Source organism: Metabacillus sp. FJAT-52054 (assembly GCF_037201815.1).
Taxonomy (GTDB): Bacteria; Bacillota; Bacilli; order Bacillales; family Bacillaceae; genus Metabacillus_B; species Metabacillus_B sediminis.
The window spans coordinates 799,811-856,945 of record NZ_CP147407.1 but is presented as its reverse complement, the minus strand read 5'-3'; the positions used below and the strand labels follow the sequence as shown (position 1 = coordinate 856,945).

At 45.4% G+C, this 57,135-nt stretch carries 53 protein-coding genes, 15 tRNA genes, 3 rRNA genes and 1 pseudogene (2 of these 72 only partly in view); 22 read left to right on the top strand and 50 right to left on the bottom strand.

What is annotated here, in order from left to right; genetic code table 11:
- Window positions 1-847, top strand: partial view of a DUF1206 domain-containing protein gene (locus tag WCV65_RS04660; RefSeq protein WP_338780429.1) — the 3' portion only. Its footprint begins 8 nt before the window's first position; only the last 847 of its 855 coding nucleotides appear in the window; the start codon falls outside the window, past its left edge; the stop codon is at window positions 845-847.
- An 86-nt stretch (window positions 848-933) separates the two neighbouring features.
- Here WCV65_RS04660 and WCV65_RS04655 read toward each other — a convergent pair whose 3' ends face one another.
- The 22 genes from WCV65_RS04655 to WCV65_RS04550 form a co-directional block, all read right to left on the bottom strand.
- A complete protein-coding gene (locus tag WCV65_RS04655) occupies window positions 934-2,229 on the bottom strand; it encodes a hemolysin family protein (RefSeq protein ID WP_338780428.1) in 1,296 nt (431 codons plus the stop codon).
- A gap of 51 nt (window positions 2,230-2,280) precedes the next feature.
- Window positions 2,281-2,652: a MerR family transcriptional regulator gene (locus WCV65_RS04650; protein WP_338780426.1), complete on the bottom strand. Its 372-nt coding sequence runs from the start codon at window positions 2,650-2,652 to the stop codon at window positions 2,281-2,283.
- A 172-nt stretch (window positions 2,653-2,824) separates the two neighbouring features.
- A complete protein-coding gene (locus WCV65_RS04645) occupies window positions 2,825-3,400 on the bottom strand; it encodes an MEDS domain-containing protein (RefSeq protein ID WP_338780424.1) in 576 nt (191 codons plus the stop codon).
- Window positions 3,401-3,798: 398 nt separating this feature from the next.
- Window positions 3,799-3,879 (bottom strand) — tRNA-Leu (locus WCV65_RS04640).
- Between the two features lie 8 nt (window positions 3,880-3,887).
- Window positions 3,888-3,961: transfer RNA gene (locus WCV65_RS04635), tRNA-Cys, on the bottom strand.
- Window positions 3,962-3,967: 6 nt separating this feature from the next.
- Window positions 3,968-4,042 (bottom strand) — tRNA-Gly (locus WCV65_RS04630).
- Between the two features lie 62 nt (window positions 4,043-4,104).
- Window positions 4,105-4,179 (bottom strand) — tRNA-Gln (locus WCV65_RS04625).
- A 62-nt stretch (window positions 4,180-4,241) separates the two neighbouring features.
- Window positions 4,242-4,317: transfer RNA gene (locus WCV65_RS04620), tRNA-His, on the bottom strand.
- An 18-nt stretch (window positions 4,318-4,335) separates the two neighbouring features.
- A tRNA-Trp gene (locus tag WCV65_RS04615) sits at window positions 4,336-4,409 on the bottom strand.
- A 5-nt stretch (window positions 4,410-4,414) separates the two neighbouring features.
- Window positions 4,415-4,498: transfer RNA gene (locus tag WCV65_RS04610), tRNA-Tyr, on the bottom strand.
- A 16-nt stretch (window positions 4,499-4,514) separates the two neighbouring features.
- Window positions 4,515-4,587 (bottom strand) — tRNA-Thr (locus WCV65_RS04605).
- A gap of 164 nt (window positions 4,588-4,751) precedes the next feature.
- Window positions 4,752-4,827: transfer RNA gene (locus tag WCV65_RS04600), tRNA-Phe, on the bottom strand.
- A 56-nt stretch (window positions 4,828-4,883) separates the two neighbouring features.
- Window positions 4,884-4,960, bottom strand: a tRNA-Asp gene (locus WCV65_RS04595).
- Between the two features lie 3 nt (window positions 4,961-4,963).
- A tRNA-Met gene (locus WCV65_RS04590) sits at window positions 4,964-5,040 on the bottom strand.
- Window positions 5,041-5,064: 24 nt separating this feature from the next.
- Window positions 5,065-5,140 (bottom strand) — tRNA-Val (locus tag WCV65_RS04585).
- A 187-nt stretch (window positions 5,141-5,327) separates the two neighbouring features.
- Window positions 5,328-5,402, bottom strand: a tRNA-Glu gene (locus tag WCV65_RS04580).
- 8 nt (window positions 5,403-5,410) lie between these two features.
- Window positions 5,411-5,501, bottom strand: a tRNA-Ser gene (locus WCV65_RS04575).
- A gap of 6 nt (window positions 5,502-5,507) precedes the next feature.
- A tRNA-Asn gene (locus WCV65_RS04570) sits at window positions 5,508-5,582 on the bottom strand.
- Between the two features lie 6 nt (window positions 5,583-5,588).
- Window positions 5,589-5,704, bottom strand: a 5S ribosomal RNA gene (gene rrf / locus WCV65_RS04565).
- 126 nt (window positions 5,705-5,830) lie between these two features.
- Window positions 5,831-8,757: ribosomal RNA gene (locus WCV65_RS04560) — 23S ribosomal RNA — on the bottom strand.
- A gap of 245 nt (window positions 8,758-9,002) precedes the next feature.
- A 16S ribosomal RNA gene (locus WCV65_RS04555) occupies window positions 9,003-10,541 on the bottom strand.
- The 16S, 23S and 5S rRNA genes sit together here with 15 tRNA genes alongside, the layout of an rRNA operon.
- Before the next feature lie 232 nt (window positions 10,542-10,773).
- Window positions 10,774-11,646 carry a nucleotidyltransferase-like protein gene (locus tag WCV65_RS04550; RefSeq protein WP_338780422.1) on the bottom strand — a complete coding sequence of 291 codons (873 nt, stop codon included), beginning with the start codon at window positions 11,644-11,646 and terminating at the stop codon, window positions 10,774-10,776.
- A gap of 199 nt (window positions 11,647-11,845) precedes the next feature.
- Between WCV65_RS04550 and WCV65_RS04545 the strand changes: the two genes are divergently transcribed.
- Window positions 11,846-12,205 carry a YgzB family protein gene (locus WCV65_RS04545; protein ID WP_035406030.1) on the top strand — a complete coding sequence of 120 codons (360 nt, stop codon included), beginning with the start codon at window positions 11,846-11,848 and terminating at the stop codon, window positions 12,203-12,205.
- Window positions 12,206-12,227: 22 nt separating this feature from the next.
- On the opposite strand, the gene perR is transcribed toward WCV65_RS04545, so the two are convergent.
- Window positions 12,228-12,665 carry a peroxide-responsive transcriptional repressor PerR gene (perR, locus tag WCV65_RS04540; protein ID WP_035406029.1) on the bottom strand — a complete coding sequence of 146 codons (438 nt, stop codon included), beginning with the start codon at window positions 12,663-12,665 and terminating at the stop codon, window positions 12,228-12,230.
- A gap of 335 nt (window positions 12,666-13,000) precedes the next feature.
- Between perR and WCV65_RS04535 the strand changes: the two genes are divergently transcribed.
- The gene (locus WCV65_RS04535) at window positions 13,001-13,867 is read left to right on the top strand and encodes an SPFH domain-containing protein (protein ID WP_338780418.1); all 867 of its coding nucleotides are present in this window, start codon (window positions 13,001-13,003) and stop codon (window positions 13,865-13,867) included.
- A gap of 11 nt (window positions 13,868-13,878) precedes the next feature.
- Complete coding sequence (locus tag WCV65_RS04530; protein ID WP_123914226.1) at window positions 13,879-14,034, top strand: hypothetical protein; 156 nt, start codon at window positions 13,879-13,881, stop codon at window positions 14,032-14,034.
- 35 nt (window positions 14,035-14,069) lie between these two features.
- Here WCV65_RS04530 and WCV65_RS04525 read toward each other — a convergent pair whose 3' ends face one another.
- The 3 genes from WCV65_RS04525 to WCV65_RS04515 all read right to left on the bottom strand — a co-directional run bounded on the left by WCV65_RS04525 (window position 14,070) and on the right by WCV65_RS04515 (window position 15,650).
- The gene (locus WCV65_RS04525) at window positions 14,070-14,591 is read right to left on the bottom strand and encodes a DinB family protein (RefSeq protein ID WP_338780414.1); all 522 of its coding nucleotides are present in this window, start codon (window positions 14,589-14,591) and stop codon (window positions 14,070-14,072) included.
- A 120-nt stretch (window positions 14,592-14,711) separates the two neighbouring features.
- Window positions 14,712-15,182: a thioredoxin-dependent thiol peroxidase gene (gene bcp / locus WCV65_RS04520; protein ID WP_035406021.1), complete on the bottom strand. Its 471-nt coding sequence runs from the start codon at window positions 15,180-15,182 to the stop codon at window positions 14,712-14,714.
- Window positions 15,183-15,242: 60 nt separating this feature from the next.
- Window positions 15,243-15,650 carry a potassium channel family protein gene (locus WCV65_RS04515; protein WP_035406020.1) on the bottom strand — a complete coding sequence of 136 codons (408 nt, stop codon included), beginning with the start codon at window positions 15,648-15,650 and terminating at the stop codon, window positions 15,243-15,245.
- 232 nt (window positions 15,651-15,882) lie between these two features.
- Between WCV65_RS04515 and WCV65_RS04510 the strand changes: the two are divergent.
- From WCV65_RS04510 to WCV65_RS04500, 3 genes and pseudogenes are all read left to right on the top strand, one after another.
- Window positions 15,883-16,436: pseudogene (locus tag WCV65_RS04510) on the top strand (sigma-70 family RNA polymerase sigma factor).
- Window positions 16,421-16,825 carry a PadR family transcriptional regulator gene (locus WCV65_RS04505; protein ID WP_338780411.1) on the top strand — a complete coding sequence of 135 codons (405 nt, stop codon included), beginning with the start codon at window positions 16,421-16,423 and terminating at the stop codon, window positions 16,823-16,825. The pseudogene WCV65_RS04510 and the gene WCV65_RS04505 overlap by 16 nt, the downstream one beginning before the upstream one ends.
- Before the next feature lie 3 nt (window positions 16,826-16,828).
- Window positions 16,829-18,106, top strand: a complete 1,278-nt coding sequence (locus WCV65_RS04500; protein WP_338780409.1) for an FtsW/RodA/SpoVE family cell cycle protein — start codon at window positions 16,829-16,831, stop codon at window positions 18,104-18,106.
- Between the two features lie 455 nt (window positions 18,107-18,561).
- Here the strand turns inward: WCV65_RS04500 and WCV65_RS04495 are convergent, their stop codons facing one another.
- The 3 genes from WCV65_RS04495 to WCV65_RS04485 are packed head-to-tail and all read right to left on the bottom strand — an operon-like array spanning window position 18,562 to window position 21,183.
- A complete protein-coding gene (locus WCV65_RS04495) occupies window positions 18,562-19,347 on the bottom strand; it encodes an ABC-2 family transporter protein (protein WP_338780407.1) in 786 nt (261 codons plus the stop codon).
- A gap of 3 nt (window positions 19,348-19,350) precedes the next feature.
- Window positions 19,351-20,142, bottom strand: coding sequence for a daunorubicin ABC transporter permease (locus tag WCV65_RS04490; protein WP_211556635.1), 792 nt, complete (start codon window positions 20,140-20,142; stop codon window positions 19,351-19,353).
- 15 nt (window positions 20,143-20,157) lie between these two features.
- The gene (locus WCV65_RS04485) at window positions 20,158-21,183 is read right to left on the bottom strand and encodes an ATP-binding cassette domain-containing protein (protein WP_338780405.1); all 1,026 of its coding nucleotides are present in this window, start codon (window positions 21,181-21,183) and stop codon (window positions 20,158-20,160) included.
- A gap of 165 nt (window positions 21,184-21,348) precedes the next feature.
- Here WCV65_RS04485 and WCV65_RS04480 point away from each other — a divergent pair, with 165 nt between their 5' ends.
- The 4 genes from WCV65_RS04480 to WCV65_RS04465 all read left to right on the top strand — a co-directional run bounded on the left by WCV65_RS04480 (window position 21,349) and on the right by WCV65_RS04465 (window position 28,934).
- Entirely contained in the window at window positions 21,349-21,951 is a 603-nt protein-coding gene (locus tag WCV65_RS04480) for a sigma factor-like helix-turn-helix DNA-binding protein (RefSeq protein WP_338780404.1), read from the top strand.
- An 18-nt stretch (window positions 21,952-21,969) separates the two neighbouring features.
- Window positions 21,970-22,548 carry an ATP-dependent Clp endopeptidase proteolytic subunit ClpP gene (gene clpP, locus WCV65_RS04475; protein WP_035406002.1) on the top strand — a complete coding sequence of 193 codons (579 nt, stop codon included), beginning with the start codon at window positions 21,970-21,972 and terminating at the stop codon, window positions 22,546-22,548.
- A gap of 65 nt (window positions 22,549-22,613) precedes the next feature.
- Window positions 22,614-23,906: a glutamate-1-semialdehyde 2,1-aminomutase gene (locus WCV65_RS04470; RefSeq protein WP_338780403.1), complete on the top strand. Its 1,293-nt coding sequence runs from the start codon at window positions 22,614-22,616 to the stop codon at window positions 23,904-23,906.
- Window positions 23,907-24,452: 546 nt separating this feature from the next.
- The gene (locus tag WCV65_RS04465) at window positions 24,453-28,934 is read left to right on the top strand and encodes a glutamate synthase-related protein (protein ID WP_338780402.1); all 4,482 of its coding nucleotides are present in this window, start codon (window positions 24,453-24,455) and stop codon (window positions 28,932-28,934) included.
- A gap of 388 nt (window positions 28,935-29,322) precedes the next feature.
- Here WCV65_RS04465 and WCV65_RS04460 read toward each other — a convergent pair whose 3' ends face one another.
- From WCV65_RS04460 to WCV65_RS04450, 3 genes are all read right to left on the bottom strand, one after another.
- On the bottom strand, window positions 29,323-29,535 hold the full coding sequence (locus WCV65_RS04460) for a hypothetical protein (RefSeq protein WP_338780401.1): 213 nt from the start codon (window positions 29,533-29,535) through the stop codon (window positions 29,323-29,325).
- 11 nt (window positions 29,536-29,546) lie between these two features.
- Window positions 29,547-29,702, bottom strand: coding sequence for a YezD family protein (locus WCV65_RS04455; RefSeq protein WP_082883825.1), 156 nt, complete (start codon window positions 29,700-29,702; stop codon window positions 29,547-29,549).
- Between the two features lie 746 nt (window positions 29,703-30,448).
- On the bottom strand, window positions 30,449-31,270 hold the full coding sequence (locus WCV65_RS04450) for a hypothetical protein (protein WP_035405991.1): 822 nt from the start codon (window positions 31,268-31,270) through the stop codon (window positions 30,449-30,451).
- Between the two features lie 382 nt (window positions 31,271-31,652).
- Here WCV65_RS04450 and WCV65_RS04445 point away from each other — a divergent pair, with 382 nt between their 5' ends.
- Window positions 31,653-32,729, top strand: coding sequence for an aromatic acid exporter family protein (locus WCV65_RS04445; RefSeq protein WP_035405989.1), 1,077 nt, complete (start codon window positions 31,653-31,655; stop codon window positions 32,727-32,729).
- 222 nt (window positions 32,730-32,951) lie between these two features.
- Here WCV65_RS04445 and WCV65_RS04440 read toward each other — a convergent pair whose 3' ends face one another.
- The 6 genes from WCV65_RS04440 to WCV65_RS04415 form a co-directional block, all read right to left on the bottom strand.
- Window positions 32,952-33,356, bottom strand: a complete 405-nt coding sequence (locus WCV65_RS04440; RefSeq protein ID WP_035405987.1) for a cytidine deaminase — start codon at window positions 33,354-33,356, stop codon at window positions 32,952-32,954.
- 140 nt (window positions 33,357-33,496) lie between these two features.
- Window positions 33,497-34,387 carry a nickel transporter permease gene (gene nikC, locus WCV65_RS04435; protein ID WP_051860611.1) on the bottom strand — a complete coding sequence of 297 codons (891 nt, stop codon included), beginning with the start codon at window positions 34,385-34,387 and terminating at the stop codon, window positions 33,497-33,499.
- Window positions 34,388-34,400: 13 nt separating this feature from the next.
- Window positions 34,401-35,402 (bottom strand): ABC transporter permease, encoded by a 1,002-nt coding sequence (locus WCV65_RS04430; protein ID WP_035405983.1) that lies wholly within the window; start codon window positions 35,400-35,402, stop codon window positions 34,401-34,403.
- 58 nt (window positions 35,403-35,460) lie between these two features.
- Window positions 35,461-37,074 carry an ABC transporter substrate-binding protein gene (locus WCV65_RS04425; protein ID WP_338780399.1) on the bottom strand — a complete coding sequence of 538 codons (1,614 nt, stop codon included), beginning with the start codon at window positions 37,072-37,074 and terminating at the stop codon, window positions 35,461-35,463.
- A gap of 48 nt (window positions 37,075-37,122) precedes the next feature.
- Entirely contained in the window at window positions 37,123-38,091 is a 969-nt protein-coding gene (locus WCV65_RS04420) for a dipeptide ABC transporter ATP-binding protein (protein ID WP_338780398.1), read from the bottom strand.
- Complete coding sequence (locus WCV65_RS04415; protein WP_338782155.1) at window positions 38,066-39,004, bottom strand: ABC transporter ATP-binding protein; 939 nt, start codon at window positions 39,002-39,004, stop codon at window positions 38,066-38,068. The genes WCV65_RS04420 and WCV65_RS04415 overlap by 26 nt, the downstream gene beginning before the upstream one ends.
- Before the next feature lie 186 nt (window positions 39,005-39,190).
- On the opposite strand from WCV65_RS04415, the gene WCV65_RS04410 reads away from it, so the two are divergent.
- Window positions 39,191-39,529, top strand: coding sequence for a hypothetical protein (locus WCV65_RS04410; RefSeq protein WP_338780396.1), 339 nt, complete (start codon window positions 39,191-39,193; stop codon window positions 39,527-39,529).
- 533 nt (window positions 39,530-40,062) lie between these two features.
- Here the strand turns inward: WCV65_RS04410 and WCV65_RS04405 are convergent.
- The 5 genes from WCV65_RS04405 to fabL form a co-directional block, all read right to left on the bottom strand.
- Window positions 40,063-41,808, bottom strand: a complete 1,746-nt coding sequence (locus WCV65_RS04405) for an ABC transporter ATP-binding protein (RefSeq protein ID WP_338780394.1) — start codon at window positions 41,806-41,808, stop codon at window positions 40,063-40,065.
- Window positions 41,809-41,924: 116 nt separating this feature from the next.
- Entirely contained in the window at window positions 41,925-42,455 is a 531-nt protein-coding gene (locus WCV65_RS04400; protein WP_035405969.1) for a DUF402 domain-containing protein, read from the bottom strand.
- 177 nt (window positions 42,456-42,632) lie between these two features.
- The gene (locus tag WCV65_RS04395; protein WP_035405967.1) at window positions 42,633-42,887 is read right to left on the bottom strand and encodes a YgaB family protein; all 255 of its coding nucleotides are present in this window, start codon (window positions 42,885-42,887) and stop codon (window positions 42,633-42,635) included.
- Window positions 42,888-43,150: 263 nt separating this feature from the next.
- A complete protein-coding gene (locus WCV65_RS04390) occupies window positions 43,151-43,342 on the bottom strand; it encodes a gamma-type small acid-soluble spore protein (protein ID WP_035405965.1) in 192 nt (63 codons plus the stop codon).
- Between the two features lie 76 nt (window positions 43,343-43,418).
- Window positions 43,419-44,168 (bottom strand): enoyl-[acyl-carrier-protein] reductase FabL, encoded by a 750-nt coding sequence (fabL, locus tag WCV65_RS04385; protein ID WP_338780390.1) that lies wholly within the window; start codon window positions 44,166-44,168, stop codon window positions 43,419-43,421.
- Between the two features lie 90 nt (window positions 44,169-44,258).
- Here fabL and WCV65_RS04380 point away from each other — a divergent pair, with 90 nt between their 5' ends.
- A complete protein-coding gene (locus WCV65_RS04380) occupies window positions 44,259-44,483 on the top strand; it encodes a hypothetical protein (protein ID WP_338780388.1) in 225 nt (74 codons plus the stop codon).
- Between the two features lie 472 nt (window positions 44,484-44,955).
- On the opposite strand, the gene mutY is transcribed toward WCV65_RS04380, so the two are convergent.
- Window positions 44,956-46,044 (bottom strand): A/G-specific adenine glycosylase, encoded by a 1,089-nt coding sequence (mutY, locus tag WCV65_RS04375; RefSeq protein ID WP_035405959.1) that lies wholly within the window; start codon window positions 46,042-46,044, stop codon window positions 44,956-44,958.
- A 139-nt stretch (window positions 46,045-46,183) separates the two neighbouring features.
- Here mutY and WCV65_RS04370 point away from each other — a divergent pair, with 139 nt between their 5' ends.
- A complete protein-coding gene (locus WCV65_RS04370; RefSeq protein WP_035405957.1) occupies window positions 46,184-47,164 on the top strand; it encodes a metal-dependent hydrolase in 981 nt (326 codons plus the stop codon).
- Between the two features lie 33 nt (window positions 47,165-47,197).
- Here the strand turns inward: WCV65_RS04370 and WCV65_RS04365 are convergent, their stop codons facing one another.
- Complete coding sequence (locus tag WCV65_RS04365; protein ID WP_035405955.1) at window positions 47,198-47,467, bottom strand: YfhJ family protein; 270 nt, start codon at window positions 47,465-47,467, stop codon at window positions 47,198-47,200.
- Between the two features lie 93 nt (window positions 47,468-47,560).
- Here WCV65_RS04365 and sspK point away from each other — a divergent pair, with 93 nt between their 5' ends.
- Window positions 47,561-47,752 (top strand): small, acid-soluble spore protein K, encoded by a 192-nt coding sequence (gene sspK, locus WCV65_RS04360; protein ID WP_338780383.1) that lies wholly within the window; start codon window positions 47,561-47,563, stop codon window positions 47,750-47,752.
- 145 nt (window positions 47,753-47,897) lie between these two features.
- Here sspK and WCV65_RS04355 read toward each other — a convergent pair whose 3' ends face one another.
- Together WCV65_RS04355 and recX are read right to left on the bottom strand one after the other, a co-directional pair.
- Entirely contained in the window at window positions 47,898-48,215 is a 318-nt protein-coding gene (locus WCV65_RS04355) for a YfhH family protein (RefSeq protein ID WP_035405953.1), read from the bottom strand.
- A gap of 59 nt (window positions 48,216-48,274) precedes the next feature.
- Entirely contained in the window at window positions 48,275-49,093 is an 819-nt protein-coding gene (gene recX, locus WCV65_RS04350; protein ID WP_338780381.1) for a recombination regulator RecX, read from the bottom strand.
- A 96-nt stretch (window positions 49,094-49,189) separates the two neighbouring features.
- Between recX and WCV65_RS04345 the strand changes: the two genes are divergently transcribed.
- The 5 genes from WCV65_RS04345 (at window position 49,190) to WCV65_RS04325 (ending at window position 52,941) form a co-directional block, all read left to right on the top strand.
- Entirely contained in the window at window positions 49,190-50,080 is an 891-nt protein-coding gene (locus WCV65_RS04345; protein ID WP_338780379.1) for a TIGR01777 family oxidoreductase, read from the top strand.
- 31 nt (window positions 50,081-50,111) lie between these two features.
- Entirely contained in the window at window positions 50,112-51,284 is a 1,173-nt protein-coding gene (locus WCV65_RS04340) for an amidohydrolase (RefSeq protein ID WP_051860610.1), read from the top strand.
- A gap of 251 nt (window positions 51,285-51,535) precedes the next feature.
- A complete protein-coding gene (locus tag WCV65_RS04335) occupies window positions 51,536-52,093 on the top strand; it encodes a GNAT family N-acetyltransferase (protein WP_338780376.1) in 558 nt (185 codons plus the stop codon).
- Window positions 52,094-52,554: 461 nt separating this feature from the next.
- Window positions 52,555-52,677 (top strand): YfhE family protein, encoded by a 123-nt coding sequence (locus WCV65_RS04330; protein ID WP_082883823.1) that lies wholly within the window; start codon window positions 52,555-52,557, stop codon window positions 52,675-52,677.
- Between the two features lie 75 nt (window positions 52,678-52,752).
- Complete coding sequence (locus tag WCV65_RS04325) at window positions 52,753-52,941, top strand: YfhD family protein (RefSeq protein ID WP_338780374.1); 189 nt, start codon at window positions 52,753-52,755, stop codon at window positions 52,939-52,941.
- 43 nt (window positions 52,942-52,984) lie between these two features.
- Here the strand turns inward: WCV65_RS04325 and WCV65_RS04320 are convergent, their stop codons facing one another.
- Window positions 52,985-54,193: a C40 family peptidase gene (locus WCV65_RS04320; RefSeq protein ID WP_338780372.1), complete on the bottom strand. Its 1,209-nt coding sequence runs from the start codon at window positions 54,191-54,193 to the stop codon at window positions 52,985-52,987.
- Window positions 54,194-54,322: 129 nt separating this feature from the next.
- Entirely contained in the window at window positions 54,323-55,534 is a 1,212-nt protein-coding gene (locus tag WCV65_RS04315) for a threonine synthase (RefSeq protein WP_338780370.1), read from the bottom strand.
- A gap of 201 nt (window positions 55,535-55,735) precedes the next feature.
- Between WCV65_RS04315 and WCV65_RS04310 the strand changes: the two genes are divergently transcribed.
- Window positions 55,736-56,320 carry an RDD family protein gene (locus WCV65_RS04310; protein ID WP_051860608.1) on the top strand — a complete coding sequence of 195 codons (585 nt, stop codon included), beginning with the start codon at window positions 55,736-55,738 and terminating at the stop codon, window positions 56,318-56,320.
- 25 nt (window positions 56,321-56,345) lie between these two features.
- On the opposite strand, the gene WCV65_RS04305 is transcribed toward WCV65_RS04310, so the two are convergent.
- Window positions 56,346-57,135, bottom strand: partial view of a DUF4037 domain-containing protein gene (locus WCV65_RS04305; protein WP_338780367.1) — the 3' portion only. Its footprint extends 50 nt past the window's final position; the window shows 790 of its 840 coding nt (coding positions 51-840); its start codon lies beyond the right edge, outside the window; its stop codon occupies window positions 56,346-56,348.

Genomic DNA, 57,135 nt, shown 5'->3' with positions numbered 1-57,135 from the left:
ATCAAGATCAAAAGCGGGAGCGCGGCAGTCTGCTGAGCAAACGAAGCAGGATACAAAACCATGGATTAGGCGTTTAGGACGCTTCGGCTACATGGCTCAAGGACTTGTTTATGGATTGATTGGGATTCTTGCCTTTATGGCAGCAATCGGGGCTGGAGGCAAAACAACCGATACGAAGGGAATGCTTCAATCACTTCCGGGCATGCCGCTTGGAGAGCTTCTCCTCTGGATTATCGGAATCGGATTGATTGGCTACAGTATATGGGGAATTGTTAAATGTTTTACCGACCCGGAGAACAAAGGATCTGATGCGAAGGGCATCGCTATCAGAATCGGCTACCTTATCAGCGCAGGTATTTATGGAAGCATTGCCTTTAATGCCATAAAAATCGCTGTAAATGGCGGAGGTTCAGGCGGAGGCTCTGAGCAGAGCATGTCAGCGAAGCTTCTCTCCCAGCCCTACGGTCAATGGGTGATCGCAATTATCGGCGCTATCATTATCGGCTACGGAATATACGAATTTATCTCCGGCTACAAAGAAAAGTTCATGACTAAATTCAGAGCCAGCGAAATGAGTCTTCACGAGCGTAAAATTGCCCGCAACTCAGGAAAAATGGGGCTTATTGCACGCGGCATCGTATTAGCTATGATTGGATTCTTCTTCATTGAAGCTGCCTACACTGCTGACCCAAGTCAATACAAAGGCTTGGATGGAGCCCTTTCAGAGCTTTCCAGCCAGCCTTTTGGCCAATGGATGCTTGGAGCCGTCGCACTCGGACTGATCTTGTATGGGGTATATGGTGTTATCCGGGGAAGATATGAACATATGAGTTTTGGAGGAAAATAAGGAACTTGCCTGCAGAGAACGTTCTGCAGGTTTTTTAACGAGAAAAAAAAAAGAAAAGCCATGCTGCCATGGCTTCTTCTTCAATACTATAATTTTTTAACCTCTAAATAATAAATTTGATGCCCTTCAATTTCATGAACACGGAACAAGTACCCTTCCTCTTCAATCTCCGAGCCGGATTTAGCATCAATATTCTGAGTAAGGAACCAGCCGCCGATCGTATCAACCTCTTCATTCTCAAGCTCCGTACCAAGCAGATCATTTACATCCTCAATCAGCAGTTTTGCATCCAAAATGTAGTGCTGCTCGCCTACCTTGCGGATTTCAGCCACTTCATCCTCATCAAACTCATCACGGATCTCCCCAACAATCTCTTCAAGGATATCCTCAGCTGTCACCAAGCCCGAGGTACCTCCGTATTCATCCATGAGGATGGCAACATGCGTCCGCTCCTTCTGCATTTTCACAAGCAAATCATGAATCGGAATATTTTCAATCACACGGATTACCGGGTTTATAAAGGATGGCAAGTTTAAATTTTTATCCATCTCCCTGTTCATTACTTTAGCCGTTAACAATTCCTTCACGTTTATAAAGCCAATGATATTATCCTTATCGCCGTCAGCTACTGGATAGCGGGTATAATTTTCTTCAATCATCGTTTCCATAATCGTGTCAAAACTGTCATCTACAGAAATGCTCACGATTTCAGTGCGGGGAACCATAATTTCCTTCGCAACTCTTTCATCAAATTCAAAAATATTATTCACATATTTCAATTCATTCTTGTTAATCTCACCGCTTTTATAGCTCTCTGAGAGAAGCAGTCGCAGTTCTTCCTCCGAGTGGGCGAGTTCATGCTCAGAAGCAGGTTTCAACCCAAAAAGACCAACAAGGAAACGTGCCGATCCATTCAGGAACCAAATGAACGGATACATAATACGGTAAAACCAAATAATCGGTTTAGCAAACGCAAGCGCCACAGCCTCTGCCTTCTGAATCGCAACCGTTTTAGGCGCAAGCTCCCCGATAACAACGTGCAAGAACGTCACAAGCGCAAACGCAATCCCAATCGTCAATATATGAGCCATCGAATCATTCACATTAAAATATTCAAATATCGGGTGCAGGAGAATCTCAAACGTCGGTTCACCAAGCCACCCCAGTCCAAGAGCTGTAACCGTAATACCAAGCTGACAGGCTGATAAATATTCATCTAAGTGCGAAACAACCTTTTTAGCAGCAATCGCACCCTTCCTGCCCTCTTCAATCAGCTGGTCAATCCTGGACATACGAATCTTTACGATTGCAAACTCCGTCGCAACGAAAAATCCGGTTAATGCAATTAATAAAACAAACATAATCAAATTAATAGCTGTCAATGAATGATCTTACAAATGTAAGATCTTACACCTCCTTGAGTAGTAAACAAATTAATTAAGCAGCACAAGCAGTGTCTGAATCAATGATAAACTTTCATGAGAAAGATTCTTTTTAATCGACTCAAGGCTTGTCTTATCATTTTTATCAAGATGAGCCAGCACCTCAGAAACATCCTTTTCCAAACCGCTGATTTTCAGTCTTAATTCAAGCACATCTATTTCTTCTGCATCCTTTTCTAGAAGCCGTTTCTTGATATCAATTAAATGCATTCCGTCAGCCTTGCACTCTTCTATATAATTCAGCCTCTCAATGGAAGAATAATTATAGTAGCGATAATTAGAAGGGGAACGTTCTGCTTTTAACAGTCCAAGATTTGTATAATAGTCAATGGTTCTCTTAGTAACATCGCATCTTTCAGCCAATTCACCAATCTTTAGTTTTTCTGTCCCAGCGTAATCACCCCAAACTGTAACGTGATGGTTATGGACTAATTGTATAGTTTAGTTGAATAGAAGGCAAGACATACGAAGATTGTTAATGGAATGTTCACAAAAGCAAAAAGAAACCTTACAAAAAGTAAGATTTCTTTTACATTTAATCCCCAACAGCATCCTGCTGATTCAAAAGCACAATTTCATCTTCAAGCATTAAACAATCATGGGAGTTCAAAAGTGAACCCTTCATATTTTCAGTCAGCCGATCCTTATCGTATGCACAAACAGAAAGCAAATCCATCTCATGCACAGTCTTTTGAGCATTGATCTCATATGCATCAACCTCATCCTCAATATCCTGTAACTTTCCCCACTCAATATGAGCCCACGTCCGATATGATTGCTCTGCATCAATAATTGGTTTCACAACCTCCAGAAAATAGGCCACAATGGTCGGCGTATGAAAATCCCCTCGGGAATAGTAAAAATCAAAATTATTCACAAAATGAACCCGGTCCAACTGAGTCCTTGTTAAAGAAGCTTTAACCAGCTCATATAGCGAAGTAAACATTCGATCATTCTCAATGACAAAAACATGGTCTCCCTGCTCAACTCCCGACAGGATATAGGCAGCCGCATTCTTCAAATACGCCTGCGGGTCATCTATTAGGTACAAGATATGCCCGCTTTTATACTCATCTATTTTTTTTTTCATATCCTGAATGGATGTATTCAAACAAAGGGCTCCTTAAAAAGCAAAGTATATTCATTTTTTCTTAGTTCAGCTACAATTCTAACATGTTTGAAGATAAAAGAGCTTACCCAGAGAAGATTGGGTATATTAACTACATTTATAGGGATAATAGTCCATTCATAATATTTAAACTGACCTTAATAAAAGCGCTGTTAAATTTGGCTGTTGATTTCCGCTTCAGGCGTTCGCTTTCCGCGGGGCGGGCTGCTTGAGCCTCCTCGTCGCTTTGCGCCTGCGGCGTCTCACCTGTCCCGCTGCTCCCGAGGGAGTCTCACACCTTCCGCTCCAATCAACAGGTGTTAAAAATCAACAAAATGCTTTTATCCTATCCAAATAAAAGGAAAAAAGACTCCAACGTAATCGTTGAAGTCTTTTTGTGATACCGGTGGCCGGGGTCGAACCGGCACTCCAGAGGAACACGATTTTGAGTCGTGCGCGTCTGCCAATTCCGCCACACCGGCATACTATTTGGAGGCGGCACCCGGATTCGAACCGGGGGTAAAGGAGTTGCAGTCCTCTGCCTTTCCTCTTGGCTATGCCGCCTGAATATGGAGCGGAAGACGGGATTCGAACCCGCGACCCCCACCTTGGCAAGGTGGTGTTCTACCACTGAACTACTTCCGCATCATTTTGTTCTGTAAATCATTCTATGCAGCAGGAAACAAATATTTCCTGTAAAATAAAAATGGCTGGGCTAGCTGGATTCGAACCAACGCATGACGGAGTCAAAGTCCGTTGCCTTACCGCTTGGCTATAGCCCATCTATGTATGTACTCATTATGTATATTCATTATACAGCAGCCAATATGTAAAGACAAAAATATGGGGCGACTGATGGGAATCGAACCCACGAATGTCGGAACCACAATCCGATGCGTTAACCACTTCGCCACAACCGCCACATTATTGAATTATATTGGCAGGGGCAGTAGGAATCGAACCCACACCGGAGGTTTTGGAGACCTCTGTTCTACCGTTAAACTATGCCCCTATAAATGGTGGAGGGGGGCAGATTCGAACTGCCGAACCCTAAGGAGCGGATTTACAGTCCGCCGCGTTTAGCCACTTCGCTACCCCTCCACATCAGTGAAGACAGTGCCGGCAAGAGGACTTGAACCCCCAACCTACTGATTACAAGTCAGTTGCTCTACCAATTGAGCTACACCGGCATATAATATTTGTGAAATAAAACCGTTCCTGCTTGATAAGGTCGCCCAGATCTCAGGATGTTTAGTCAAGAAGCTGCTCGATCTGTGCGCTGAAGTAATTTCAGGGAGCTTATTCGATCGTGCTCTACCAATTGAGCTACACCGGCATATTGCTTTGAAGAAAATGGTGGCTTGGGACGGAATCGAACCGCCGACACATGGATTTTCAGTCCATTGCTCTACCGACTGAGCTACCAAGCCATTAAGTTTTATTGAAACCCTCTTACATTTTACTTATAATTGATTAAAAAATCAAATGGCGGTCCGGACGGGACTCGAACCCGCGACCTCCTGCGTGACAGGCAGGCATTCTAACCAACTGAACTACCGGACCATTTGGTTGCGGGGACAGGATTTGAACCTGCGACCTTCGGGTTATGAGCCCGACGAGCTACCAGACTGCTCCACCCCGCGATAATAAAAGTAATTAAGTTATAATGGTGGAGGATGACGGGATCGAACCGCCGACCCTCTGCTTGTAAGGCAGATGCTCTCCCAGCTGAGCTAATCCTCCAATAGTTTCGGCTTGTGATGAGCGGCGCACTTCGTTGTCGTCTTCGTTCGCTCACATCCTCATGCACTGAAGTGCACTCCGGTGTTCGCTCTCTCGACTCCTAGAATTGCTTGCTCCTCCCAACCCTCTTACATTCATTTTGTTGGGTGATCGTAACACCTTTAACTTGCTGCTGATTAAAAATTGTTGGTGACCCGTACGGGATTCGAACCCGTGTTACCGCCGTGAAAGGGCGGTGTCTTAACCGCTTGACCAACGGGCCAGATATTATGGCGGAGAGCGGGGGATTCGAACCCCCGATACGCTTATGACGTATACACGATTTCCAATCGTGCTCCTTCGGCCACTCGGACAGCTCTCCATAATATGGCTCCGCAGGCAGGACTCGAACCTGCGACCGATCGGTTAACAGCCGATAGCTCTACCACTGAGCTACTGCGGAATACCTGCCTGGCAACGTCCTACTCTCACAGGGGGAAACCCCCAACTACCATCGGCGCTAAAGAGCTTAACTTCCGTGTTCGGTATGGGAACGGGTGTGACCTCTTTGCCATAGTTACCAGACATATTAAAAGTGACAAGATTAATTATATAGTTTGACCAGAAAAAATCAAGACTTTTTTTAATCTTTTTTGTTCACTCAAAACTAGATAACGATTGCTGCACGAGTGAAGCAGCCTTACTTGAATAAAGGTTAAGTCCTCGACCGATTAGTATTCGTCAGCTGCACGTGTCACCACGCTTCCACCTCGAACCTATCAACCTGATCATCTTTCAGGGGTCTTACTCTTGCGATGGGAAATCTCATCTTGAGGGGGGCTTCATGCTTAGATGCTTTCAGCACTTATCCCGTCCGCACATAGCTACCCAGCGATGCCTTTGGCAAGACAACTGGTACACCAGCGGTGCGTCCATCCCGGTCCTCTCGTACTAAGGACAGCTCCTCTCAAATTTCCTGCGCCCGCGACGGATAGGGACCGAACTGTCTCACGACGTTCTGAACCCAGCTCGCGTACCGCTTTAATGGGCGAACAGCCCAACCCTTGGGACCGACTACAGCCCCAGGATGCGATGAGCCGACATCGAGGTGCCAAACCTCCCCGTCGATGTGGACTCTTGGGGGAGATAAGCCTGTTATCCCCGGGGTAGCTTTTATCCGTTGAGCGATGGCCCTTCCATGCGGAACCACCGGATCACTAAGCCCGACTTTCGTCCCTGCTCGACTTGTAGGTCTCGCAGTCAAGCTCCCTTGTGCCTTTACACTCTGCGAATGATTTCCAACCATTCTGAGGGAACCTTTGGGCGCCTCCGTTACATTTTAGGAGGCGACCGCCCCAGTCAAACTGCCCGCCTGACACTGTCTCCCGGCCCGATCAGGGCCGCGGGTTAGAAGTTCAACACAGCCAGGGTAGTATCCCACCAATGCCTCCACCGAAGCTGGCGCTCCGGTTTCCAAGGCTCCTACCTATCCTGTACAAGCTGTGCCAAAATTCAATATCAGGCTGCAGTAAAGCTCCACGGGGTCTTTCCGTCCTGTCGCGGGTAACCTGCATCTTCACAGGTACTATAATTTCACCGAGTCTCTCGTTGAGACAGTGCCCAGATCGTTACGCCTTTCGTGCGGGTCGGAACTTACCCGACAAGGAATTTCGCTACCTTAGGACCGTTATAGTTACGGCCGCCGTTTACTGGGGCTTCAATTCAAAGCTTCGCTTGCGCTAACCTCTCCTCTTAACCTTCCAGCACCGGGCAGGCGTCAGCCCCTATACTTCGCCTTGCGGCTTCGCAGAGACCTGTGTTTTTGCTAAACAGTCGCCTGGGCCTATTCACTGCGGCTCTTCAAGGCTATTCACCCTAAAGAGCACCCCTTCTCCCGAAGTTACGGGGTCATTTTGCCGAGTTCCTTAACGAGAGTTCTCTCGATCACCTTAGGATTCTCTCCTCGCCTACCTGTGTCGGTTTGCGGTACGGGCACCATTTTCCTCGCTAGAAGCTTTTCTAGGCAGTGTGGAATCAGGAACTTCGGTACTTCATTTCCCTCGCCATCACAGCTCAGCCTTAACCAAGGGACGGATTTGCCTATCCCTTGAGCCTACCTGCTTGGACGCGCATATCCAACAGCGCGCTTACCCTATCCTCCTGCGTCCCTCCATTGCTCAAACGGAAAAGAGGTGGTACAGGAATCTCAACCTGTTGTCCATCGCCTACGCCTTTCGGCCTCGGCTTAGGTCCCGACTAACCCTGAGCGGACGAGCCTTCCTCAGGAAACCTTAGGCATTCGGTGGAGGGGATTCTCACCCCTCTTTCGCTACTCATACCGGCATTCTCACTTCTAAGCGCTCCACCAGTCCTTCCGGTCTGGCTTCTCAGCCCTTAGAACGCTCTCCTACCACTGTTCGTAAGAACAGTCCACAGCTTCGGTGATCCGTTTAGCCCCGGTACATTTTCGGCGCAGGGTCACTCGACCAGTGAGCTATTACGCACTCTTTAAATGGTGGCTGCTTCTAAGCCAACATCCTGGTTGTCTAAGCAACCCCACATCCTTTTCCACTTAACGGATACTTGGGGACCTTAGCTGGTGGTCTGGGCTGTTTCCCTTTCGACTACGGATCTTATCACTCGCAGTCTGACTCCCATAGATAAGTCTTTGGCATTCGGAGTTTGACTGAATTCGGTAACCCGATGAGGGCCCCTAGTCCAATCAGTGCTCTACCTCCAAGACTCTCACTATGAGGCTAGCCCTAAAGCTATTTCGGAGAGAACCAGCTATCTCCAGGTTCGATTGGAATTTCTCCGCTACCCACACCTCATCCCCGCACTTTTCAACGTGCGTGGGTTCGGGCCTCCATTCAGTGTTACCTGAACTTCACCCTGGACATGGGTAGATCACCTGGTTTCGGGTCTACGACCACGTACTCAATCGCCCTATTCAGACTCGCTTTCGCTGCGGCTCCGTCTTTTCAACTTAACCTTGCACGTAATCGTAACTCGCCGGTTCATTCTACAAAAGGCACGCCATCACCCGTTAACGGGCTCTGACTACTTGTAGGCACACGGTTTCAGGATCTGTTTCACTCCCCTTCCGGGGTGCTTTTCACCTTTCCCTCACGGTACTGGTTCACTATCGGTCACTAGGGAGTATTTAGCCTTGGGAGATGGTCCTCCCTGCTTCCGACGGGATTTCTCGTGTCCCGCCGTACTCAGGATCCACTCAGGAGGGAACGAAGTTTCGACTACAGGGCTGTTACCTTCTTTGGCGGGCCTTTCCAGACCGCTTCTTCTACCCCGTTCCTTTGTAACTCCGTGTTGAGTGTCCTACAACCCCAGAAGGCAAGCCTTCTGGTTTGGGCTAATCCCGTTTCGCTCGCCGCTACTCAGGGAATCGCTATTGCTTTCTCTTCCTCCGGGTACTTAGATGTTTCAGTTCCCCGGGTCTGCCTTCCAGATCCTATGTATTCAGATCAGGATGCTGCTCCATTACGAGCAGCGGGTTTCCCCATTCGGAAATCTCCGGATCAACGCTTACTTACAGCTCCCCGAAGCATATCGGTGTTCGTACCGTCCTTCATCGGCTCCTAGTGCCAAGGCATCCACCGTGCGCCCTTTCTAACTTAACCTGATAACGGACGTTATCTTCGTTAGAGCTGAAAACAGATGTTTTCAGACTTGATGTTCTCTATCTACGCAAGCGCAGAAGAAAATCGTAAGGTTATTTGCTTACTCGTGTGAATGTTTGACATTCATATCGTTATCTAGTTTTCAAAGAACAAGTGTATAGAGAGAATGATCTCTCAAAACTAAACAAAGTCGAAGTGCGTCCGTTAATTGCTGCACCGCATGGGTGCTGATAATTCTTCCTTAGAAAGGAGGTGATCCAGCCGCACCTTCCGATACGGCTACCTTGTTACGACTTCACCCCAATCATCTGCCCCACCTTAGGCGGCTGGCTCCCTTACGGGTTACCCCACCGACTTCGGGTGTTGCAAACTCTCGTGGTGTGACGGGCGGTGTGTACAAGGCCCGGGAACGTATTCACCGCGGCATGCTGATCCGCGATTACTAGCGATTCCGGCTTCATGCAGGCGAGTTGCAGCCTGCAATCCGAACTGAGAATGGTTTTATGGGATTCGCTTAACCTCGCGGTTTTGCAGCCCTTTGTACCATCCATTGTAGCACGTGTGTAGCCCAGGTCATAAGGGGCATGATGATTTGACGTCATCCCCACCTTCCTCCGGTTTGTCACCGGCAGTCACCTTAGAGTGCCCAACTGAATGCTGGCAACTAAGATCAAGGGTTGCGCTCGTTGCGGGACTTAACCCAACATCTCACGACACGAGCTGACGACAACCATGCACCACCTGTCACTCTGTCCCCCGAAGGGGAACCTTCTATCTCTAGAAGTGGCAGAGGATGTCAAGACCTGGTAAGGTTCTTCGCGTTGCTTCGAATTAAACCACATGCTCCACCGCTTGTGCGGGCCCCCGTCAATTCCTTTGAGTTTCAGTCTTGCGACCGTACTCCCCAGGCGGAGTGCTTAATGCGTTAGCTGCAGCACTAAAGGGCGGAAACCCTCTAACACTTAGCACTCATCGTTTACGGCGTGGACTACCAGGGTATCTAATCCTGTTCGCTCCCCACGCTTTCGCGCCTCAGCGTCAGTTACAGACCAGAGAGTCGCCTTCGCCACTGGTGTTCCTCCACATCTCTACGCATTTCACCGCTACACGTGGAATTCCACTCTCCTCTTCTGTACTCAAGTCCTCCAGTTTCCAATGACCCTCCCCGGTTGAGCCGGGGGCTTTCACATCAGACTTAAAAGACCGCCTGCGCGCGCTTTACGCCCAATAATTCCGGACAACGCTTGCCACCTACGTATTACCGCGGCTGCTGGCACGTAGTTAGCCGTGGCTTTCTGGTTAGGTACCGTCAAGGTGCGGGCAGTGACTCCCGCACTTGTTCTTCCCTAACAACAGAGCTTTACGATCCGAAAACCTTCATCACTCACGCGGCGTTGCTCCGTCAGACTTTCGTCCATTGCGGAAGATTCCCTACTGCTGCCTCCCGTAGGAGTCTGGGCCGTGTCTCAGTCCCAGTGTGGCCGATCACCCTCTCAGGTCGGCTACGCATCGTCGCCTTGGTGAGCCATTACCTCACCAACTAGCTAATGCGCCGCGGGCCCATCTGTAAGTGACAGCATAACCGTCTTTTATCTCCGAACCATGCGGTTCGAAAAGTTATCCGGTATTAGCTCCGGTTTCCCGGAGTTATCCCAGTCTTACAGGCAGGTTGCCCACGTGTTACTCACCCGTCCGCCGCTGACCTCCGAAGAGGTCCGCTCGACTTGCATGTATTAGGCACGCCGCCAGCGTTCGTCCTGAGCCAGGATCAAACTCTCCAAAAAGTAGTTTGACTAGCTCTTGTTTGTTGCTCTAGAATTAACGTTGGCACTTCGATTTGTTTAGTTTTCAAAGATCATTTTGTTTCGTTCGTTTCCTCAGAAGCGACTTTATCAATATACCATTTTCAAAAGCCTGAGTCAACAACTTTTTTAATTTTTTATCGCTGCCGATTTCGGCGTTATCGGCTTCGTTCAGCAGCGACGCTTATTAATATACCACCTGCAGCAACCGTGGTCAATAACTTTTTTTAAAAGAATAAGCCCGGTGATAAATTCCTTTGCCCTTCGTTTCAATTAGATGAATGCCCACGAATTGTCTTTCCACTAAAAACTCCAGCAAAATACTGAGATCCACCGCATAATAGGCAACCTCCGGATGAGCAAGCAGCTCTGAAAAATGCCAGAATTCCTTTTCTTCTAATATAGAAAGTAAATGTGCGGCTCCCACATCTGCTTTGGAATGAATTAAAAAATCACTCGCAAGAAAAAGAAGTTCCAGTCTCTTATTAAGAGGCTCTCCGCTATCAATTAGCTCCTGATAAAGTTTATGAACCTGAGGCTCAATCTGCCGAACTTGATTCCAGACAGTAATCTCCGGATAAAACCCCTGATCAATAACTTCTAATCTTGCAAGATGATGAAGGGCATGAACGATATGATTATATGCGTCCAAATACTGCTTTTCTTCAAAAAAAGATTTCCCCTCAAAATAGCGTCTAATCAGCTTCCCGTATTCCATTCCAATTTTCAGCTTTCTTTCAGAGAATGGGAATGTACTAAGTTTTTCTACCATTTGAGATAAATATTCATTCCGATCAAATAATACCTTGCCATTTAAAATCCAATCAATGATTCGTCTGTTTGTTCCAAGCACCAGCCATTCACCGATTTGTTTCTCTGTCACGATATGCATGGATGCCTTTTGATCGTTAAATTCATAATGTTTTATATGTACAGGGATTTCCGCTGTGCGGACAATAATAAGCAAAGCTGCATCAAACATATCCGTTCCCGGAGAGGTTTGGTCCTTTTTTTCAACCATGATGACAGCAAGCGTGTCCGGGTGACTTGCCCGTTCCTGATAGATAGGGCGGAGAATGTTTTCCATTTCAATAATTCCTCCAAGTACAATATTGATTCGTTTCTTACTTCTACATTTTTTTCTAATACCCTTTTTCGACAAACATTTATCCCACTAAAGGATTAAAACATATTTTTCAGGCAGGGATATTTTTCGGATATTAATGGTGTTTTTTTCTAATTCCTTTGCGCTTCCTGTGCTATATTTAGTATAAGGGGTTGATGGGATGGCTCGCGCTTATTCAAACAAGATTAATAAAATAAGAACTTTCGCGCTTAGCTTAGTCTTCGTTGGGTTTTTCATTATGTACTTAGGGATCTTTTTTAGACAATCAATTATCGCAATGACTATTTTCATGCTTCTCGGCTTGCTTTCAGTTTTAGCCAGTACAGCCGTTTACTTTTGGATCGGCATGCTTTCCACACGAGCTGTACAGGTTATCTGTCCTGCATGTCAAAAGCCTACGAAAATTCTCGGGAGAGTGGATATGTGTATGCACTGCAGAGAACCTCTTACACTGGACAAGCAGCTGGAAGGCAAGGAGTTTAATGAAGACTACAACCGAAAAACGGCAAAAAAAAGCTGATAGGCGCTTCCTATCAGCTTTTTTAATGGATGTTTTTTTGAGCACAGCTGCTGCATTCACCATAGATCTCCATACGGTGATGGCTCACTTTGAATCCAGTAACATGAGCTGCGAGATGCTCAACTTCATCCAGTCCTGGATAATGAAAATCGACAATTTTGCCGCACGTCTCACAAATGACGTGATAATGCTCTGTTGTTACAAAATCAAACCTGCTGGAGGAATCCCCATAGGTTAACTCTTTCACAAGTCCGACTTCCTTGAAAACCCGAAGATTATTATAGACCGTAGCCACACTCATATTTGGAAACTTACCTTCCAAGGATTTATAGATATCGTCCGCTGTAGGATGGTTCATGGAGTGAATAAGGTATTCCAAAATCGCATGACGCTGCGGGGTAATCCGGACTCCGGTTTGCTTTAATGTATCAATCGCTTCCTTGAGCTGATGTTCAGACATCCGCCATGCACCTCTCTTCCGAAAAACATTCTCACATTGTAATATTTATAAATAGTGTACTCTGAGGAATTGAGTTTTGTCAATGCTCCGCCCTGTTTGATTACATATTTCAGCGAAAACTTTTTCAAAAAAAATGTGCAGAAAATTAATTCTGCACCAATGTCGCACTAACTTTTGAGGAGGTTATGCCTTCCCTCTTACTATATACCGCAGTGCCAATTTCGGGATGGACGAACGCCCCCTTTTCAAACTTTTTTCCTTAAATGTAAAATTATAGTGTGATTCTGATATTAAAGTGATATCATAATGATATAAATATTTTGGGGGTCAGATGAATGACAGAGAAAATGATCTGGAAGGTTAATGGATTCATGGGTATCCTATTGTTTCTCATCTTTTGCGGAGGAGCCCTCTTCTTCTTCAACGCACAGCAGCAGTTTGGAGATGTCGCGGGGATTGTTTTAGCGATTGCCTCCCTTCTTCTAAGTATGCTTGTGCTCAGCGGGCTGACGATTGTCCAGCCTAACAAAGCAAATGTTTGTACGTTCTTCGGAACATACCGGGGAGTCATCCGTGATCAAGGATTTTGGATGACTATTCCGCTCACAATCCGCAGCACTATTTCACTTCGAGCGGTGAACTTTAACAGCGACAAGCTCAAAGTAAATGATTTTGAAGGAAATCCAATTGAGATTGCAGCTGTGATTGTTTACAGGGTTTTGGATTCAGCGAAAGCCATGTATGATGTAAATGATTATGTAGAATTTGTCCGCATTCAAAGCGAAACCGGTATTCGTCATATCGCCACCCAATATCCTTATGATAATTTTTATGGAGACGAGGGTATCTCTTTAAGGAAGAATAGTGATGAAATTGCCGACATGCTGGCTGGCGATCTTCAAAGAAGACTTCAAGTCGCTGGGGTTGAAGTGATTGAGGCGAGGATTATGCATCTTGCTTATTCATCCGAGATCGCGTCGGCGATGCTGCAGAGACAGCAGGCAACTGCGGTACTTGCTGCAAGAAAAGTAATTGTTGATGGGGCCGTAGGTCTTGTGAAGTCCGCGATTGATCAGCTTGCTGAAGAAGGCGTCGTGGAATTGGATGAAGAGAAAAAAGCACAGATGGTGAATAATTTGATGGTCTCCCTCGTGTCTGAAAAGGGCATGCAGCCGATTATCAATTCAGGAAGCATCTACTAGGTTGTGATGAAATGAAACGAAAAAACTTCCCTCTCAGAATTGATCCCGAGCTCTACAAAGCTCTTGAAAAATGGGCAGACGATGAAATCCGGAGTGTAAATGCTCAAATCGAGATTATTTTGAAGGAAGCAGTAAAACGCGCTGGACGCAGCAAGAAGGAAGAATAAAAGGAAGAACCGGACGCCATTGCATCCGGTTCTTTTCATTTTTGTGGAGTAAGCTGATCCCTGTACCAAAAATATACGTAATCGGTCATCAAGGAGGATTCATCCATTTGATGCAGCATCGCTGAAATATTGCCTCTGTGATACGTGCTGTGATTTACAATATGAAAAACGATTTCTGCCAGACTGGTTTCTCTTACTCCGGCATATGGATTGTTGAGTATGATTTTCTTTTCCAGGTCGGGGGTGCTTTCAAAGAAGGTTTGAAATTGAGCATTCAACGCATGGAACTCTTGTTCAATCTCATCCACGGATAGCTCTCCCAGTTTTTCGCGCAGTTTAGCTGCCGCTTCCATAGCAGTCGCCATTTCCTTCCCTTCCAGCGCGTGAAGCCACAAATATTCTGTTACATAGATATGAGTCATCGTTGCAGAAACAGAGGGAAAGGTGCTTTTTGTTTCCTTATGAAAGATCTCCTGAGGCAGCGTCTTTAAATGGTCAAAAATCCGCTGATGTGCCCAAACATTGTACTCATAGAGCTTGTTCGGATGGTTCTCCATTATGATCGCCTCCTATATAACTTCCTTCTTCCAATTCGTGTAAGAAGACTAATATTCCTCCTGATTTTGAATTCAAACTGCAAAAAAAGCCCGGGGAACAATCTCCCAGGCTTTCATGGTTTAGTTGGACTCATTTTTTATATAAGTCAGTGCTTCTTCCACATGGTCCTTCACTTTGACTTTTTTCCATTCTTTAATAATCTTGCCTTCAGGATCGATAATAAAAGTAGAGCGTTCAATGCCCATGTATTCTTTCCCGAAGTTCTTCTTCAGCTTCCAGACACCATATGCTTCGGATACCTTATGATCCTCATCGGCAAGGAGATGAAAAGGAAGATCATATTTGTCTCTGAATTTATCATGCTTGTCTACAGGGTCCGGACTCACACCAAGAATCACTGCATTAACATCAGAAAATTCACTGTGGCGGTCGCGAAAATCACAAGCCTGCGTCGTGCATCCCGGGGTCATGTCCTTTGGATAGAAATAAAGAACAACATATTTCCCTTTATAATCAGACAGCTTAACCTTTTCGCTGCCGGCTGCATTCAATTCAAATTCAGGAGCCTGCACTCCAACTTCAATACTCATGTTTACCCCTCCAAATATGATTTCTATTTAGAGCGTACCCAAAAGCAGGAGTTCGTACAACTATTTAGCGTTTTTATCGATTTCAAGCACGGTTCTTGCTACTAAAATAACCGGCAGCATATATCCGATCAATGCTTCCAGAACGGCAATCAGCCTTCCCGCTCCCACCGGAATAATCTCCCCGTAGCCGACCGAAAACAGTGTGACCGCACTAAAATACAAACTAGTATTAAGATGCTCCAGATAATCTCCTTTAATCGGCTCATTACCCTGTGTTAAAATCCCTTGTCCGGTTTGAATAAATAGAAGGTAAAGCATCGCAAAACCAATCAATATCGATAAATATAAAAACGCGATGACGAGGATCGTTTCGCGGGACAGGAATTGCTGCTCTTTGAATGTCTTCGCCGTTATCCGAACAGACATGAGCAAACAGATGATGGTTGCAGCACCAATAATCGGTTCCATAGCGGCCTCCGTGTTTGTCCTTTTTGTATGTATATGCTTATTGAAAAGTTAATTATGTTTTAGGTTTGGTTTTTGCAGTGCTGACGGTGATTTTGCTGCAAGGGGCAACCCGTTGCTTCATCAGCCCCGCTGCATCACACAAAATAATTTATGAAATTATGATACATTTTCAGCAAACCCAAAACTAATTGGCACTGGACGTCGTCTAAGTGTGGAAAGGGGGGAACACAGATTGGAAGAATCAATTGCACAAATATGGGAAACCGAGGACGAAGAAGCCGTTTTTGATGAAATCATTCATTTATATGGACAGGATATCCTCCAGCTTACTTATTCTTATGTAAAGAATAAAGCCATTGCGGAAGATCTGACTCAGGATATATTCGTGAAATGCTATAAATCCTTACATACCTATAATCGAAAATCCAAGATTAGGACTTGGTTATGGAGAATTGCCATTAATACATGCAAAGACCACGTAAAGAGCTGGTACAGCAAAAACGTCACGGCTGCCAGCGACGAACTAACTCATAACTGGGATTCTGAAAGATTAGTGGAGAAGGAAGTCCTTCAAAAAGATACCGACGGCCTGCTTGCGGCAGCAGTCATGGAGCTGCCAATTCAATATAGAGAGGTCATTTACTTGTTTTATTTTGATGAATTAACGATTAAAGAAATTTCTTCTTTAGTGAGTGTTAATGAAAACACCATTAAAAAAGAATGAAACGTGCTAAAGAACTTTTGAGGGAAAGATTGGAGGACGATAATCAATGGACAAACGATTAAAATCACTTCGCCAGTCGATGGAAAATTCAACATTTAGTGACCTAAACTTTACTGACCGGATGCACAGTGAAATAAAGAAAAAAATCAAAGAGGAAATATCAGAACAAGACCTGCTTTTGACCGTCATGCAACTGCTGACTACTCAGAAAACCGGATTTGAATTATCCAGGTCTCTCCGCTCTCGCAGCATTGATAAGTTTCATGAAAATGAAGGGGAGCTATACACAATGCTCCATGAACTCGAATCAAAAGGCTGGCTCATTAGCCGCTGGGATGACGAAAACCGCAAGCATTATCAGCTGAACGATAAAGGAAGCAAACTGCTCAACAAGCTGGAGAAAAAATCAGCAGTACCCTCATTAAAATGGAAAGAGCAGCTGGAGGGATAAAAAATGAGCGATCAGAAAACGTTTTTAAGTGAAGTCATGGAACACATAAAAATGAAAGAGGCGAGGAAGCTTGTGACTGCCGAGCTTTCCAGTCATATCGAGGAAGGAAAGAAAGAGTGGATCGGGAAGGGACTTGATGAGAAGGAAGCTGAAGAAAAAGCAGTTGAACAAATGGGGAATCCTTATGCGATTGGAGAGAAGTTTAATAAAATTTACAGGCCTCAGGTGGATTGGGTAACGATAGGACTGCTGGCTGCCGTTTTAGGGCTTGGTTTTTTGCCATTAATACCTTTATATGCAGAGACTGGGGACATGCGCTTTATAAATAACCGTCTTCTTATTATAGCTCTTGGAGCTTGCTCGGCAGCAGCTCTGATGCTATGGGATTATAGGAAATCGAGTAAATGGGGTTGGTTCTTTTATATAACCGGGATTGCACTATTGTGGATTATGAGCCGTTATAGTTTGCCTGGTTTGGTTACAACGGTAAATGGAATTCCCTCTTTATCAATTGGCCCTTTAACTTTAAGCGGGTATTCAGTACTGATCTTCTTCTTTATAGGATGGGCAGCAATTCTTCAAAAATCTAATCTCCGCTTATGGATGTTTGTGATACTTTTCTTTTTCCCATTTTATCTCCTATATAAAATTCATGTATCTCTTTGTTTCTTCTACACCATCATGATATATGCGATGCTATTCCAGAGCCCGGTTAAAAGAAAATTAATGTTAGCATTAACGACCTGTAGCCTTTTGGCTGCAGCAGGGATTATATATGGGGTGAAGATGAAGAGCTATCTATTTGACAGAATCAACGGGTTTCTTTTTCCAGGCGATTATAGCCAAACATCAGGATACATATATGTCCAAATAAAAGATGTTCTAGAAAGGGCTGGCTGGTTTGGATTACCAAATATTTTAGAAACAAATAACGGGGTCCCTAATGCCCACACTGATTTTGCTTTTCTAAGTGTAACTCGCTCGTATGGATATTTGATGGCATTATTCCTTGCAGCCGTATTATTGGCATTTTTTTATAGAATAATGTTCATAACTTCAACCATAAGAGATCCATTTGGCAAAACACTCATTACAGGAGTTGGAGCGCTTTATATTACACAGGTTTTATATAGCATCATGATGTCTATGGGATTGCTCCCAATAATGTCAGTTACGCTCCCATTTATAAGCTATGGTTTGATGCCCACACTACTAAACTCCGTACTCATTGGTATGGTTCTGAGTATCTATCGTCGAAAAAACATCACGGCACACATATAAAGATTGAGACCGGCCCCATCAAGCGAGCCGGTCTCTTCCTCTATCTCTTCTTCACTTTCTTACTAATCAACTGATACAGCTTCTCCCACTCGGGAGCTTTTTTCGGTTCTTCTTTAGGAGGTGTTTCTTTTTTCTTGGCCATCAGGATTGGCTCCTTTCGACTGTGGGTTTGGAGCACTGACCCCCGTTCTGCTAAAGGACTAAACCTCCGTCCCCTTGCCTTTGAATAGCACACCGGACGAGGGTTTAGCGGGCTGTTGCTTGTTCCCCCGCTGCACTGCCGCATTAGGGGTCAGTGCATTGCTCTGACCTTCATTCCGCTAAAGGACTAAATCTCCGTCCCCACCCCTTGTAATTGCACACTGAACGCGGGTTTAGCGGGCAGCTGCTCATTCCCCCGCCGCACTGCCGTATTGAGGGTCAGTGCAAGCAAAGTACCTAACAAAGCACCAAAATCAGTTCCCCGCTCCCCGATACTGCTTCACTCCCTGATTCCACACAAATACAGCTATCAAGAAGAAAGCAACCCCGACAATCGGCGTTAAAAATGCATAGGTGTACCATTCTTCTTTTCTCAGAAAGTACGCAGCCGGATACATGCCGACGAAAGCGAATGGCAGGATCCACGTTAAAACGAAGCGGATGGCTTTATTATAAATATCAACCGGATAACGTCCATAGTTACCGATATTATACATCATCGGCATAATGGATGTCCGGGAGTCGGAGTAAAAGCTGATGCTTGCGATCATGATAAAGATTCCCGCATAAACCAATACTCCTCCCACGGTGAAAAGGGTGAAGACGAGCGGATCATGCCAGTAAAACGGCAGCCCAAGCTGGGATCCCGCGTACATCATAACTGCAAAACCAGTAACGGCTCCGAACAGCGACTCCAGTTCCATCCTCTCGAGCGTGACCTGGAAGAGGCTATGGATCGGCCTTGTTAAAATCCGGTCCATCTCTCCCTTTACAATGTACCGTTCATTAAAGTCCCAAATGTTGAAAAAAGCTCCGAAAATCGCAAACGGGATAAGGAAGAATCCATAAATAAAGATGATTTCATTTTGATTCCACCCGCTTAATGACTGGGTGTGGCCAAATACCACGAGGATAAATATCAAATTGACGGCCTGGAACAGGAAGTCGGAAAAGATTTCGACGAGCACATCAGCCCGGTATTGCAGTCTCGTTTTCATATATTGTCCTGCGTATTGGATAAACATCGATACGTAATACATGTGTTACCCTCCCTGGATGACCATTTGCTTTTTAGCCAGCATCCATAGAAGCTGGATTGGAATAAGGAGGAGGATCGCCCATATTCCTTGATAAAGAAGTGCCTGCAGGAGTTCGTTTCCTTTATATGCTTCTGTGAAAATCATATTTGGCACATAGCTGATTGCCTGGAACGGGAAATATTGCATGACTCCCTGCGCCCAGCCCGGATAAAAGCTGATCGGCAAAAGCAGCCCTGAAAACAGATCCACTACTACCCGTTTCGCTCTGATTAACCCATCATTATTAAATAGAAAGAACGTCATAATACCTGTAAGCAAATTGATTTGTGTGTTGATAATAAAGCTGAAAACGAGTGACAGCGCAAAAAAGATCCACGTTGCGGCATTCCCCGGAAATTCCAGCGGAAAAACAAAAGCGATAAAAATCATGCCCGGCATCGAGAAGAATAATAGGCGAAATACCCCTTCACCGAACGCCTGCATCGTCTTCATCCCAAGGTAATGGTAGGGACGAAGCAGCTCGACGGCTACCTTCCCTTCCTTAATTTCAAGGGCAATTTCCCTGTCGATGTTGTTGAAATAAAAAGCGCGCGCCATCCAGGCCACTGCCACATAAGTAGACATCTGCAGCACACTCAGACCCTGAATATTCCCTTTGTCTCCATAAATTGCGGACCACAAAAAGAAATAAGCACCGATGTTAATGCTGTAGATCAAAATGCCGCTATAGTAGTTCGTCCGGTACGCAAGCATCATCAAAAAGCGGATGCGCACCATTTCTATATATTTATCCATGCCAAGACCCCCGCATCATGTCAGGATCCTCTTCTCCGGCTGGTAGCCTTTTTCATAAATCTGGCGGATGATTTCTTCTGTTGAAACCTCATGAATGCTCATATCCAGCACTTTTTTCGCTCCTACTACACGTCCGATAAGCTCGGACATGCCGGCTTCCTGTGCTGTGAGCAAGGCCGTCCAGCTGTTTTCATTGTTTTGCTGCCAGAAAACTTCAAGCTCCTCTGATAGAACCTTTAATGATGATTCATCTACAGGCTCTCCAAACTGGAACTCAATCTTCTTTCCTTCGCCGAAATCCTGGCGGAGGTGCGCAAGCGCGCCATCATAAATAATTTTTCCCTGGTCGAGCATGATGACCCGCTCACAAAGCGCTTCAATATCGGATAAATCATGGGTGGTCAGCAAAATCGTCGTTTTGTATTTTTCATTCATTTCCTTCAAAAACTGGCGGATCTTCAGTTTCACCAATACATCCAGTCCAATTGTCGGCTCATCCAGAAACAAGAGCGGCGGATTATGGATCAATGCAGCGGCAAGCTCGCATCTCATCCTTTGTCCCAACGACAGCTTCCGGACCGGCTTATCCAGCAGCGGACCGATATCAAGCGATTCAATCACATGCCCCATGTGATTTTTATAATCCTCATCAGACACCTTGTACACTTTTTTCAAAAGACGGAATGATTCCTGTACCGCGATATCCCACCAAAGCTGGGAGCGCTGGCCGAATACTACTCCGATCGAGCTTACAAATTTCTCCCGCTGCCTGTGGGGGTCCATTCCATTGACACGAACCGTTCCGGCCGTTGGATTCAGGATTCCAGTCAGCATTTTTATGGACGTGGATTTTCCCGCCCCGTTTTCACCGATATAACCGACCATCTCTCCCTGCTTGATGGTAAACGATAGATCGTCGACAGCGCGGACCACTTTATAATTGCGTGTAAACAAATCCCGGAAAGCGCCTCCCAGGCCTTCCCGGCTCGAATAGGCTTTAAATTCCTTCCGAAGCCCTTCTGTTTCAATGACATTTTTCATTTTGCACGTTCCCTTCGTAATGTCTGCCAAAGATAGTTTAGCCTATATCATCCCAACTTTGAAGGAATTCATCTTCCCTGGAAAGAATAAAATGCAGAAACCCATATCCTTTTAAGTCATTCATCCGTTTAGTATACAAAGGTGCACCTTTAAGGAGTGAAATCGATGAAAAAGAGCAGCGCTGCTCGTTTTGAAAAGAAAGACCTTACTGAAACGTATCTTTCCCTATTTAAATATTGTCTCATTCTCACACGAAATAAATGGGACGCCGAGGATCTCGCCCAAGCAACGGTATGCAAACTTTTGGAAACGTATCAAGAACTGCCGGACGATCTGCCCCAGGCACTATATAACAAAGCCGCCTTCCATTTGCACATTGATTTCTACCGCAAACAAAAGCGGTTGACAACCGGGTTCGTTCCATCTGATTTAACTGGAGCCAAAACAGAAAGCAAAATAGCGGAGCTTGCCGAATGGGTTGCATCGGTTATGACGAAAAAACAGGCAGCAGTCTTTGTGCTGAAGGAAGCGCTGCTTTTCAAAAATGAAGAAATTGCTGAAATAACAGGCTTTACAGTTGCAACCGTTAAAGCCCTGCTATTCAGGGCGAGGCAGCACTCGATGCAGGAGGGCACATCGGATATTGACGGAGAGCTGGCCGCTGCCATCAGCCGCTCTCTGACTGAAGAAGACCCGCATCCCCTGCTCAATCTGCTGACCCTCGTTCCGACAACAAACAGCGGACCGATGGCACTTATGGCCGCTTAATAAACGGAGGATTTGCAGATGAACATGATACCTTATGTAGTGGAACAAACGAAACACGGTGAGAGATCCTATGACATATACTCAAGGCTTTTAAAAGACCGCATCATCATGATTAGTGACGAAATCAATGATCATACAGCCAACAGCGCGGTTGCCCAAATGCTTTTCCTCGCTTCAGAGGATCCGGAAAAAGATATTTCCCTCTATATAAATAGTCCGGGCGGTTCGGTCACGGCAGGGTTCGCGATTATCGATACGATGGATTACATTCAGCCTGACGTGAAAACAATCTGCATCGGGATGGCCGCTTCCATGGGGGCGATGCTGCTCCTTTCCGGGAAAAAGGGAAAACGGTATGCGCTCCCTTCAGCCGAGGTGATGATTCACCAGCCGCTTGGAGGTGCCCGCGGCCAGGCGTCCGATATTGAAATAACCGCGAAACGCCTGCTTCACACCAAACAGATCTTGAATGAAAAAATCGCCAAACAGACCGGACAGCCAATTGAGAAGGTTGCCCGGGATTCAGACCGCGATTACTATATGACCGCAAAAGAAGCACTCGCTTATGGAATCGTTGATGAAATCATTGCCAAGTAGCTGAACAGAAATCCTCCTGAAAAAGTGCTAGAATGAGAGAGCAGACTTTTTTAGGAGGATTACTTATGCAATTTACCAGATCAGAAGAACTTCAAAGAGAAGCCCTTGAACATATTGTCGGCGGTGTAAACAGCCCGTCCCGATCCTATAAAGCCGTAGGCGGAGGAGCTCCCGTTGTCATGGAAAAAGGCCAAGGCGCATACTTTTGGGATGTCGACGGAAATAAATACATAGATTATCTGGCGGCGTACGGACCGATCATTACCGGACATGCACACCCTCATATTACAAAGGCCATTACAAAAGCGGCGGAAAACGGCGTTCTCTACGGAACCCCTACTCCGTTCGAAATTGATTTTGCTAAAAAACTGAAGCAAGCCATGCCGAACATGGAAAAGGTGCGCTTCGTGAACTCGGGCACGGAAGCCGTCATGACGACGATTCGTGTGGCCCGTGCTTACACAGGACGCGATAAAGTCATTAAGTTCGCAGGCTGCTATCACGGCCACTCCGATCTTGTCCTTGTTGCAGCAGGATCAGGTCCAGCGACACTCGGTACACCGGACTCTGCAGGGGTTCCAAAAAGCATCGCCCGGGAAGTCATCACCGTACCATTCAATGACATTGAACCGTTCCGCGAAGCGATGGAAAAATGGGGAAGCGAAATTGCCGCTGTACTGGTCGAGCCAATCGTCGGCAACTTCGGGATTGTTGAACCGAAACCCGGCTTCCTGGAGCAGGTAAACGAAATTACCCACAATGCCGGAGCCCTAGTAATTTACGATGAAGTCATCACGGCATTCCGCTTCATGTATGGAGGCGCTCAGGATATGCTTGGTGTGACTCCTGACCTGACCGCGCTCGGAAAAATCATCGGCGGCGGCCTGCCAATCGGCGCTTACGGCGGCAAAAAAGAGATTATGGAAACTGTCGCACCGCTCGGACCTGCATATCAGGCAGGAACAATGGCCGGCAACCCCGCTTCCATCCTTTCCGGAATCGCCTGCCTCGAAGTACTGGAGCAGGAAGGCGTATACGAAAAAATGGACCGTCTTGGCGCCATCCTTGAAGAAGGCATCCTAAAGCATGCGGCTGCACATGAAGTCACAATCACAGTAAACCGTCTGAAAGGCGCGCTGACGATCTACTTTACCAATGAAAAAGTAGAAAACTATGAACAGGCCGAAAACACAGATGGCGAAATGTTCGCCCGCTTCTTTAAGGAAATGCTGCATCAGGGAATCAACCTTGCCCCTTCTAAATACGAGGCCTGGTTCCTGACAACCGAGCATACGGAAGAAGATATTACGGAAACTCTTGCTGCAGTGGAAAAAGCGTTTAAAGCTTTGAAAAAATAAAATTTGGTACGGGACCGGCATGCTTTTGTGCCGGTCCTTTTTTATTTACGGGCTACCTGCGGCCGTTTACGGGCCAAGTTTCAACGAATACGGGCCACTTACCAAGGTTTCCGGGCCAAGTTCCAAATACACAGGCAAATTCCCGCAGCCCATATACCTACTGTATAAAAATACACAATTATACAATCCGATTACCCTTTCATTCTCTGATTCTTTTTAAACGCAACTATGAAAACGCTTACTTAATCATGCATATAAGCGTTTGGAACAAATATGCCACAGTTGTTGACATGAATGCCGCTTTCATCATTTTGCATAAATAATTGAAAATGTTTTTCTTAGGTGGTATGATAAAAGCTATAATTCTGAAAATTATATAAATTCAGTGCACGATCTAAACTTGCCCGGCACTGTTTTCTTTTCTCTTCTCCGCCCTAATTTTACATCCTATTACTCTTCAATCTTACTTACCATTTCAACACTTATCAGCAGGAGGTGAAGGCGCAGCGAGCGGAATAAAAAGTTCCCTCATGGCAGCCGATGAATATGAAGCAAAAGTGGAGTCCCAGTACATTTAAAAACTATGAAAACGCAGAACACGATGCATGCGGAATTGTTTCAATAGTAGAGAAACATAACATACCGACAAAAGAGAACATCGATGCATGTATTAAAGCCCTTGTCACGATGAACCACCGTGCAGGCTTCATTAATGAAGAAGGCGACGGTGTAGGCATTCACATTGATATCCCGCGCGATCTCTGGAAGCAAAAGCTTGAAAAGGCCGGTGCCGATTCAAACCTGACAGACCGGGACGATTTTATTGTCGGACATTTCTTTTTATCACGCCATGGCAATCAGTCAGAAACGAAGAAAGCCGCAGAAAAGCATATTGCTTCCTATGGATTTGACATTGTTTTTGAAACGGACAAAGTCACATCTTCTAATGCACTTGGACCAATAGCCGTTCAGGAGGAGCCTCTTTTCTGGCAGACTGCCCTGATTCCTGTAAAAGAAACGAATGAAACACTGACTAAACGCTTATTTGATTTGGCTATCGAACTTGAGAAGGATGAGCATATCCATACCGCTTCTCTGAGCCAGCATGCCGCAGTTTACAAAGTAATGGGCGCGGGGGACGTTCTGCCTCAGTATTATCATGACCTGGCAGATCCGCTAGTGGCGTCTTCCATGACTCTCGGCCACAACCGCTATTCAACGAACACCCTATCAAACTTTTTCCGTGTGCAGCCGTTCAGCATGCTCGGCCACAACGGTGAAATCAATACCATTTCAAAGCTTCGCGATGAGGCGCGCATGATTGGTGCCCCGCTCACTATCGGCGGAAGTGATTCACAGGATTTGAATCGGACGATCGAGACCCTCGTATGCCGTGACGGATACAGCTTATTTGAAGCACTTGATGTCCTGTTCCCTCCTATTATTAATGAAATCAAGTCTTATCCAGACCACCTGAAAGATTTGTATACCTATATTAGGGAAGCCTGGGGCCATTTTGCACAGGGTCCTGCGGGCATCATTTCCCGTTTCGGGGATGAAGCCGTCTACAGCGTGGATGCTCTGGGGCTTCGTCCGCTTTGGAAGGTAGAAACAAAAACTTCCTATATTTTCGCATCAGAGCCCGGCATCATTCCGGCCAGTGAATACATGGCTAATCCAAAGCCGCTGGCACCTGGTGAAAAAGTGGGCTTGAAATGGGATGGGGATTCTATCAAAGTCTATGATTATCCTGCTTACCAGGAGGAAGTTCACGGCCGCTTTACAAGCCGCGTTCAGATAGACGGCTTTGGCACCCACTTGAATCATCCTGTTTCAAAAGGAAAATGCTCAACTTCACCGGTTATGAAGCTTCATAACGGTCATTACGCAGCATTCGGCTGGGACCGGGAGCATATCCAGCTTCTTGAGCAGATGGCGGATAAAGGCGTTGAACCAATCCGTTCTCTTGGACATGATGGTCCTCTTGCCGCCATTCATCCAGGCCGTAAAAACCTGGCAGACTTCTTTAAAGAGAGCGTTGCCGTCGTAACAAACCCTGCTATTGACCGGGACCGGGAATCCGAGCATTTCTCAACCCGTACGATTGCCGGAAAAAGGCCGTCCCTGTTTGATGCGGAATCTTCTGAGCATATTTTAGAGCTTCCTTCTCCAATCGTGATGGAAGGGCTTCTCGCTCATGAAGCATTTGAAGCGTCCAATCAGCTCCCATATGAGGAATTATCCGAACATTTCTCAAGAACTAAACAGCTTTATGTTTTAAATACCGTTTTTTCTGAAAAAGAATCCCTGAAGGAAGCAATTGACCGTCTTTCTGCCGAAGCCATTCAAGCGGTTCGCGATGGTGCTGCGCTGCTTGTACTGGACGATCATCTTGCACATAAGGACGGAAATCTGTGGATTGATCCTCATTTGATTACGTCTGTTATTGATCAGACCCTTGTTGCTATGCAGCTGCGCAGGGACTGTTCGATTCTTCTCCGGTCCGGAGCAATCCGTTCCCTTCATGACATCATTACGGCATATGGACTGGGTGCGAATATCCTGAATCCGTACATGATTTTTGCTACAGTAGCGGAAGATGGCCAGACACAGCCTTCTGTTAATCTTTTTGAAGCACTGAATAAAGGTCTCGAAAAAGTCATATCAACGATCGGCATTCACGAACTACGCGGGTATGGACGCCTGTTTTCAGCTATCGGGCTTAACCATGAAATCGGTGACTTGCTTGATATTCCGAACTTCCTTGGTTCAAATGAGCTGCGCTACAATTTCAATCAGATGAAAACAGATGCGGTTGAGCGGGCAGAGGATTTTGAAAATGAAAAAGCCCGTCCTACGAAAACCTTTCATCTGTTCCCAAGGATCTGGAAAGCGATTGGAGATGTGGCTGCAAACGGTGATTATGAAGCATACCGCGAAAAAATTACCGAGCAGGAGGAAGCAAATCCAATCGCAATTCGCCACCTGACGAGCCTGAAGCAAACCGATTCAAGCGTAAATCCGGAAAAGGTGGATATAAGGGTCGGCGAGCATGACCTGCCGTTTATCATTGCTTCCATGTCCTTCGGATCCCAGAACGAAATCGCCTTCCGTGCCTATGCCGAAGCTGCCGATCAGCTGAATATGGTCAGCCTGAACGGTGAAGGCGGAGAAATTAAGGATATGCTCGGCAAATACCCGAAAACGCGCGGCCAGCAGGTTGCATCCGGACGTTTCGGAGTCAATGCAGAGCTGCTGAACTCCTCTAACCTTCTTGAAATCAAAATCGGCCAGGGAGCAAAGCCTGGAGAAGGCGGCCACTTGCCGGGATCTAAAGTAACAGCAAAGATAGCGGAAGCCCGTAATGCGACGATTGGTTCTGATTTGATTTCTCCGTCAAACAACCATGATATCTATTCCATTGAAGACCTTGCGCAAATGATTACCGAGCTGAAAACGGCGAATGATCAGGCGAAGGTCGCGGTAAAAGTGCCGGTTGTGCCAAATATCGGAACCATCGCTGTAGGAATTGCCAAAGCAGGCGCTGACATTATTACCTTAAGCGGATTTGACGGAGGAACAGGTGCTGCCAGAATTCATGCACTTCAATATGTTGGGCTTCCTGTTGAAATCGGTGTGAAGGCTGCACACAATGCCCTTCTTGAAGCCGGACTGCGCCAAAAGGTTGAACTATGGGCAGACGGCGGTGTGAAAAGCGCGTTAGATGTTGTGAAACTTATGCTGCTTGGGGCAAACCGCATCGGCTTCGGTACTCTTTCCATGATCGCCATCGGCTGTACAACGTGCCGCGGCTGTCATCTGGATACGTGCCACGTCGGAATTGCAACGCAAATCGAATCTGAAGCACAGGCAAAAGAACACGGACTTAGACGTTTCGTTCCAAGACAATACGATAATGCCGTTCAGGGATTAAAAAACATGTTTACAGCATTTGGAAGCGAACTGAAGGCATTGACGGCTTCACTCGGTTTTACGAACCTGCAAAGCATTGTCGGCCGCTCCGATTTGCTTGAGCAAACAAAAGAGACCGATGCAATGGATCTTTCCCTATTGCTGAAGCCACTTGAAATCCAGAACCTTGCGAGTGCTCATAAAGAGGTGGCAGCAAGCAGCCAGGAACGCGGTCTTGCCGTTGCAGCAGGAGCAGAATATCTGGATTACAGGGATGAAGATCTTCATCAGTCCAGGGAATTTGCAAGCATCACCTCCGAACAGCGCGTTCTTGGAAGCCGCGTATCCGGTCATCGGGTTCGCGAGCGTCTTGACGGATCCTATAAAGAACTGGAAGACATCCGATTGACGTATAGGAACGGATCTGTTCCCGGCAACGGACTTGGTGCATACAATTCAAGCGGAATCACGATATCCGTTGAAGGCGGCGCACAGGACGGAACCGGAAAAACGTCCTTCGGCGGTGCGATCCGCGTCCTGAAAGGAAAAGGCGGAGACGGCGAATTTTACAGCGGCTCGGTCGGGAAAGGCTTCGGCTACGGTGCCCAAAGCGGAACCCTTCTCGTTCAGGGAGATGCAGATGCAAGAGCCGGCATCCGTCTATCCGGTGCCGACATGATCATCGGAGGCCGCATCGAAAAGCCAATTCCGGCAGTAGAACATGGAAATATAGGAGTCAACGCGAACATCAAGGGCTTTGCTTTTGAGTACATGACAAACGGCCGCGGCCTAGTCCTCGGTGACCCTGGTCCATGGATTTGCGCAGGGATGACAGGCGGAGTCGTCTACGTCCGCCAGCAGCCTGAAATGGGACTCACTCAATCTGCTCTTGAGCGCCGAATCGCAAAAGGTGCGAAGGTTGAAATTGCTCATTTGAATAAAAAAGGTCTGTCCGATATTCAGGAGCTTCTCGGTATCTATATCGCCGCTCTTGAAGAACATGGACAGCAGGCTGAAGCGGAAGATTTAAAGCAGCTGCTCGACAATCCGGCGCAGCATTTCCTGCAGCTTGTACCGGCTAAGGAACAGGCAGATCCTTCTGTTTCTACGGAGTGATATTGGTGGTTGATAGGTGAGAACCGGTCCTTTTGGGGCCGGTTTTTTTTGGCGTAAATTCCGGGTGCCAGTCCCGACTTGCTTTAACGCAACAGGGGACGGAGATTGCGGTCTTTAAACCCTTTGTTATCAACGCTTTGAGGAGCAGGTGCCGGAGCTTTCGTTCTTTAGTGAAACCGGGGACTGGCACGGTGCCAGTCCCGTCATTCTTCACCGCAGCGGGGGACAGAGACCATGTCAACCCAGCCCTTGCGCCGCAGCGGATGGCGGAAATGGTGCCAGAGCTTTACTTCTTTATAAAGTGCGGGTCAGGCACGCACTAAACAACCCTACGCACACTTCTTCCAAAAAGCATAAAGCGCCGGTACCAGTCCTCCTTTCCCTACCTTTAACAGAGCTGCCTTTTCCCCCTGATTCGGTTCAGACAGGTCCTGAAGGAAAAATTAACGATTATCTGCCTTCTTTCGAGCACAGACACTGCTCCGGCTTGAAAAAACCACTCATCAATTGTATTATAAATCCCTCTATTCACTCCGAAGACCTCTTTGCAATATTGCTGAAAAACAAGATCAGGACTGTTCACGGTTTCCGCTGTAATCATCCTTCTCCCTCCTATTTCACTGTTCCTGTTTTGGCTATTCTTGTTTTTTCCTTAATTTCTACCTGCGTAATTTCGTTTGCATGAACGGTAATAAGCAATGAACCATATTCAAGGCGCTGCAGCAAGGACATCAAATACTCTATTTTCTTTTGATCAAGCTTCTTCATCCATGTCCACTCCTCTGATTAGATAATAAAAAAGGCTCTTTATTCCTCGCCCAAGAGGGGAAATAAAGAGCCTTCGGTTAACCGATCGGCAAAATAATTTTATTAATTGTATTTTAAACAATTTTATCCTATCGGTCAACTCGGAATTGAGAAATGATCCAAATGGATCAAGAAAAGGTTTGAGACATGGCATATGGGCAGCCCGATAACATCGCAGGCCACCTTTTTCTGCTTGCAGATTACAGAACTCTCTGTTCCTCAAATTATCTAATGCAGCTTCTCATACACTTTAAGACACACAAAAAAGAAACTGAGGGCAGCATGTATGATAAAATACAGAGAACAGAATCTTCAATTAAAGGTGATTGTTGAATAAGCACAAGTGGATAAAGGTATGAAAGTGACATAGAAGTAGGAGAAAGTATGAAAAGAAGCAAAAACGGAAATAGGAGATCTATTAGTGATACATTCAGGGAAATTAGAAGTGAATTATTATTTGAATTGCTATGGAACATCTTAACTTTTATTCCAAGAATGATGTTCCGCTTAATAAAAAGCATTTTTAACCACTATTAAAAAATCAGGGGCTTTAATTGAATAATCGTCATAAATAAATGGTCAGAGGCACATCAGCCACTGACCATTTTTATGCAAATATAATTGTTGTTTTCGCTACAAATAACTCTACCATTATTTTTGTTTATTAGGAAGTTTGCACTTCAAAACAGAACCCGTTGCCTTTTTCTTTATGTATCAAATAACGTACCATTAATTGCTTGGACATATCTTTCTGCTGATTTTTGAACGGAATGATTGGCATCATCCAGTACAACACGATGAAAAGCATTGTAAAGCCGGTTAAATTTTAATGGTCTTACTTTTTCAGCTATCTCTTCAACCTTGCCAGGCGGCAGCGGAATCAGATTCGGATAGCTGTACATGAAGCTCACCCATTTCCGGTCAGCGACGACCTGGATCACATCCCCCGTAAGCAACACTCCATTATCGCTGTTTCCATTTATCCATTGGAGCACTGCTCCGCCCTTAAAGTGTCCTCCCAGCCGGTGCAGAACGATGCCTTGGTGGAGTTCTAAGGACTCTCCAGACCAGAAGATGATTTTATCACTGCTTCTCGTTACCCATTCTTTGTCATCCTCATGAATATAAATGGGAGCATTGAAGGTTTCTGCCCATTCCACTTGAGTCGAATAATAATGGGGATGGGAAAGAGCAATCGCCTGCAGTCCTCCCATTTCATTAATATGCTGGATGGTTTGCTGGTCCAGATAGGTGATGCAATCCCAAAGGACATTAAACCCCTTCTCTTGAACCAAATAGGCCGTCTGGCCAATTCCAAATCCCGGTTTGGTCGTTACACTGTACAGTCCCTGTTCTTCTGCAAGGATCTCATTTTTATAAGTACCTGATTTTTGCATTTCTTCAAGGGTCGTCCATGTCTGGCCTGAAGGACTGACATATTGTCTTTCTTCTGAACAAATTATACATTGGGATGGACTTTGTATCTTTCCGTATTGCACTCCGCATGTTGCACAAATAACATAATTCATGGCAGTGACTCCTCTTGTTTATTTTTCATTCGTGATGATTGCTCATTTCTGCTTCTCCATCTTCCCCGCCTAAATGCGGATTGCCCATACAACTATCTGTTTAAAACAGAGGCAAAGCAACTGTATTAAAATTAATCCTGTTTTAATTTACCATTGTTGCTAGATAAAAGAACAGACAAATTCACTAAAAATGGTTAAATTCTATTTCATTAGTGTAAAGGCTTCCATCCTTATAAATAGTGGGGGTGTTTTTCCTCTTTTGCTGGAGCGCGTTATGATTTATCCGAAAATGGGAAATAGTATCTTGAATAATCCTTTTAAACGTTGTATATTACGTAGTTGTTTACTTAAACCCTTTGAAAGGAATGTAACCTTAACTTATATGAAACTCGGTGCCAGAATTTTAAAGACAGGGATTGCGATTACCATTGCATTATGGATTGCCTCTCTGTTGAACCTGCCATCTCCGGTTTTCGCGGGGATCGCAGCGATTTTTGCCATTCAGCCAACGATTTACCGTTCTTATTTATCCGTAATTGAACAAGTGCAAGCGAATTTTATTGGAGCCGCTTTTGCTATAATGTTTGGACTTATATTTGGCCCCCATCCATTCGTCGTCGGTTTGACTGCCGTCATCGTCATTTCCATTAACCTGAAGCTCAAGATTCAAAATACCATTCCCGTTGCGATTGTAACAGTCATCGCCATCATGGAGACACCCGGGGAAAATTTCATCCAGTTCGCCCTGCTCCGTTTTGGAACCGTCATGCTTGGGGTTTTCTCTGCATTTATTGTGAACCTGCTATTCCTGCCTCCAAAATATGAGACGAAGCTTTACTACCGAATTTCTGACAGTACAGAGGAAATTCTGAAGTGGATCCGGATCAATATCCGCCAGGCTTCTGAACATAGTGTCCTGAAAGAGGACATTGAGCGTCTAAAAGAAAACATGATGCAGCTCGATCAGCTTTATCTTCTTTACAAGGAAGAGCGAAACTATTTGCGCCGCAACACGCTGACAAAATCAAGGAAGCTCGTTCTTTTCAGACAGATGCTTCTGACAACGAACAAGGCGCTGGATACACTGAAAAAGCTGCACCGCCTTGAAAACGAGCTTCACCTGACAACACCTGAGCTGCAGCAGATCATCACAACAGAATTGGATTACCTGCTTAGCTACCATGAACGCATTCTTTTGAAATTTATCGGCAAAATCAAAACGGAAACACCGAATGAGTTAATACAAGAAGGGTTTTTCAATAAACGGGAACTGGTAGAGGAGTTCATGAAATATCAAAATCAATGCCATGACCCTGCCTGCTTCTATCACATGCTTCCGCTCGTAGCGAACATCTTGGATTACAGTGAACAGCTGGAGCATCTTGATACATTGATCAACAGCTTCCAGAGCTATCATAAGGAAGAAAATGAAATTGAAATAAGCGAGACGAAAGAATAGGGATGGCCAAAATATTAAGCATTTGAAATAGCCTGTAAATTAAGCACCTAAAAAACGCCTGGAGATTTTTCCAGGCGTTTTTTCTTCGTGTTAAAACTATTTTTTAAAAGGCACTGTGAAATTTGGCTGTTGATTTCCGCTACAGACCTCGCTTCAATCAACAGGTGTTAGAACATCAGGCTTTAACACAGCTTATATCAAAAGCCGTGCTAATTTAATAGTTCAATTGTTTTCATAGGCTTTATGCCAATGATACGGCTGTATCTCCTTTAAAGTTTTGTACTCCAATATACCATTTGTGTTTGTTACAGCAGCTTGTACATTTTCTCCCCAGTAAAAAAGCCGTTCTTGGCATACGCCACAAGGAGTTAAAACAGTAAATTCCGATTTTTCATCCTCTCTTACAACGCAAATAGTATGTGTTACCTTTGTATTCAGTTTATGGGCTTCAAGAATTGCACCTGTTTCCATACATAATTCAGTTGATGCATTGATCACTTCTGGGGCAACACTTGTTAAAATTTGACCGTTTTCTGTATACATCGCTGCAGCTCCGCCCCACCCGGTAGGATATCTTTTTTCTATTAAATCTATAGCTGATTGATATAATTGTCGTTCAATATTCATTTTCTTCTACCCTTTCACTTTTACTCTCAAATAATACTTTAACATATAACCCCAAATTACGATAAAAACATAAAAACACCTTCAAAACGGCAGCAATGCAACCATTTCGAAGGTGTTTTAAGGAGCTTATTTTAACCTTTTCAATGCTTTGATTTAGGATCAAGCGCATCTCTAAGCCCATCCCCCATTAGGTTGAAGCCTAAAACTGTCAGCATGATGGCAAGTCCGGGAAAGATCATTGTCCACGGTGCCTGAATCAGGTACTGCTTTGAATCCGAAAGCATTTTCCCCCACTCCGGACTTGGTGCCTGTGCGCCGAGTCCAAGGAATCCAAGGGCAGCAGCTTCAATGATCGCTGTTGCGATGGCAAGGCTTGCCTGAACGATAATCGGAGAAAAGCTGTTCGGCAGCACATGCTTGAAGAGAATTCGGGCATCCTTCATGCCAATCGACTTCGCGGCCATAATATAATCCTCCTGCTTCACACTGAGCACCTTTGCCCTCAGCAGCCGTCCAAAGTTCGGAATGTTAATGACAGCAATCGCAATTAACGCATTTTGAAGGGATGGCCCCAGAATAGAAATGATGGCAATGGCAAGCAGGATACTTGGAAAAGCAAGCATGATATCAAAAAAACGTGAAATTATGGTGTCTGCCCATTTACCGTAATAGCCGGCGATTATCCCGAGCAAACAGCCAATAATAACCGATCCCAGTACAGAAAAGAAGCCGACAAACAATGAAATTTTTGCCCCGTGAACAACTCTTGAAAAAATATCCCGGCCAAAGTCATCTGTTCCAAGCCAGTGCTCGGATGATGGCGGCAGCAGACGTTTTGTTAAGTCCTGCTCGTTAATTCCAAAGGGGGCAATTAGCGGCGATAAAATGGCAACAATGATAAAGAATAGGACAATAGCTGTTCCCGCTACTGCTATTTTATTTTTCATAAAGGAGCGGAGCCCTTCCTGAAAAGGGGTTAGTGGTTTTTCTTCAGCATATTGGATGGATTGCGGCAGCTGCGGTTCTCCCATAGTCGTTCCCCCCTTAATATTTTATGCGCGGATCAATGGCCGCATAAAGCAGATCTACAATAAGATTGACAAGGACAAAAAGAAGAGCAATCATTAAGATTCCGGACTGAATGACTGGATAATCACGGTAGCTGATGGCTTCCACGATATAACGTCCAAGTCCAGGCCAGCCGAAAATCGTTTCCGTAAGAATCGCGCCTCCCAAAAGCAAGCCCGTCTGAAGACCGATGACTGTCAAAATTGGGATGACGGCATTTTTCAAAGCATGGCGGTATACGACCCAGCTCATCCTAAGCCCCTTCGCCCTTGCAGTCCTTATGTAATCAGCGTTCAATACTTCAATCATACTTGAACGGGTAATTCGCGCGATAATCGCCATTGGTATTGTGGCAAGTGCAGTTCCTGGGAGAATAAGATGCTTGAATACCTCTCCAAATTGATCAAACCGCCCATTAATAAGCGTATCAATTAAGTATAGGTTGGTCACAGCGTCAACAGGATTCCGGATTTCTTCGCGGCCAGTCGTTGGCAGCCAGTCCAGTTGGATGGAAAAGAACCACTGTCCCATCAGGCCAAGCCAGAAAATCGGCATCGAAATTCCAATGAGTGCGATAATCATCGCGCCGTAATCAAACCATGAGCGCTGGAACCATGCACTGATAATTCCGGCGTTAACCCCTACAATAATTGCGATGGCCATGGCAAAAATCGTCAGCTCGGCGGTGGCAGCAAGATACGGAATCATTTCCTTGCTGATCTGCTCGCCAGTCCGAATGGATTCACCGAGATTTCCAGTGATGAGATCCATTAAATAAGAACCATATTGTACATAAATAGGCTGGTCCAGTCCGAGCTTGGCGGTCAGCTGCTGGATCGCTTCCGGCGTAGCCCTCTGACCTAGGATGACCTGGGCAGGGTCGCCCGGAATGGCACGGATGATTGCAAATACAACGATTGTCATGCCGAGCAGAACCGGCACAAGCATACCAATGCGTCTGATCGTATAAGATAGCATCGCCGCATCTCCTTTCAAATTTTAAAAGGGAGGAGCCTGGACCCCTCCCTTTTCCTTCTTACTTAAATTCGACTTTCGTGAACAGATCCGTTCCGGTTGGATGCGGAATAAAGTTTGCAATGTCAGACATTCCCGCCATCATCGGAGTGGAGTGAACGAGCGGAATCCAAGGTGCTTCATCATGCACAATGGCCTGCGCTTTTTTATACAGCTCATTCCGTTTCGCTTGATCCGTTACCGTTTGAGCTTCAATCAGAATGTCATGCATTTCAGGGTTGCTGAAGTAGGTGTAATTGTTTCCGCCAATGCTGTCTTTATCCAAAAGCGTATAGATAAAGTTGTCGGGATCTCCATTGTCACCGGTCCAGCCAAGAAGGAAGGAATCCGCTTCTCCCTTGCTCGCTTTTTCCAGATACGTTGCCCACTCATAGGTTACAATTTTCGCTTTAACACCAATTTTTTCAAAGCTTGCCTGCAGAACTTCCGCGACCTTCATTCCTTCAGGCATGTAAGGACGCGCAACTGGCATAGCCCATAGCTCCATTTCAAATCCATCCGGGAAACCGGCTTCTTTTAGAAGAGCTTTTGCTTTTTCAAGATCGTACGGATATTCTTCAACAGAATCATCATAGCCTTCAAGGGAAGGAGGCATCGGGTTTTTAGCCGGCTCTGCAAATCCTCCGTAGAAGGAGTCGATGATGGCTTTCTTATCAACAGCATGGTTAAGCGCCTGTCTGACAAGCTTGTTATCAAGCGGCTTTCTTGTTACGGTTAATCCAACATATCCAACGTTCATAGAAGGACGCTTGAACAGCTGAAGATTTTTATCACCCTCTACCTTAGAAAGGTCAGATGGATTCAAACCGTCCATCAAATCGATTTCTCCTGTTTGAAGGGCGTTAAGGCGTGCTGAATTTTCAGGAATCGTTTTAAAGATTACCTGTTTCAGCTTCGGATACCCTTTCATCCAGTAGTCCTCATTTTTCTCTAATACGATGCGGTCATTTGCTTTCCATTCCACAAATTTGAAAGGTCCTGTTCCTACTGGATTTGCTCTCAAGTCGTCGCCGTATTTTTCAATAGCGGCCGGACTTGCAATTCCAAACGGTGACATCGCAATATTTTTAAGGAATGGTGCCTGCGGACGCTTCAGTGTGAAAACAACCGTTTTCTCATCGGCGGCTTTAATTTCTTTAATGACATGGCCTTCATCCTTTTTAAAGCCTCCGAACATCGTGTAATACGGGAATTTTTCCGCATCTCCGTTCATCCAGCGATCGAAGTTTATCACTACTGCTTCAGCATTGAAGTCTGTTCCGTCATGGAATTTGACTCCCTCGCGAAGATGGAACGTGTAAGTGAGACCGTCATCTGACGCTTCCCATTTCTCGGCTAAACCAGGCTGAACCGTTGTGTCCTCATCTCCATAGCTTAAAAGACTTTCATAAATATTTTCCGTAACTTTAAATGCCTCGCCCTCAGTTGTGGTTATCGGGTCAAGAGAAGTAGAATCTCCGCCCCTTCCATAAATAAGCGTATCCTTCGCGTTCGATTTCTCTCCCGCCTTTTCATCTCCGTCTTTCCCTCCCGCTGATTTGTTGCTGCACGCGGATAAAGCAAGTGAAAGAATGAGGACAAAAATCAAGCCAAGCATGGACCACTTTTTTCTCATTGTCTGTTTCCCCCCTAATTTATCACCATCATCTATCATTCACGATGCTCAGCCATATAAATGGCAGGCAACGAAACGACCATCCTCCACCGAATAAAGCTCCGGCTTCACTTCCTTGCAAATATCCTTTACCTTCGGGCACCTCGTATGGAAGGCGCATCCTTTAGGCGGATCAGCCGGATTTGGCATGTCCCCTTTGATGACAATCGGCTCTTTTCTCCCGGAAGGCTCAGCAATCGGAACACTTGACAGCAATGCCTCCGTATACGGATGAAGAGGATTCCGATAAAGAGATTCACTGTCAGACAGCTCTGCCAATCTGCCAAGATACATAACGGCTACGCGGTCACTAATATGCCTGACAACCCCCAGATCATGAGAGATAAATAGATAAGTCAGAGAAAAAGTTCCCTGCAGCTCCTTCAGCAGATTCAGAATCTGTGCCTGAATGGAAACATCCAATGCGGATACAGGTTCATCGGCAATAATGAGCTTTGGATTCGTCATCAGCGCCCTTGCAATCCCGATCCGCTGTCTCTGGCCGCCACTGAACTGATGGGGATATCTTTTGCCAAGATCCGGATCAAAGCCCGCGATTCGCATGATGTCCGCAACCCTCTCTGTCCGTTCTTTCTTAGATCCCATTTTGTGAACAATGAGCGGCTCCTCCAATATGGATTGGACCTGCTGCCTCGGATTCAAGGAAGCATACGGATCCTGAAACACCATTTGCATCTCGCGCCGGACTGTTTTCATATCCTTTTTGTTCAGGTCAAATAGTGATTCTCCATTAAACCGGACCGAACCGGATGTCGCATCCGTAAGTCTTGCAATCAGGCGGCCGAGGGTAGATTTCCCGCACCCCGACTCCCCGACAATTCCAAGCGTTTCCCCGGCATTCAGCTGAAGCCTGATTCCATCCACAGCCGTGACCTCTGTTTTATTCCTGCCAAGGAGCCCCTTGTGGCTTGTATATACTTTTCTTAAGTCTTCAATCTCTAGCAATGGCTGACTCAATCAGGGCACCCTCCTCTTTATACAGCCAGCATCGAACCTTCTGGCCGCCGCTTACAGTCAAATCCGGCCCCTCCTCCTGGCACAGCGGCTGAACGAATTCACACCGGTTGGCATACGCGCATCCTCTCTGGATACTGCCTGGCTTCGGAACCTGGCCTTTTATGGAAAAAAGCTTTTCTTTCTTTGTACGGATATCGGGAACGGACTGCAGCAGCCCCCTCGTATACGGGTGCTTTGGAGAAGAAAAAATGGATTCAACATCCCCCTCCTCAGCAATTTGCCCTGCATACATCACAGCGACCCTGTCGCACACCTGAGCAACTACACCAAGATCATGGGTAATAAGCAAAATCGATGTATTCAGCTTCTTATTCAAATCCTTCATAAGCGCCAGGATCTGAGACTGAATGGTTACATCAAGCGCTGTTGTCGGCTCGTCCGCAATCAATACACCCGGATTGCAGATCATCGCCATCGCAATCATGACACGCTGGCGCATCCCGCCAGACAGCTGATGCGGATATTCCCCGAGAAGGGATTCAGGCCTCGGCATACCGACAAGCCCAAGCATTTTAACCACCTGCTCCCTCGCTTCCTTTTTTGAACACTTTGTATGAACCCGGCATGCTTCCGTCAGCTGTTCCCCGATTTTGAGAAGCGGGTTCAGCGACGTCATCGGCTCCTGAAAAATCATCGCGATTTCATTGCCTCTGATCTTTCTTAAACTAACTTCACTTTGTTTAAGAAGATCCTTATCCTTATAAAGAATCTCGCCTCTAACCAGAGAAGTATTCGGCAAAAGACCCATCAGCGCCATGGACGTCACACTTTTTCCGCAGCCTGACTCGCCGACAATCCCGAGGATTTCACCCTTCTTCAAGGTCAAATCAACAGACTTCACCACATCCGTCACAGAAGCATCTCTTTTGAAGCCGACGGAAAGATTCCTGACTTTTAAAACCGTCTCATTTTCCAAAGGTCTTGCCCCCTTTATGCGGTACACTCTATTTTTTTATTTTTTTGCTGGACAGGCGGATCGCTGTTTGAGCAGTTCGCCTGGGATTTCGATTCGACCTATAATAGGTGCACCGGAGATGCGATGCTTTTCGAGCCGATTGGCCGGGCTTTCCAGCCAAACTTCGTTTTTCGGCCGATAATGGGCGCTTTCCAGCCGGTTCGGTCCTTTTTCCGGCTGCTTACCGTGCTTTTCCTGCCGATTGGCCCAGTTTTCCAGCCAAACTTCGTTTTCCGGCCGGATGCGGCGCTTTTCCTGCCGGTTCGGTCCTTTTTCCGACTGCTTACCGTGCTTTTCCTGCCGATTGGACGGGCTTTCCAGCCAAACTTCGTTTTCCGGCCGATAATGAGCGCTTTCCAGCCGGTTCGGTCCTTTTTCCGGCTGCTTACCGTGCTTTTCCTGCCGATTGGCCCAGTTTTCTAGCCGAATTTCTTTTTCCAGCCGATACTATGCACTTTCCAGCCGTTACGATTTTCTTTCCAGCCGTTACGATTCTCTTTCCGGCTGAGTACGTTTCTTTTCAGTCGTTTTCCGGGGTTCTCAGCCAAACTTAATGACTGATCCTTCAATTTTTCTTTCAGAAAATATTCACTGTTGCACGGGTGTCTTTCATTCTGGTTGGGGCTCTTATTTGAGCCAATTTGCGGTAAGATTTTACTTAAATTATGTAGATTATGCGGGAGGACCAAGATGATTTTGAGTAGAGCGGAAACTAAGAAGTTTTATATTTCAATAATATATCAAACTTTTACACTAGTGTAAATATTCAGAAAAAATAACATTTTTTATTCTATTGTATTTTTATTATAGAAATGGCTTATTCATAGGCAATTCCCAACGAATCAATATAATTTTTTTTGCTGTAAAAATTTTTCATTTAAATTAGCCAGAAGGTACTACATTGTTATGAAGACAGGCTTTTTATTATGACAAAAAGCCCTCCAGCTGGAGGGCTTCTACAAGTTTAATTGCTGAATCTGAAACAGGTTGTGGTACAGACCTTTTTTCGCCATCAGTTCCTTGTGTGTTCCTTTTTCCGCGATTTCCCCATGATCCATGAGGATAATCTGGCCTGCATGGGTAATGGTTGAAAGACGGTGGGCGACTATAAAGGTGGTTCGATCCTTGGATAGCTTTTCGAGCGCTTCCTGAATGAGATGTTCACTTTCAAGATCGAGGGCGCTGGTTGCTTCGTCCATTACAAGGATTGGAGGGTTTTTCAGGAACACCCGGGCAATTGACACTCTTTGCTTTTGTCCCCCGGAAAGCTTGACCCCTCGCTCTCCGACCTTTGTATCATAGCCGTTTGGAAGCTTTATGATAAAGTCATGTGCATTTGCGGCTTTTGCGGCCTCAATTACTTCTTCATCCGTCGCATCCGGTTTCCCTACAAGGATGTTTTCTTTTACAGAGTGCGAAAATAAGAATGTATCCTGCAGCACCATCCCTATTTGATGGCGAAGACTGGTTGCTTCATAGTCCCGAATGTCGATCCCGTCAAGGGTGATCCTGCCGCCGGTAACATCGTAAAACCTTGGAATAAGGCTGACGAGCGTTGATTTTCCGCCTCCGCTCATTCCTACGAGAGCAATGGTTTCTCCTTTATTCGCCTCAAGTGTTACATCGTCGAGAACCTTCGCATCATCGTCTTCATATTGAAACGTGACATTCTCGAATTTGAGCTGTCCATTCACACGATCCGCTTTGACTGCATCCGGCTTGTCAACAATGTCATACGGTTCATCCATAAACTCGAATACACGGTCCATTGAAGCAAATGCCTGAGTAATCAGTGTAGAGGAATTAATCAGACGTCTCAACGGACCATACAAACGCTCAATATAAGCAATAAACGCGACCATCGTTCCTACCGTTAAATTTCCATGGATAACCTGATACCCTGCATAAGCGATAACAATGAGCGGAGCAGCATCCGTTATTGTATTAACGACGGCAAAGGTTTTCGCATTCCAGCTCGTATGGTCGATCGCTTTCTGAAGGAAATTCTGGTTTTCAGACGCAAACTGACGCTGCTCATAATCCTCAATCGCAAAGCTTCGGATCACCGGCATCCCCTGAACACGTTCGTGCAAATGGCCCTGTACTTCTGCAAGCGCCTGTGACCGTACCTTCGTCAGGGTGCGAAGTTTTCCATAGAAATACTTTACCGAGATACCGTATAGAGGGAAAAGAACGATGGAAATGAGCGTAAGAGGTACGTCCATTGTCATCATGATGGCGATAGCAATCAAAATGGTGACAATATCCAGCCAGACATTCATCAACCCCGTCATAACAAAATTTTTCGTCTGCTCGACATCATTTATTACCCGCGAAATAATCTCTCCGCCTCGGGTATTTGCGTAATACCGTAGACTAAGCTTTTGAAGATGAGTAAACAGGTGATCCCGAATATCATAAAGAATCTTGTTTGATGCAAGCTGTGCCAAGTATTGCCGATAATACTCAACCGGCGGCCTCATGACAACAAACACGGCAAACATAGCACCCAAAATCGTAAATAGATGCTGCGTCTTTTCATCAGCCGTGCCAGGACCGCCAACAATATCATCCACCACATATTTAATCAAAAGCGGTATAAGAAGTGGAATTGCAAATTTCACAATTCCGATTGCAATCGTTCCGGTAATTTGCCATTTATAAGGTTTAACAAATTCCATATAACGCCTAATTGAACCCATACTTTAACCCCCATGATGTCTAAAACGACAACAGATGCGCTGCCTCTATCCTGCGGTGACCGCATGGATTTTACAAAACAAACAAAAAGCCTGCTGATCCGCTCCAACAGGCCTCTTCATTTTGAGAATTTTAAATACTGTTCGTACCATGTATCAATAAATTCCGAAGAAAAGGGTCCCTCTCCTTCATGAATCCAATTAATCAGCCTATCCACATTTTTTCTTAAAATGAGATCAATTACACCCGGATAGTTCATTTCTTTCTTATGGGTTTCATATTCATCCTCATCGAGTAAAATATATGACTTGTCCGGGAAAACCTTTACGTCCAAATCATAATCAATATATTTCAGTGCCTCATCGTCCCATACAAAAGGGGAGCTGATATTACAGTAATAATAGACACCGTCTTCGCGGATCATGCCTATAATATTAAACCAATACTTTGCGTGAAAATAGCAGATAGCGGGTTCTCTGGTAATCCAAGTCCTTCCATCTGACTCAACAACGGTTGTCCGGTCATTGCCTCCGATAATCAGGCTGTCCGTCCCTTTCAGAATCATTGTCTCTTCCCAGATTCGATGCAGCTTGCCGTTGTGTTTATAGCTATGTATTTGTATAGTTTCTCCTTCCGCCGGTAAGCCCATCTTTTTCGCCATCCTTTGAAGCAGCTTCCACAAGAATTTCCGATCATATCATATCCAGAAGCCAGAATTCATATTTGCTCTTATTATACAGTTACTAGATTGAAAAAGAAAACAAAAGGCCATCGCCGCAGAAATAGAGGGTTTCTCTCCATCGCAGATGCATGACCTTCAAAGCTCTTATCGCTCCCACACCGGGTGATTTTTATAAGACTGGATCACTTCTTCCGTCTGCTTTTCAAATGTCTGCTGGATGGAGTGCAGCTCCATCTTCATCACCTGAATCTCATTCTGAACCACCCTAAGCTTATCCTCATTCTGAAGCTTTTCAAGTTCTCTTTCTATCCGCTGGCATCGCTCCACTTCATTCTGCAGTTCAAGCAGCTTATCCATCGTCCTAAGCTGCTCCTCAACAAGCACATCAAATTTGCCCATGTATGAGCCCCTTTCCCGCTTAACCTTACGTTCATCTATATATTCGGTCTGTAATGACCAAGCTCCTTTAAAAGATTATGCGGAAGAATGGCATGTTTTGTCGGAGGCAGAAAAAATGAAAAGAGGCCGCCATTATGCAAGCCGTCCTCTATCTCCTTCTGCAGCCGGACCCGCTCACGATTAAGCGATCCTTGTACAGAGATTGGAGATAAGCACAATTCTTGCGGCGACCTCTCATGCATTTCTGCATTTAGTGGTGTGAATTAGCTGTTTTGAGATTTGTTTGCTTCAGCTTGCTGGTTGTACTTTTTCACGTGCTGAGCATCAGTCTCAGAAGCATACTCAGTACCGTATTGTCCTTGAGCAGCTTGTTGGTTCTGTTGCTTAACATGTTGAACGCTAGTTCCAGAAGTTGTTTTACCAGCTTGTTGTTGGTTTTGGTTGTTGTTTGCCATTGTAATCACCTCCACAAAAAATATCATGTCCTGTGAAGGTGAGGAATATGCGATTTATTTTTTAATTTTTTTCATCTTAAACGAGCAAAGAACGTCCGCCATCCACGATGAGCGTTTGACCCCTGATCATCCAGGATTGATCGGAGACAAGAAAATCAACAGCGTTAACAATATCCTCAATTTCCACCATACGTCCTGCTGGTGTTTTGGAAATGGCATCATCCAGCAGCTCTTGTCTGTTTGGAAAATGCTTCAGCGCTTCTGTGTCAACGGCACCGCCGGAAACCGCATTCACCACGATTTTTTTAGAAGCCAATTCGACCGCTAAATATCGTGTCAGCGCCTCCAGTGCAGCCTTCGATACTCCGACAGTTGTATAATTTTCAAGCACACGGATGGACCCAAGTGAACTGATGCTCACTATTTTACCACCTGATTCATCCATCCGTTTTGCTGCTTCCTGAGCGCAAAACAGCAAAGCTTTGCTATTAATATCCATTGTCCAATCCCAATGATTTTCTTCAAGCTCCATTAATGGTCTCAAAACACCGGATGCGGCGTTATTGATGAAAACATCCAGTCGTCCAAACGCTAAATCAATTTGTTCAAAAAGATCCTTAATTTTATCTACTTTACCTACATTTGCTTTAACTACAAGGGTTTTCACACCCAGCTTTTCAATCTCTTCCGCTGTTTCCAGAGCAGCCTGCTTGCTTCTCGCATAATTAATCACGATGTCATAGCCCTGCTTCGCCAAGCTTAAAGCAATCGCCTTTCCAATTCCTCTGCTGCTTCCTGTTACAAGCGCGACTCGATTTTGTGTCATTTTTCTAATCCTCTTTTCTTTCGAATAGATACGTTTATTGTATCAAACAATAAGGTCAATACGCCATAATCGGCAAGGAGGCACTAAATCATGTACATTGGACGCGATATGTCAGAACTCACAATGATCTCAAAACGGGATTGGAAAAATGAAGAACTCGCCTATTTTCACCACGCTCTCCAGCAAGTACTTCCTTATATGAATTCTGAAGGACTAATCATTCAAAAAGAAATAATGAAAGAAATCGAAGAGCGCGGCGGAATGAAAAGGAATGAAGCGGATTATACGCATGGGACGAGGGTGAGTTACGATTGAATTGAGTTTGCCTGGGATTTCCGATCAAATCCTGTTTGCCAGGCATTCTTGCCTGGCATTCTTGCCTGGTATTCCCGCTCAAATTTAGTTTCCCTGGCATTCTTGCCGGGCATTCCCGTTCAAATTAAGTTTGCCAGGCATTCTTGCCTGGCATTCACCGTTCAAACCCAGTTTCCCTGGCATTCTTGCCTGGCATTCCCGTTCAAATCAAGTTTCCCTGGCATTCTTGCCTGGCATTCACCGTTCAAACCCAGTTTCCCTGGCATTCTTGCCTAGCATTCCCGTTCAAATCAAGTTTCCCTGCCATTCTTGCCTGGCATTCACCGTTCAAATCCAGTTTCCCTGGCATTGTTAACTGACCTTCCCTCTCAAATCAATTTTCCCTGGCATTCTTCCCTGGCATTCCCGCTCGGTGGATGCCTTTGCTAACATCCCAGCAACCCAAAGAACCCGGCAAAAGCCGGGCCCCCAATCACTTCTTTTGCCCATCCAAATACAACTGATAAATTTTCTGGTGGGACACTGGAAAAGCATATGCCTTCATCTCTTCTTCTGTTACTTTCACCAGTCCTGCTCCGTTCTCTATCCGTTCCACTTTCCCTGCAAAAAGGGTGATGTTCCAGATCAGGTGACTGAACACGTGCTGGATGATTCCTTCAATCGTCTCTAATTCCATTAGCGCTCCGTATTCTTTATGCAAAAACAATTCAAGCTCTGCTTTTTGGGTCATCGTTTCCGACACAGTTTCGCAGTTTGGGAATTCCCATAGATTGGCGAGCAAGCCTTCTGACGGACGTTTGTGAATCCAGAAGTTACCCTCGCTGTCAGTCAATACGGCAGCTGCAAGCAGCAGGGACTTCTGCTTTTTCTTTTTGCTTTTTATTGGAAGGTCTTTTTGTCTTCCTTCTTCAAATGCCTGACAATGATCTCTAACAGGGCAAAGGAGGCAGGAAGGCGATGAAGGTGTGCAGATGAGTGCACCGAGTTCCATGAGTGCCTGATTAAAATCGGATGGATTGTCTTTTGCAATCACTTCTCTGATAGCTGTGTCAAAGAGCTTTCTTGTTTTCGGTTTGGCGATGTCTTCTTCTATCAGCAGGATTCTGGACATAACGCGCATTACGTTGCCGTCAACAGCCGGCTCAGGGATATTGTAGGCGATGCTCATTACAGCGCCCTTCGTATATGGGCCGACCCCTTTGAGTTCTCCGAATTTATCCGGATCAGCAGGCACGATCCCATCGTAGGATTCATGTACTTCCCTAACCGCTGCTTGCAGGTTGCGCACTCTCGAGTAGTAGCCAAGCCCTTCCCAGGCTTTCATGACTTGCTCCTCATCTGCATTTGCCAGGGCGGCTGGATCAGGGAATTTTTCCATGAAGTTTAAAAAATAAGGGATGACCGTGTCTACTCTTGTTTGCTGGAGCATAACTTCAGATACCCAGACTCGGTAGGGGTCTGAGTTTTCACGCCATGGGAGAATGCGCTGTTCTTTTTGGAACCAGCCGATCAGGTCCTGCTGGAAGTCCTTTATTTCCAATTCTGATAGCAAGTTTTTCATGTTGGAGCCTCCAGATGTTAAGATTCATATTAAAATGGGAAACATAGCAGTATCATGATTAGAAAAACGAGATCCATGTTCCCGGTTATTGTGTCGGAGAGATTTTCTTGAAAATCGTTTATCAGCTGGGAGGGATTTTATGGATACTGCCACCCATGTGGTAATGGGGATTGCACTTGGAGGAGCGGCAACACTTGATCCCGTAATTGGCAGTGACCCTGCAGCATCACATGCCGTTATGGCTGCTGTTCTACTTGGATCGCAGGCTCCGGACCTGGATACTATTCTAAAACTTCGAAATAATGCTGTCTATATTCGAAACCATCGAGGCATTACACATTCCATGCCTGCTGTTTTAATATGGTCTGTTCTAATTACAGCCTTGATTTATTTTCTTTTTCCCGGTGTAGATTTGCTGCATTTAGGGATTTGGACATTCATTGCTGTCGCACTGCACGTGTTTGTGGATATCTTTAATGCTTATGGAACACAGGCTCTAAGGCCCTTTTCGCACAAATGGATCGCGCTCGGATTAATCAACACGTTTGATCCGATCATTTTCTCCATTCATGCTCTTGCCATTGCAATTTGGGTCTTTGGAGCACCGCAGGGCTATACTTTTGCGATTATGTTCGCTGTCCTGGCGGGTTATTATGTAGTGAGATATATAATGAACAAAAAAATCGTACATGAAATTAAAGAACGGTTCAACAATGTTACCGGAATCATCATTTCTCCGACATTAAGATTCAGGAGCTGGCATCTTGCTGTTACGACGGAATCCCATTTTTACGTGGCGCGTCATGTTAAAGGCGTATTAACTGTGCTCGATGAGTTCGACCGCGTCCCTGTTCCGCAGACGGAGATGATTAAAGCAGCTGAAGAGGATCATAACATTTCAGCCTTCTTATCCTTCTCGCCTGTATACCGCTGGGAAGTGGAAGAATTCTCTGATCACTATGAAGTGCGCTTTATCGATCTTCGCTACCGCAGTAAAGGATACTATCCGTTTGTTGCGATTGTCCAGCTTGACAGCAGTCTGAAAATAGTCAGTTCCTATACAGGATGGATCTTCAGCGAAGAAAAGCTTAGAAAAAAACTTCACATCATTCCCGATTAAAAGAGGCGGTTCCTATAAGGAATCCGCCTCTTTTTAATGCTGCAGATAGTCATCATTGTTCAAAAGATGCTTGTATTTCGGGTTTGAAGCGACAAATTCATGAAGCCTTGGACCATATTGTTCAATCCAATTTCTTACGATGGCTTCCGTCATTTCTTTGCCTTTATATGTTGCACCGGCTTTTGCATAGGTAGCTTCGAAATCCTCCCAGAGGAGTTCAACCCATGTTCTTGCCTGGGCATATGCAAGCGAATCATTTTTTAACAGCAGCAAGTCAGTAAGACGCTCATAGTAGCTTTCCATTTTGAGCACCTCCTTTTTGAAGGCAATTCTGCCTGTATGTACTAATTATAATACAAAGTCTTATGCTCATAATAGTAGTACGCTTCAAGATCAATGAAGCGAAACAACTCATCACTGGAGGCGGTTCGATTGCGGAACAAAGCAAAGGATTTCCCCATTGCAGAAAGATCCGAGGGCGAAGCGCGTGCGAAAGGCGCGTATGCGTCCAAACGCGCTGACGGTTCGATCAACGATCATCCCCAGGAGCGTATGAGAGCTTCTGGCCAGAGAGAAGATTACAACTAATCTAGATCCTCTTGCCGGGCAATCTTCGCCATTCCTTTGATTCATGAACAAAGCGTATTCGCAGCTTCTATAATCTGAAGTACGTTCACTCAAAGTGAGAGGCGGAGCGCTGAAAAAGGACTGGCCGCGCTATTGCGGCCGGTCTTTATGGTTTAAGGAGCACCGAAATGGGCAGAGCTTCTTCTTTATCCGGGGTTTCAAGACGATGGCCCCATGCAAAGATTCCGTTCATGTAGACAATCTTGAACATCTCTCCAGGAGCCCCCTCGATTTCATATTCATCCCCAGCTTTATAATCAGCAGGATTCAGCAGATAGGATTTTGCCATTGAAATTTTCCGGTCGAGCACTGCAAATTCGTTGACCATCCCCATTTGCTCAGCCTTTCTTGCCTTCTCCTTTAACGCTCCAATTTCAGTATTCAGTTCAAATTGGGTCATTTCACTGTATCGTTGTGTTTGCATGTCCATCGTTCCCCCTAATGTGCAGCCCAAAAAGGAATCGGGCAGGTTTGAAGAGAATATTAACCCTGTATAAATTCTTCGGGGTTTTCCAGAAACTCATCAATGAGTTCGATCTGAAAACCTTTCCGATACAAGTATTGCTTCATTTTTTGCCTGTATTCATAATCATTGCCTTTGTTATACTTGTACATCACTTTATTTGCCTGCTTGGCAAGCGCTTCCTTTTCATCGTCCTGATTGCCGCCGAATTGGAGCGACTGCACGACTTCAGAGATTAGGTTGAAACTGAAGCCTTTGCGAATAAGAAGCTGTTCAAGCTTCTTTTGAATTTGAAAGGCTGATATAGCGTGATTCTTTTTCATGAATTTTTCAGCATGCACCATTGCAGCATCGCGCTGCTCTTCATGCGAATATAAAGATAAAGCCTGTTCAATATCAAGCGGCGCAATCCCCTTTTGAATCAGCTCCTGCCTTATGACAGCCGGACCCTTGCCTGAAGATTGCCATTGCGTTCTCGTAAATGCATCAGCAAATTGCTGATCATTAAGTAAGCCGGATTCATCAAGCTGATGGAGCACCTCTTGAATGGTCTCAGGCTGGAATTCTTTTTTCTCCAGCTGCTGCTTGATTTCCATTGTTGAGCGCATTCTATAACTGAGAAAGTCCAGAGCGGAATTGTACGCTTTTCTGACATGATCACCCGTGCAGATTTCAGCAATGTCCAATTCGGAAAGTTCCTTGCCTTTTGCGAGGCCGTGTTTAAGCAGAGTGTGCTCGTCCACACCGAAACCAAACTCTTCGCCTTTTCCATAATCCAAATAGATGTTATACCGCTCAGCGTTTTTTTGCTGGGACGTAATTTTCGTTATAAAAGCCATTCTCAACACCTCTCTCCTATTTTAGCACACGTTTATCATCAGGGAGGCAGGGTAGAGCTTAGAAAAAGCATTTAAAAAATACGCGAGGTGACAAGGATGAAAATAGCAATCGCAGGAGGATCCGGTTTCGTCGGAAAACATATCGCCCAATACTTTGCAAGAGAAGGCCATAACGTCGTTATCCTAACCAGAAGTGAAAAAGAAGGCTATGGAAACATTGAATATGCGAAGTGGATGGATGGGGCTAAACCTATTCCAAGTCTGGAAGGCCTGGACGTTATGATCAACCTTGCAGGAAAATCAATCAGCTCCCGCTGGACAGAGGAAACGAAGAAGGAAATTGTAGAAAGCCGCGTTGAATCCACTAGAGAAGTTTATAAAATACTGAACGGAATGGACAAAAAACCGTCTGTATTTATAAATGCAAGTGCTGTTGGAATTTACGGGACGTCTGAAGAAAAAACATTTACAGAGGAGTCGAACGGAACGGATGAAGATTTCCTTTCAAGCACCGTTCAAAAATGGGAACAGGAAGCATCGATGATTCGCGATTTAGGGATCCGCACCGTTTACGCCAGACTAGGAATTGTGCTCGGAGAAGGAGGCGTGCTCCAGAAAATGATCCTCCCTTATAAATTATACGGCGGAGGCCCGCTTGGCTCAGGTACCCAGTGGATGTCATGGATTCATGTAACGGATATTGCCGGGCTAATGGATTTCATCATCCATCATGATGAAATTAGCGGGCCGATAAACATGACATCACCCAACCCTGTTCAAATGGAAACCTTCGGGAAAACGCTGGGCAAAGTCATCAACAAGCCGCACTGGCTGCCGGCACCAAGCAGCGCCATTAAGCTTGCACTTGGGGAAATGAGCATTCTTTTATTGGAAGGACAGCGTGTTCTTCCGAAAAAAGCGATTGAAAACGGCTATACTTTTATTTTCCCATCGCTTGAACCTGCTCTGTCTGACATAATAAAATAGTATAAAATCTATTTCCGCTAGGAGCACAAAAATGACCTGCACATTATTTAAGCGCGCTACTATTTTTCCCGTCACTTCCGAAATTTTATATGCTTCCGATCTTCTTGTTGAAAATGGGAAAATCGTCAAAATCGGAAAAAACATTCCCGCACCTGATGAATGCACAATCATTGATTGTCAGGATCAATATTTGTTTCCGGGACTGATCGATGTCCATACCCATCTAGGTCTTTATGATGAAGGAACCGGATGGGCCGGAAACGACGCCAATGAAACCGTTGAACCTTTGACACCTCATATCCGGGCCCTTGATGGCGTTCATCCGCTTGACTCCGGATTCCGTGATGCAATTTCACACGGAATAACGACGGTTCACATTATGCCCGGGAGCGCCAACGTAATCGGCGGAACGACATCTGTTATCAAAACCTGGGGTGTCAACATAAGCGACATGCTGATTAAGGAAACCGCTGGTCTAAAAATTGCCCTTGGTGAAAATCCGAAACGGATCCACAGTACAGGCAATAAGGATTCCATCACCAGGATGGGGATTATGGGCATGCTCAGAGAAGCCTTTTATCTCGCAAAATACTGCGACGAAAAAGAGGATTTCCGCTCTCTTTCCATCCGCCGGGCATTGAGACGCGAAATCCCTGTCCGTATTCACGCACACAGAGCAGACGATATCCTATCTGCCATTAGATTCGCGGAGGAGTTCAATTTAGATTACAGAATTGAGCACTGTACAGAAGGTCATCTCATTGCCGATGAATTTGCAGGCACGAATGCAAAGGTTAGTGTTGGACCGACCTTTACAAGACGGTCAAAAATCGAGCTTAGAAATAAAAGCTGGCAAACGTATCAGGCCCTTACCGATAAAGGGGTAGAAGTATCCATTACAACGGATCATCCCTACACACCTATCCAATATTTAAATGTCGTAGCTTCACTCGCCGTACGTGAAGGCTTCGATGAGCAAAAAGCGATCGAAGGCATCACAATTACCGCAGCACGCAATCTTCAAGTCGACCACCGCATCGGCAGCTTAGAGGTTGGAAAGGATGCAGATTTGGTTCTCTGGAGCCACCACCCCTTCCATTATTTAGCGAAGCCAAAGTGCACAATGATTGACGGAAAATTCGTGTTTGAAGACTCCAAATGGGCCTCTGAAAAAGGGATAAAAATTGGCCAAAAAAACCAATAAATTTTCGCAAAAAAACTGTATCTTTTTTAAACAAATTCGAGTATGATATCAGTGCATGGCTTGCTCACAAAGCCTTGCTGTGTATGACAACTTAATGACCTGGGTTCAATGGGAAGGCAAATGGTGCGCCACCAGTTTTACTGGTCCTAGTGGGTTCGATTCCCACCCCGAAATTTTTTGGCTAATTTAAAAAATTTCGAGGGTGGGGCTAAGGCTACGCGTCTGCCCTCATGTTGGAGGGAGCGAGAAAGATGCTTAAAAAACGTGACATTCACGATAGTCATGCGCTGTATGAACTCATGGTACACCCCGACGTCTTCCCTTATGTACGTCATAAAGCTGATTCAATCGAGGAATATTTGTTTTTAACCAAGCAAACAATCGAAGCCGAAGAGCGCAGTGAATTGATTTCACGGACCATTCTTGACGAATGGGGCTCTCCAATCGGGACCATCAGTCTTTTTGATCTCCAGGAAAACGCCGGGTTCCTCGGAACCTGGCTCGGCAAGCCTTACCATGGTAAGGGCTACAACCAAGCAGCTAAAGACGCATTTTTCAATGAACTATTCTACGAACTGGGTATCGACACCATTTTCCTCCGCATCCGGAAAGTCAACGTCCGGTCCACTAAAGCGGCAGAAAAACTTCCATACGTAGAATGTGCCAATGAAACACGCAGAGCGCTGCTGGAACAAATCAACAACGGCGAAGACATCTACAGCCTATTTGAAATTAAAAAGGATTTATATACACTCTATACTATGAGAACCCCTTCCGCTGCGGAAGAACAGCACCTGAAAGAAGCATAAGAAAATCGCCCGCCATTTTTATTGGCGGGCTTTTTGATGGATTTGGACTGCAGCTGCTGGAATTAACACTTTGCCAGCATACTGTACTTTTCCAGCCGCTTCTCTTCTCTTTCCGGCCGATTGCTACGTTTTTCAGCCACTTCGATCTCGATTCCAGCCTTTACAAGCAGGTTTCCGGCCAACCTGATTTTTCCAGCCGATCCCTTTCTCTTTCCGGCCGAGTTCTACGATTAATCAGCCACTTCGATGCCGATTCCAGCGTCTTTCCGGCCAACCTGATTTTTCCAGCACCGATCCAAATCTCTTTCCAGCCAAACTCGCCTCTTTTCAGCAACCTTCACCTTAGTACCAGCAAAACCACCCGCTTCACCTATCGGTTATAAATACTATCCCACCTCATTGTATGAATCCCCCCATACTTGTCGAAAATAGTTCTATTCTTAAAAAAATGGAGCTGATACATAATGGAGAAGAAACGACATGAGAATTCTAAGAGAACACTGACCACTGCACAGGAGGTTCTCTTCGGGAAAGAATTTAAAGCGGCTGACCGTGCTGGCGGTTTTACGAAGAAGAAGAACTAGTTTCCAGCATGTACGCTGCCTTCATCGGCCATCCTAATAGTGAACCACAAGTTCACAACACAGGGGGCGTTCATTTTGGGAAGAGGACACAAACTGCACAATCGTGATAAAAACAAGAATAGTCTTCCTCAAGTTCCGAAGCAGCTGAAAAGAGAAACGGATGGAACGTACGAGGAGTATTCCCGTGAATTAGCCGACCAAGCGGACGTGAAAGCACAGGCGAGAGCCAGCGCGGCAAACGAACGTCAGCAAAAAAGCCACTAAAACATGCATTAAGCCCCTGCCAGGAGTCAGCAGGGGCTTTTATTTATATGCGTTTAGCTTTTAAATATTTGCCGGACCAGTAAGTGCTCACCTTGTAATGAATGACTTTTACTCCATCATTTGATGTGAGGATTACCTGCCCTTTACCGGCATAGATAGCAGGTACGATTGAGCCGGTTTGGAAAAAGACGAGATCCCCTGGTTTAAGGTCCTTTTCTGCAACTTCCTGTCCCAGGTTAATCTGCTGATTTCCGTACCTTGGCAGCTGCATGCCTTTCGACTTCTTAAATACATACTGCACGAAACCGGATGTATCAAATCCGGTTTCCGGAGAAACTCCGTTCTTCGCGAACTTTGTTCCGACAAGTTCTTCAGCATTCTTCACCACGGGCTCACTTCGGTCGATCCCAAGTCCGCTGACCCGTTTTATTCCCGCGAATTTTTCCTGTAAAAAATTATTCGTGAGGTAGCTGACCGTTACTTTATTCGCGCCGCCAATCCGTGTCGCATTGAGAATTTGGTTATTTCCTGCGTAAATGCCAACGTGGGAAATTCCGGGCCGATGTGTGTCTTTGAAGAACACAAGATCTCCCGGCTGGACGTTTTCCCTCGCTACCGAAGCTCCAACCGCCCATTGCTGTTCAGGGGTTTCCGGCAAGTAGATTCCGGATGCTTTTTCATACACATACTTAGTGAATCCGGAGCAGTCAAATCCATCAGGCGACTGGCCTCCCTCTGTATAAGGAACATTTAAATACTGAAGCCCTTTTGAAATAACCGGGTTAGCCGATGCCATCTTCAGCGGGCCGGTAATCCGCTTCGCACCCGCATAGCGGCTGTTCCAGTAATTAGAGTTTTGAAATCCGACAGATGTAACTCCTTTCGACACAGAGCTGTATATCATCCGCCCATTTCCTTCATAAATTCCGGTTGTTGAAAGCTTTCCGCCGGATGAATCGTTAAAAAAAAGGACATCCCCCGGCTGCAGGCTTTCCCTTTTTACCTCTGTTCCAAAGCTCCACTGCTCGCTTGATAGAGGCGGAAGTTCCATTCCCTTTGTTTTCTTAAAAACATATTGAACGAATCCGGCTGAATTAAACCCTTCAGCCGGTGTATTTCCTTTACTTGAATAGCTTGTACCCATGTACTGCTTGGCTGTTTGCAGGATTGTAGCTGCAGATGACTTAATGAACGGGAGACTAATTGCTAAACAAGAGCTTATTGCTATGGCGGCGATTACTTTCATTTTCATATAGTCTGGGCTCCTTTTTCTAATCTCCCCACCATTATGTCAGCAGCTTCATCCGATGCCAATAGCGCCAATTCCCCAACTGTCTCTGCTCATTTAGACTTGTGAATTCCTTGTTTTTGGTCGAAATGTTTATACGAGGGAGTCACCCGGTTCAAGGACTGGAACCTCTGCCTCGAGATCATCTGCATACTTAATCCCCTGTCCTGTGTTAAGCAGGACAACCGTGTCATCTTCCTTTATCCATTGCTCTTCACGCAGCTTTTGGGCAGCAGCAAAAACGGCCGCCCCTTCAGGACAAATGAAAAGCCCTTCCTTCGACGCGACATCCAGCTGTGCAAGTTGAATGGCTTCCTCTGATACAGACACGGCACAGCCTTTCGTCTGATAAATCGCATCAAGAACGAGAAAATCTCCAATCGCTTTTGGTACATTGATTCCAAAGGCCCCTGTCTTGGAATTGTTCCAGAATTCGGATTCCTGCTTTCCTTCTTCCCATGCTTTCACTATCGGGGCACATCCATCCGCCTGAACAGCAACTAGCCGGGGTATTTTGTCAGACGAAATCCAGCCAAGTTTCTGCAGTTCGACCATGGCTTTATAAATACCGATCAGTCCGACTCCTCCGCCTGTCGGATAAAGAATGACATCCGGAACTTCCCAATTAAACTGTTCTGCGATCTCGAGTCCCATCGTCTTCTTTCCTTCAATTCGGTATGGCTCTTTTAAGGTGGAAGCATCATAATACCCTTTTTTGCCGACTAGCTCACCCACCATTTTTCCGGCATCACTGATCAGCCCGTTTACCAGCCACAATCTTGCTCCCGAAGCTGCACATTCCTTTCGGGTCGTGACGGGAGCATCAACCGGCATAACGACATTCGCTTCAAGACCTGCCCTGGCGGCATAAAGCGACCATGCTGCACCTGCATTCCCATTCGTTGGCATCGCAAACTTTTTGACTCCAAGCTCTTTCGCTTTCGAGAGCCCAACTGCCGCTCCCCTTGCTTTAAAGGACCCCGTCGGAATCAGCCCCTCATCCTTCATGAATAGGTGAGAAATTCCATATTTTTCACCCATTTTCGAAACAGGCAGTATCGGAGTTCCTCCCTCGCCCATCGTAACTGCATTCTCTTCTTTTCTTACTGGCAGGAGCTCGTGGTATCTCCATATATTGCTTGATCTTGCAGCTAAACTTTCCTTCGTCCATACCTTTTTTAATTCTTCATAATCATAATCCACCAGCAGCGGAGAGCCGCATGTACACAATTGATGAATTTGCTCGGGATCATAATTCCTCCCGCATTTAGGGCAAAAGAGCCTGGTCATATAGCTATACTGCATAACAAATTGCCTCCCCATGAAAAATAAAAACTCCCTTTTAAATAAAGATGAGCCTTCAGTTTATCTGATCGGCATCTGTTTTTTATCATATCATAGAAATTTTTTCTGCTGCAGAACGCTATTTATCCAAAAAACTGGTTTACCTGGAGTTTTTTTAAAGTGTATGATGGGAAAGTACTATATTGAAGGAGGGGATTGCTTATGCATAAAAATCCTGCAGGCTTTTGGATTCGCTTAGGCGCAAATCTGATTGATGGAATTATTTTTGCAGTTATAGGTTACTTTTTGGTTTTAATCATGGGAGAAGGCATTGGGAATAGTGCTACGAGCGGTATTCAGTTCTTTTATGGACTTCTGCTTCCGATTTTCTGGTACGGATATACGGTGGGAAAAAGGGCCGTCAGCATTCGTATTTTACGAGTAAACGGGACAAACGTCACGTTCTGGACTATGATCAAACGTTCAGTGGTAAGCGGTATTCTCTATAGCGCTCCAATTGGTATCGGAGCCATTATTGCGCTTACCATGGCATGGACTGAGATTGCACAAGTCTTAGCCAACCCCACGGATCCAAGTTTAGCAATAAACAATTCAATGATGTCAGCTTTTGCTGTTTTCATTGGAGGAATGCTGCTTTCCTCAATCATGCTTTTAGCAAGTGCCATTATGGTGGGTGTGAGGGAAGATAAGCGCTCATTGCATGATTTGATTGCCGGTACATATGTAACCCGTAATTCGCCAGGTGAACCAGCTGTTACTGGGATTAATGAAGTTAAAGAAGCATAAGAAAAACAGGTGAATCATTTGTGATTCACCTGTTTTTTTGCTGTAAACGGGCAGATTGATTGGCTTGAATGAGATGATCAATACTTAGGTCAGGGCATTCATCCTTCACCAATTGATAGACGTCTTTTAACAGCTCCTCCAAAATCACCAAACCTTGCTTCGGATCCTGCAAAAAGACATTTTCCATGCGCTCCGCTGCTAATGATGGCTTACTATTCATTTCGCCAAGAGACTGCCTCTGCCACTTAAACCCCGGATGATGAACATAGGTTTCATTTAATGCAAAAAGTACACTCATTACGTTTTTCTGTACGTTGACAAAAATCTGATGGAGCAAGAGCCAATCCTGTCTTTCCACAAGAGCGTACCGGTTTCTCCATCTGCTTCCAAGCTCTAAATTCTCTGTTATCATTGCAAGCTTTAAAGATTCCGGATAGACGGATACTTTTTCTATCAGCCTCTGAAATGCGCTTTCTCCCGCTAAGCATTTTCCATTGAAAACAGCAGCCGCGAGACATTGTTTTTCAAGATCTGTGGATGAACGGTCAACTACATCTCCTAAAACTGAATCTGCAGTTCTCGTCAAAAAATGGCTGATTTCCATTTTGACTCCGAGAGCGTGGTAGGTTTCTGACCATTCTTCGTCTTCATAGTCATGAAAATCTATGATTTCTCCCTGGACCTCTTGAATGGGGAAAAGCCGGTCTTCATCACTTGGTTCTTCTCGCCAGCAGAGAAAAAGCTCAATATCGGAAAAGCAATCCTCCCATCCTCTGGATACAGATCCTCCAAGCCATATATAATCCACTTTTGGA

Bases quoted from the DNA above. Each gene is read 5' to 3' on its own strand.
- WCV65_RS04550 (WP_338780422.1), bottom strand. From the start codon at position 11,646: ATGGAAAACATTCTCCGCCCTATCTATCAGGAACGGGCAAGTCACCCG.
- WCV65_RS04545 (WP_035406030.1), top strand. From the start codon at position 11,846: ATGGCTCGCGCTTATTCAAACAAGATTAATAAAATAAGAACTTTCGCG.
- perR (WP_035406029.1), bottom strand. From the start codon at position 12,665: ATGTCTGAACATCAGCTCAAGGAAGCGATTGATACATTAAAGCAAACC.
- WCV65_RS04535 (WP_338780418.1), top strand. From the start codon at position 13,001: ATGACAGAGAAAATGATCTGGAAGGTTAATGGATTCATGGGTATCCTA.
- WCV65_RS04530 (WP_123914226.1), top strand. From the start codon at position 13,879: ATGAAACGAAAAAACTTCCCTCTCAGAATTGATCCCGAGCTCTACAAA.
- WCV65_RS04525 (WP_338780414.1), bottom strand. From the start codon at position 14,591: ATGGAGAACCATCCGAACAAGCTCTATGAGTACAATGTTTGGGCACAT.
- bcp (WP_035406021.1), bottom strand. From the start codon at position 15,182: ATGAGTATTGAAGTTGGAGTGCAGGCTCCTGAATTTGAATTGAATGCA.
- WCV65_RS04515 (WP_035406020.1), bottom strand. From the start codon at position 15,650: ATGGAACCGATTATTGGTGCTGCAACCATCATCTGTTTGCTCATGTCT.
- WCV65_RS04505 (WP_338780411.1), top strand. From the start codon at position 16,421: ATGGACAAACGATTAAAATCACTTCGCCAGTCGATGGAAAATTCAACA.
- WCV65_RS04500 (WP_338780409.1), top strand. From the start codon at position 16,829: ATGAGCGATCAGAAAACGTTTTTAAGTGAAGTCATGGAACACATAAAA.
- WCV65_RS04495 (WP_338780407.1), bottom strand. From the start codon at position 19,347: ATGTATTACGTATCGATGTTTATCCAATACGCAGGACAATATATGAAA.
- WCV65_RS04490 (WP_211556635.1), bottom strand. From the start codon at position 20,142: ATGGATAAATATATAGAAATGGTGCGCATCCGCTTTTTGATGATGCTT.
- WCV65_RS04485 (WP_338780405.1), bottom strand. From the start codon at position 21,183: ATGAAAAATGTCATTGAAACAGAAGGGCTTCGGAAGGAATTTAAAGCC.
- WCV65_RS04480 (WP_338780404.1), top strand. From the start codon at position 21,349: ATGAAAAAGAGCAGCGCTGCTCGTTTTGAAAAGAAAGACCTTACTGAA.
- clpP (WP_035406002.1), top strand. From the start codon at position 21,970: ATGAACATGATACCTTATGTAGTGGAACAAACGAAACACGGTGAGAGA.
- WCV65_RS04470 (WP_338780403.1), top strand. From the start codon at position 22,614: ATGCAATTTACCAGATCAGAAGAACTTCAAAGAGAAGCCCTTGAACAT.
- WCV65_RS04465 (WP_338780402.1), top strand. From the start codon at position 24,453: ATGAAGCAAAAGTGGAGTCCCAGTACATTTAAAAACTATGAAAACGCA.
- WCV65_RS04460 (WP_338780401.1), bottom strand. From the start codon at position 29,535: ATGATTACAGCGGAAACCGTGAACAGTCCTGATCTTGTTTTTCAGCAA.
- WCV65_RS04455 (WP_082883825.1), bottom strand. From the start codon at position 29,702: ATGAAGAAGCTTGATCAAAAGAAAATAGAGTATTTGATGTCCTTGCTG.
- WCV65_RS04450 (WP_035405991.1), bottom strand. From the start codon at position 31,270: ATGAATTATGTTATTTGTGCAACATGCGGAGTGCAATACGGAAAGATA.
- WCV65_RS04445 (WP_035405989.1), top strand. From the start codon at position 31,653: ATGAAACTCGGTGCCAGAATTTTAAAGACAGGGATTGCGATTACCATT.
- WCV65_RS04440 (WP_035405987.1), bottom strand. From the start codon at position 33,356: ATGAATATTGAACGACAATTATATCAATCAGCTATAGATTTAATAGAA.
- nikC (WP_051860611.1), bottom strand. From the start codon at position 34,387: ATGGGAGAACCGCAGCTGCCGCAATCCATCCAATATGCTGAAGAAAAA.
- WCV65_RS04430 (WP_035405983.1), bottom strand. From the start codon at position 35,402: ATGCTATCTTATACGATCAGACGCATTGGTATGCTTGTGCCGGTTCTG.
- WCV65_RS04425 (WP_338780399.1), bottom strand. From the start codon at position 37,074: ATGAGAAAAAAGTGGTCCATGCTTGGCTTGATTTTTGTCCTCATTCTT.
- WCV65_RS04410 (WP_338780396.1), top strand. From the start codon at position 39,191: ATGCTTTTCGAGCCGATTGGCCGGGCTTTCCAGCCAAACTTCGTTTTT.
- WCV65_RS04405 (WP_338780394.1), bottom strand. From the start codon at position 41,808: ATGGGTTCAATTAGGCGTTATATGGAATTTGTTAAACCTTATAAATGG.
- WCV65_RS04400 (WP_035405969.1), bottom strand. From the start codon at position 42,455: ATGGGCTTACCGGCGGAAGGAGAAACTATACAAATACATAGCTATAAA.
- WCV65_RS04395 (WP_035405967.1), bottom strand. From the start codon at position 42,887: ATGGGCAAATTTGATGTGCTTGTTGAGGAGCAGCTTAGGACGATGGAT.
- WCV65_RS04390 (WP_035405965.1), bottom strand. From the start codon at position 43,342: ATGGCAAACAACAACCAAAACCAACAACAAGCTGGTAAAACAACTTCT.
- fabL (WP_338780390.1), bottom strand. From the start codon at position 44,168: ATGACACAAAATCGAGTCGCGCTTGTAACAGGAAGCAGCAGAGGAATT.
- WCV65_RS04380 (WP_338780388.1), top strand. From the start codon at position 44,259: ATGTACATTGGACGCGATATGTCAGAACTCACAATGATCTCAAAACGG.
- mutY (WP_035405959.1), bottom strand. From the start codon at position 46,044: ATGAAAAACTTGCTATCAGAATTGGAAATAAAGGACTTCCAGCAGGAC.
- WCV65_RS04370 (WP_035405957.1), top strand. From the start codon at position 46,184: ATGGATACTGCCACCCATGTGGTAATGGGGATTGCACTTGGAGGAGCG.
- WCV65_RS04365 (WP_035405955.1), bottom strand. From the start codon at position 47,467: ATGGAAAGCTACTATGAGCGTCTTACTGACTTGCTGCTGTTAAAAAAT.
- sspK (WP_338780383.1), top strand. From the start codon at position 47,561: ATGAAGCGAAACAACTCATCACTGGAGGCGGTTCGATTGCGGAACAAA.
- WCV65_RS04355 (WP_035405953.1), bottom strand. From the start codon at position 48,215: ATGCAAACACAACGATACAGTGAAATGACCCAATTTGAACTGAATACT.
- recX (WP_338780381.1), bottom strand. From the start codon at position 49,093: ATGGCTTTTATAACGAAAATTACGTCCCAGCAAAAAAACGCTGAGCGG.
- WCV65_RS04345 (WP_338780379.1), top strand. From the start codon at position 49,190: ATGAAAATAGCAATCGCAGGAGGATCCGGTTTCGTCGGAAAACATATC.
- WCV65_RS04340 (WP_051860610.1), top strand. From the start codon at position 50,112: ATGACCTGCACATTATTTAAGCGCGCTACTATTTTTCCCGTCACTTCC.
- WCV65_RS04335 (WP_338780376.1), top strand. From the start codon at position 51,536: ATGCTTAAAAAACGTGACATTCACGATAGTCATGCGCTGTATGAACTC.
- WCV65_RS04320 (WP_338780372.1), bottom strand. From the start codon at position 54,193: ATGAAAATGAAAGTAATCGCCGCCATAGCAATAAGCTCTTGTTTAGCA.
- WCV65_RS04315 (WP_338780370.1), bottom strand. From the start codon at position 55,534: ATGCAGTATAGCTATATGACCAGGCTCTTTTGCCCTAAATGCGGGAGG.
- WCV65_RS04310 (WP_051860608.1), top strand. From the start codon at position 55,736: ATGCATAAAAATCCTGCAGGCTTTTGGATTCGCTTAGGCGCAAATCTG.